Below are 46768 nucleotides of genomic sequence, written 5' to 3' on the forward strand. Positions count from 1 at the left end.
AAATAATATAGAATAAGTAATCTTTATGTAGGCATCAATAGTTGAAAGGGGAAAAAGGATGAAATTAAATTTAAAAACAAATACTAATATTGTATATGGCAGAGGAATTTTAGAAAAGTACGGAACAGAAATGTTAAAGCTTGGAGAAAAGCCTTTAATTGTATCTGGGAAAAAATCATCAAAAAATAGTCAAGGTTATAAAGATTTATTAGAATTTTTCAAAAAAAATGATATAAAATACTCTGTTTATATAAAATCAGAGATTATGGCAAATATAAAAGATATAGAAGAAGGAGCTGAGATAGGAAGAAAGGAAAAATGTGATTATGTTGTAGCAGTAGGTGGAGGTACAACAATAGATATTGGAAAAGGAATTAGTATTCTTTTAAAAAATAAAAGTATAAAAAATAGAGGAAATGTCCCATTAGTTACGATTCCTACTATATCTGGGTCAGGTAGTGAAACAAGTAAATACGCAGTAATAAATTTAGATGAAATAAATTTTTATACTATAGAAGTAGAGCCTAATATGGCTATAGTAGATCCATATTATACAAACAAGATAAATATAGAATTAGTTAAAAACTCTAGTTTAAATGGACTAAGTAATTTAATTGAAGGTTACTTAAATGAAAATATAGATAAAGAAAATGAAAGAATAGCTATTGAAGGCTTAAGAAGATTTGGAGAATCAATAGATAATTTATTAGATTGTAATATTTCTTCAAGAGATAGAGAAAATTTATCAATGGCGTCTATACTAGGTGGAATATTATTAAATAGATATGGAAGAGGATTATTTAACGTATTAGGAGAAACTTTATCATACAATGGTAATTTAAGTCTTGGAAAATCAAAAGGGATACTTTATAATGAATATCTTAAAAAGTTTAGAAAAGAAAAAAAATTAAACAACATAATAAATGTACTAGGATTTTCTACATTTAGAGACTTAAGCAAAACTATAAATAAATTGAGTAGTTATAATAAAGTAGAATTAGAAAAATTAGAAGTTGAAAAATTAGCTAAAATATCTATGCAAAGAATAATTAAAGAAGATAAAAAGCTAAAAAATGAAATATATTATGATATTTTCAATATTTATTCAAATAGTTTGAAAAATAGAGAGCTTAATTATGATATAATCTAGTTAAAAAATGAAAAGAGGAGTAAAATGGAGTACAAATTTAATTTTGAAGAAAAAGAATATATTTTAAACGAAGAAAATTTATTAGAATTAATAAATGATGAAGAATCCCCAGTTGAAGGTTTTGGTTTAGATGAAGTTTTAAGACTTTTAAATGAAGGAAATTTAGAGTTCGATAAAGCTTACTATAGCTCATCTTGTGATAGTTGTGATAGTAACTTTAAAGAGAAAAGAAATGTAAGTGAATATGTAGAAGGATTTTTCTATATATATACTAAAAATAAAAAATACGTTATAGCAAATATAGATAAAGATTATGAAGGTAAAACATATCATAAATTAGAACTTTTAGGTGAAGTAGATGATAGCTATATAGTAAGCATAATAATATGTAAAAATTGTGGTAAATTCATAATACAAATAGAGGAATTAGTAGTATAAGAAAGAGCTAGAATAGTTTTCTAGCTCTTTTATAGTTTAGTAAAAGAGATTAAAAGCAAAATAAGGCCTGAAAGCCATGAAAGATTAATTTCTCTTTTACTAACTAATTTTTTCCCTAATAATATTCCAAATTTAAATGAAAGTACTCCTAAAATAAAACAAAGTACTATAAGAAGTACATAATTTATTTGCATAAAGCTAATACCAATTCCAACTGCTAAACTATCTAGTGATAATGCTAAAGATAAGTAAACACTTTCTTTTAATGATATAGCCTTTGATTTATCAAAGTCAGCAGATTTTTCGTCTATATAAACATTTAAAGCAAAGTTCATATCAAAAGCTTTAAAAGTTAAAGGTTTCTTATGAAGCGAAAACTTTTTAAAATATTTCTTTATTAATACTTCAAAAAGTTTATATAAACCAAGTGAAAAAAATATTACAAAGCTTATTTTATTTGGAAGTCCTTCTGGAATAAAATTCATTAAAGATATACCAAATAAAATTGCTAAAGTAAGCATTAAAGCTGAAATGAAATTAATTAAAATAATAGAGGAATTTGGTATCTTAATATTATCAGAGCCATAAGCTATACTTGTAACAAAAGAATCTAATATAAGTGAAATAACTAAAATAAAGATACTCATTTTTTTTACCTCAAATAAATTGATTAATATAGTATATGTATTAGATTTGGGCTTGCTACATTAATCGACAAAAAAGGAATTTTTGATTACTTCCATACTATAAAAATATATTAAATCTTTTTAGTTATAGATGTAATCTATTTTTAAAAGGTTGTTAATGCATAATAAGAAAATTATAAAATTTTAGATAGAATTTCTAAGTTTTATAAGGTTTGAAGTAGCCATATATTTTAGTTTAGTTTATAATTAAAAGAGTAAAAGAAGGGAAGTTGAGAATGAATAATGTATTAAGATTATTAAGTGAGTATAGTCAATATGCAATTATTATAAGTATATTAATAAGTATAATAATTGCAATTTTAGGACTAGTTCCTTCAGTTTTTGTCACTGGAGCAAATCTTATATTTTTTGGACCTTTTCTTGGATTTATAGTTTCTTTAGCAGGAGAAACTATAGGAAATTATATAAGTTTTAAACTTTATAAAAAAGGCTTAAAGGAAAGCATCGAAAAAAGATTCTCTAAATATAAAATTTTAGAGAAAATCTCAGAAAGTGAAGGAAATAAAGCTACTTTTTTAATTTTCCAAGCTAGAGTTATTCCATTTATTCCATCAGGAATAGTTACACTTGCAGCAGCTTTAAGTAAGATAGATGATTTTAGATATATTTTTGCAACTTGCATTGGTAAAATTCCATCTATAGGATTAGAAATGTTAGTTAGTTATGGAATATTAAAAAGTGGAGGAAAATATATTCAGTTGATTATAGGCGTATTAGCTGTATATTTAATTTATAAAACATTTAAAAAGGAGACAAGCAATGTATAAACTTATAGCAATAGATATGGATGGAACACTTTTAACAAGTGATAAAAAAATATCTGAGAGAACTAAAAAAGCAATAAAAGAAGCAAGAAAAAAAGGTGTTTATGTAGTATTAGCATCAGGAAGGCCAATAGATGGACTTTTAAAATATTTAGAAGAATTAGACTTATTAAGTGATGATGACTATGTATTAAGTTATAATGGTTGTTTAGTTCAAAAAAGTAAATCAAGAGAAGTTATTTGTGATGTTACTATAAAAGGAGAAGATTTAAGTTATCTTTATAATTTAAGTCGTGAAATAGGAGTAAATATTCATGCGTTTTCAAAAGAAAGAGGGCTTATAACTCCTAAAAATAGTAAATATACTCAATATGAAGCAGATCAAAACTTTATAACATTAACAGAAGTTAGTCATGACAATATTGATAATAATGAAGATATAATAAAAATAATGATGATAGATGAACCAGAAATTTTAGAAGCTGGAATTAAAAAATTACCAAAAGAATTAAGTGATAAGTATAGTATGGCAAGAAGCGCTCCATTCTTCTTAGAATTCTTTAATAAAAATGCAGATAAAGGTGCTGGAGTTAAACTTTTAGCAGAGCATTTAAATATAAAGAGAGAAGAAGTAATAACAATGGGTGATGCAATGAATGATTATCCTATGATAAAATATGCAGGGCTTGGTGTTGTTATGAAAAATGGTTCAGATGAGTTAAAAGAAATTGCAGATTACATAACTGACACTAATGATAATGATGGTGTTGCAAAAGCAATTGAAAAATTTGTTTTAAATAAATAGTAAAAACATGTCCAAATATTAATTTGGACATGTTTTATTTTTATATTTTTTTATACAAATAGGTTCTGGGATTGGAATTTCATTAGAAAATTTATCTATTATTCCATTTTTTAAGCTAAATATAGAAATAGAATCAGATTTTAAATTACAAGAAAATAGTTTATCACTATCTAAGATAAAATCTCTTGGAGAATTTATTTTTTTATAAGAAAAGTTTTGTATATGCTTTAAGCTGTTATTTTCTAAAATTTTAAATACAGAAAAAGTATTAGTTTTTCTTTCAGATGTATAAATAAAATTATCATATATATGAATAGCAGCTCCTTCTAAATCATTATTAAAATTTAAAGGTTTTATACTGTTAGATATATATAGTGTATCAATATCTATTTGAAACAATTCATAGGTTCCTTCTGTAATTAAATAAACAAAATTATCCTTAAAATCTAAATGTCTTGGTTTTGATTTTTTCTCCAAGTTTATTTTAGTTATTGGCTTCAAGTTTGGAAAACTATAAACATTTAAACTAGAATTATTTAAATCTACTATATAAAGTTTATCTTTATATACTCTACAGCAATGAAGTTTTCCGTTTTCTATAGAGATAGAATTTAGTTTTTGTAAAGAATAATCTGAAGTGATTTTATATAAAATGAATAATCCTTGATGATAATTACAAGATAAAACATAATCTTTATAAATTTCAACAAAACAAGGAGGACAATTAAAATCTTCAGCTTTATCTAATGGGATGAGGGAATCATTTTTTAATGAAAATAAAACTACACCCCCGCTATTAGAGTCTCCATGAGAAGAAATGAGAAAATTATTTTTTATATCTATATAAGTTGGGTTATGAAGTTTAAATCTTTTTTCAAATGATCCATTATCATTTGAATCTAAAGTAAATTTATATATTCCTTTACTATATTTTTTTGTATATGTTCCAATTAAAAAATTTTTACTCATATAAAATCTCCTTAAAGTGAATTTACTTTATTATAGCATTAAAGAAGAAATAGAAAAATTATTTAAAAATTTCTTTTTAAGTAAAAATATGGTTTAATGAAATAGGAGGGGATATTATGCCATTGAAAATACCAAAAAATTTACCAGCATTTTCGGTTTTAACTAAAGAAAATATATTTGTAATGAATGAATTGCGTGCTAATAATCAAGATATAAGACCACTTAAAATAGGAATATTAAAGTTAATGCCAAAGAAAATAGAAACAGAAAATCAACTTTTAAGGCATTTATCTAATACACCACTTCAAGTTGAAATAAAGCTTATAAAGACTAGAACATATAAATCTCAAAATACATCACAGGAACATTTAGAGAAATTTTATTCATATTTTGATGAGATAAAAGAAGAAAAATTTGATGGTCTTATAATAACAGGAGCTCCAGTTGAACAAATTGAATTTGAAGATGTTATATATTGGAATGAATTAAGAGAGATAATGGAATGGAGCAAAAAAAATGTATATTCAACATTTCATATATGTTGGGGAGCTCAAGCGGGACTTTATTATCATTACAAAATAGATAAAAATATTTTAGAGGAAAAGAAATTTGGGATTTTTGAGCATTACGCTGTAGAAAAAGATAGTTTGTTATTAAGAGGATTAGATGATATATTTTGGGCACCTCATTCAAGATATACTGAAATTAAAAAAGAAGATATATTAAAGATTAAAGATTTAAAAATATTATCTGAATCTAAAAAAGCAGGTGCTTTTATTATAAGTGATAAAGATTATAAGCAAATATTTATAACAGGACATTTAGAATATGAAAGAGATACTTTAAAAAATGAATATCTAAGAGATCTAGAAAAAGGAATTGATATAAAAATTCCAGAAAATTATTTTGAGGATAATAATATAGAAAAAAGAATTCAAGTTAAATGGAGAGGGGCTGCCAATATAATTTTTAGTAATTGGTTAAATTATTGTATTTATCAAAATACACCATATGACATTGAGTTAATATGATATTAAAAAAATATTACCATTTTTAAAAAAGTTTAGAGATGGTATTATTTTTTTTAACAAAATTATTGTATATTTAATAAATTTCGTTATATAATCAATAAGTATTAAAATTTTAGTAGAAATGGAGATGATTTAGTTGGAGCAAAATAGAGAGAAATTTTCATCTGGACTTGCAGTATTTTTTGCAACACTAAGTTCGGCAGTTGGTTTAGGAAATATATGGATGTTTCCTTTTGTAGTAGGGGAAAATGGTGGTGCAGCTTTTATTATAATTTATTTGATTTGTATCCTTATAATAGGAATACCTACTTTAATTAGTGAATTTATTGTTGGAAGAAGTACCAGAAAAAATATTTATGGTGCAGTTTCAGAGGTTACTGATAAAAAAGGGTTCAAAGTTATAGGAATTATTGGACTTTTAGCATCTTATATGATGTTATTTTTCTACACTGTAGTAGCAGGATGGGTATATTGTTATGTGTTTAAAGCGTTAGCTGGTAGCTTTAAAGGTATAACAGCAAGTGGAGCAGTAAATATGTTCAATGAAGCAAGTGTAGGACCATTAGGACCAATAGTATGGCAAATAGTTGCTTTAATAGTTGCTGGTATTATTCTTGGTATGGGTGTTAAGAGTGGAATAGAAAAAATAACTAAAATATTAATGCCTGTACTTGTAGTACTTCTTATTGTTTGTGCAATTAGAAGTGTAACTCTTCCAGGAGCTATGCAAGGAATTAAATTTTTATTACAACCAAACTTTTCTAAAGTAAACTTAAGTGTTATTCTTTCAGCACTTGGACTAGCATTTTTTAAATTATCAGTGGGAACAGGATCAATGTATACATATAGTAGTTATTTTACAGATGACAATAATCTTATTAAAACTGGTGTAAAAGTGGCTCTTGCAGATACTTGTGTGTCACTTATAGCTGGACTTGCAATATTTCCAGCAGTTTTTGCATTTGGTCTTAAACCATCTCAAGGCCCAGGACTTTTATTTAACACAGTTCCACTTATTTTTTCAAAAATGGCAGGTGGAACAATATTAGGAATAGTATTTTTCCTTTTAACTGCTATGGCAGCAACAATGGCAACTATTTCAATTGTACAAGTTCTTATTGCAACATTTACAGAACAATTTAAAATTGAAAGAAAAAAAGCTATAGTTATAAATATAGTTATAATAGTAGCTTTTGGAATTTTAGCTGCATTATCAGCAAATCCTGAAGGAGTATTAGGACAATTTAAGATTTTTGGAGATACTTTCTTTAATTTATTTAGTGATATTGTTTCAAATATTCTTTTACCTATAAACGGTATTTTAGTAACTATACTTATTGGTTATTTTGTAAGTAGAGATACTATAAAAAATCAATTAACTAACAATGGAACTATAAAAAATGAAGCTATAGTAAAAATAATGTTTTTTACTATAAGATATATTACACCAATATTAGTTTTAATAGTATTTTTAAAGACATTTATATAAAATATGATATAATCTATATAAGAATCCATATTACTATGGATTCTTTTTTATTATAAAGATGGGGATGATGCTATGGAATATACAGTATTGTTGTGTGATGATGAAAAAGAAATATTAGATGTATTAGAGCTTTATCTGAATAAAGAGGGATTTAAAACAATAAAAGCGAAAGATGGCGTTGAAGCTTTAAATATAAGAAAAAAAGAAAAAATAGATTTAGCAATTATTGATATAATGATGCCTAAAATTGATGGTTATAGAGTATTAAAAGAAATAAGAAAAGAAAGTAATATCCCAATAATTTTACTTTCAGCTAAAAGTCAGGATGATGATAAAATATTAGGACTTGATGTAGGAGCTGATGATTATATAACAAAACCTTTTAATCCATTAGAAGTTATGGCAAGGGTTAAGGCTCAGATAAGAAGAGTTTATAAATTAACAGATGGTGAAGCTAATGAAAAAGATGTTATAGAGATTGGAGATATAGTTTTAGATAAATTTAATGTTAAAGTCAAATTTAAGGGGAATGACTTAGAATTAACTTCAATTGAATATAAAATATTAAAATATTTTATGGAGAACTCAGGAAGGATTTTAACTAAAAATCAAATTTTTGAGGAAGTATGGAACGAAAGTTTCTTAGGGGGAGATAATACAATAATGGTGCATATAAGTAGGCTTAGAGATAAAATTGAGGACAATGGGAGAACACCTAAATACTTAAAAACTATAAGAGGATTAGGTTACAGATTTGAAAAAAATATTTAGATTTAATAGAAAAAGAGAAAAACTTATAGTATCGGTTTTTAAAAGATATGTTTCTTTTGTAATAGTATTAGGAATAGTGTGCTCAATAGCATATCTTTATATAGCACTAGAGTTACCTAAGGTTATAGAAAAGAATAGCTTACCATTAATAGATGTAATATCAGGAGAGTATATAGATTATACAACCATAAATATAAAAGAATTAAAAGAATTAAATGGTGAAATGGAAATAATAAATAAAAATGGGGTTATAGTAAAAAGGTATGGAGAAATACCTCACGAAGGTAATAGATATTCTCAAGCAGAACTTCTTAATTTAGCGACCAGAAAAGAAGATGGAAAATATAGAATATTAATGAATATGGTTAAAGATAAAGATAATCAAGAGTATTATTGTTTACTCAGAATTCCAAAAGATAAAATAAGATTAAATTTGAATTTATTTAAACTTCCTTTTAGTGTAGGCAAGCCATTTTATAAAGAATATGGAAAAGTAATTTCAATTGCAGCAGGAGCTACAATCTTATTTATAATATTATATAGTATATACACTGCAAGAAAACTTAAAAAACCTTTAACTGAGATTGATAATGCTTTAGTAAGTATTATTAATGGGAATTACAGTGAGAAGATAGAATTTAAAGGGGAGGAAGAATTTGAAGGAATAAGAGATACTTTAAATTATTTAATAGAAAAATTAAATAATAGTGAAGAAGAAAACAGAAGGCTTGAGAAAAGTAAAAATAAACTTTTATTAGATCTTTCTCATGATATAAAAACGCCAATGACAACAATAAAAAGCTATTCTGCTGCGTTAAGTCAAGGAATGTTAGACAGTGAAGAGCAAAAAAAACAATATTATAATGCTATTTATAAAAAAAGTGAGAGAGTAAGTGGCCTTATAGAAGACCTTTTTGAATTTGTAAAGTTAGAAAATAATAGTTTCAAATTTAATTATTTAAAGGTAGATATTTGTGAGCTTTTAAGAACTATAATAGTTGAATATTATGAAGAGATTGAAGAAGATGGAATAGAGCTTCATATAAATATACCTGAAGAATCTAAGTTCCATTTGATTGATATAAGGCTTTTTAAGAGAGCTATAAGTAATATAATTGAAAATTCTCTTAAATATAATGAAAATGCAAAAAATATTTATATAAGTTTAAAAGAAGATAATGAAAGCTACAATATAGATATTGAAGATGATGGAGTTGGAGTTCCAAATGAAATAAAAGAAACTATTTTTGATGAATTTGTACGTGGAGATGAAAGCAGACAAACTGATGGAGGAACAGGTTTAGGTTTGTCAATAACTAAAAAAATAATAGAAAATCATAATGGAATAATAGAGCTTTTAGATAGTAAAAAAGGAGCTAAATTTAGAATAAAAATAAGAAAGTAAATATTTACTTTCTTATTTTTATATCATCTATTAAAGTTTTTACGGCTATTTTAGAAGATTTTAAGACATTAAAAATTCCAGATCCAAAATTTATAGATTCTCCAGCAAAATAAAGGTTATTTATACCTTCTATTTTACATGTAGGTTTTGAAAAATCTAAATTAGAATTGTTAGGATATGTTTGATAAAAATTACCATTACAAGTGTTGAAAAGTTTTTTATACGTTATAGGTGATATAGAGATTTTATCTAATATAAATGTAGAAAGTTGCCTAACTTTAAAAAAGTCTTCTAAAGTTCTAAAAATTAAATCTTCAATTTTAAAAATATTATCTTTAGTCCAAAAATCTTCATTCAAATATAAAAGGTTTGGTACATTAAGTATAACACTCATATTTGTAATACCTTTTTTAAAACTATCCTTATATACATAAAGATGTGGATTTTTAGGAATATCACATTTAAAACAAGCATTTATATTTTCTTTAAAATCCTTATTTATAAAAATATTATGAGTAGATAATTGTGGAAACTCTTTTTTTATTGAAAGGTAAAGAACAAATCTAGAGGAAGCTATATGTTCTTTTTCTAATTTTGAAAAAGCATAATTTTCAGTATTAAACTTTTGTGGAATTAAATTATTTAAAGTATATTGAAAATTAGATGTACATAAAACTATAGAAGAGTTTAAAGTTTTACCACTATTTGTAGATACTCCAATACATGTATTATTTTTAAAATTTAAAGATTTTACTTCTGTCTTTAATAAATATTTTCCACCACGTTTTAAAAATACTTTGCTAAGTGCCTTAACAAAACTATTAATACCACCTTCTATTTCTATGAATCCTTCAATACTATTTATTAAAGGCATAAGAGAAGAAGAAGTAAAGTATTTAAAAGGAGAAGTTCCTATTTGCATACTTTGAAAAGTAAGAGCTTCTACTAAATTTTGATTTGATAAATGATTTCTAAAATAATTATAAGTATTAGATAAATTAGTTGATTTAACCTTATTATATAAACTCCTAAAACTTAATTTGAAATTTGGAGTATTAAAGGACTTATTCGAATAAATATCCTTAGCATCACAAATTAAATCTAAATAATCTTCAAAATCTTCATTAGATAAATTTTCAGAAAGATTTTTTAAATCTGATGAAAATTCAAATGAAGTTCCATCTTTAAAGAAGGCTTTACAAAAAGGATCTAATCTTTGATATTTAATATAATAATTTAGATCCTCACCTATTTCATTAAAAAGCTCAAAAAGAGATTTAGAAAGAATAGGCATAGTTGCAGTCAAATTAAAACTATTATATTTATTATTTATAAGACTAGTTTTTCCTCCAATAAATGAATTTTTTTCTATTATAGTGACTGAATATCCTTGGCTTTGGAGTCTTAAAGCAGAAGATAAACCAGCAATTCCAGAACCAATTACAATAGCATCTTTCATATTATCCACCTAAAGTAACATCTTGAGTGTTATACCACTCTAAAGCTTCAAAAAGATGGGTTTCTTTAAAATTAGGCCAAAAGTCATCTATTATATAAAAATCAGAATAAACAGATTGAATAGGAAGAAATCCACTTAAACGTCTTCTACCACCCCATCTGATTATTAAATCTATTCTAGAAATGTCACTAGACATAATTGAAGATGAATTAGTATAATTTTTTAAATCCCATTCCCAGCCATAATTTATTAAAAAATTAACTTTTATTCCACCTTTCCCACAAACTTTTCTTTTAGTATAAGGAAGAAGTTCTTTAGGAAAATTTTTTGAAGATGTATTTCCAAGTACAAGAATTTCAGCATTTTCTTTAGAAATTAAGTTTACAGATTTTATACAAGCATCAGTAAAAGCATTTTTTTGAATTGAAGGTCTTTTAGTATTATCAAGAGTAAATCCGTAAAAAGTTAATTCTTTTATACCTAATTTTTGACATTGTTTAAAAAGAGTAAGTCCTGGTAATATACCATGAATATAACCACAATCTTTGGTTAAACCAAGAGAAGTTGCATAACGTCTATTACCATCTGGAATTATTCCTATGTGATTTGGTATTCTCATAAAACTATTTCTCCTTTAAAATTAAATTTATTTTTATTATTAACAAATAAAGAAAATTTATCCTAATAAATTTATAAAAATATTGAATTTTGTAAATAAACTATGTATAGTGAAATAGGAGAATTTATTGGGAGGGATAAAATGTATAGTTCAGATTTTTTTAAAGTGGTAGATGGTGCAAAAAAGAAAAGGGATTTTTTTTATGATAATAGAAAGGCGTACATAATGGCAGCAGCTCTTGCTGGATTATTTGTTGGACTAGCTATAATTCTTGCATATACAGTAGGAGCTAAATTTAATGAATATCATTCGCCAGCTACAAAGCTTATAATGGGAAGTGTTTTTTGTGTGGCTTTAGTACTTGTAATGTTTTCTGGAGCAGAACTTTTTACAGGAAATAATTTTGTAATGACAGGTGGCTTATTAGAAAATGAAGTTACAAAAAAAGATGTTATAAATATCTGGTGTTTTAGCTATTTAGGTAATTTTATAGGTTCGGCAGTTGTGGCTTTATTATTTCAATTTTCCGGATTAAATAAAGGGATAGTTGCTGAATATATAGTTGAAGGAGCTTTAACAAAAATAAATGTTCCTTTTGAACAAATAATAGTTAGAGGAATTCTTTGTAACATTCTTGTATGTATAGCAGTTTGGTGTTTTATAAAAATGAAAGAGGAAACATCTAGGATAATTGTTATTTTTCTTTGTCTTCTTGTATTTGTAACTAGTGGATTTGAGCATAGTATTGCTAATATGTCACTTTTTATGATTGGATTATTAGGAGAAGCATCTGAACTTATGAGTATAGGTGGAGCAATTTATAATATATTTTTTGCAACTATAGGAAATATAATAGGTGGTGCTTTATTTGTAGCTTTTCCTTATTATGTGATTTCAAAAACAAAAGTAAAAAAATAGATAGAGAAGGTGTTAACATTTAATGTTAACACCTTTTTAATTTTTTTTATAAAGAATAAAATACATAGTAAATGTTATAATAGATACAACAAATATAAAGAGGATAGGAGATTGATATGGTTAATGTAGAAAATTTAATAGAAATAGATTTTTTTAAAAATTTAAAAAAAAGTACATTAATGAAATTAAGCCTTTATAGTGATTTAAATAGAGTAAAAAAAGGTGAGCATATATTTAGAGAAAAAGAAGTAACAAATAATATTTATATTGTTAAAAGTGGTAAGGTTTCATTATATAAATTCTCAGAAAACTCTTATAAAAAAATAATATTTATATTAGGAGAAAATGAAATATTAAATGAAGTTTTAATAGATGATTTACCTTCGTCAGTAAGCTGTGAAGTATTTGAAGAAGCAGAGCTTATAAGTATAAATAAATTCGATTTTTTAGATATAATGGAAGAAGATTTTGAGTTAACTAAAATAGTATTAACAGGATTGAGCAAAAAATTAAGACGAACATATAGACAAATAAAAAATTCAACTCCTTTAAAAATAGAGAAAAGACTTGCAGCAAAGCTTTGGAAACTTTCTAAAGATTATGGAGTAATGGAAAGTAGAGGATGTAGAATAAATATAAAAATAAGTGTTACATATCTTTCGGAAATGTTTGGAATGCCGCGAGAAACAGTATCAAGAGGGATAAATTCTCTTGTTAAAGATGGATTTATAATAAAAGATAATAAAGATATTATAATTGTAGATAGAGATAAATTGTCAGACTATTTTAAAGGACTGTGATAAAGATTACAGTTTAAAAAGAGATAATTGTTTATAATAACTTCCATAGAGAAAATAGGCACTATTAAAATAATGTGGTTTTATGTTTTTAATTTGGAAGGAGTTTTATTATGGGGATTAAATTAAGAAAAGAGGATGTAGATAGTTTAATAAGAAGTATCTCACCTAAAGTAAAAGTTTTTGCTCCAAAAGTCTTTGAGGGAAAAGGTAGATTTTCTGAAACAGACATGATTAGATATGGAGAAATAAAAGACTTATCAGAGATTGTTTTTGATAAAAAATCTGATTTTTCATCAAAGGAAATAATAACACCAATTACACAAACTTTATTTTTCTTTACTGAAGATGAGTTTAAAGAAGCAAAAGGAGAAGATTTTACTCCAGTAATAATATTAAGAAGTTGTGATATGCACGCTATTAAGAGATTTGATGATATTTATTTAAGAAATGGATTTGAAGACATATACTATAAAAGAGTAAGAGAAAAAGCTAAATTTATAGTAATTGGATGTCCAAATAGCTTTGAAAATTGCTTCTGTGTTTCAATGGGAACAAATGAAACAGATGCTTATGATGCTTATTTAAAAGTTGATGAAGATTTTGTATATTTAGATGTAAAAGATAAAGATATAGAAGAAGCTGTAAGTTCTTTACAAAAAATGGATTGTGAAGTTATGCCTGAATTTGTTAAAGAAAACACAATTAAAGTGGATATACCAGAAAATATAGATACTAGAATTTTTAAATCAACTATGTGGAATGAATATACTGAAAGATGTATAGCATGTGGAAGATGTAACTTTGTTTGTCCTACATGTACTTGTTATACAATGCAAGATATATTCTATAAAGATAATAAAAATGCTGGTGAAAGAAGAAGAGTTTGGGCTTCATGTCAAGTTCAAGGATACACTACAATGGCTGGTGGTCATGAATTTAGAAAACCAAATGGAGACAAAATGAGATTTAAAGTAATGCATAAAGTATATGATTACAAAAAGAGATGGGGATACCACATGTGTACTGGTTGCGGAAGATGTGATGATATTTGTCCACAATATATAAGCATGCCAGGTGCTGTAAATAAATTAAGAAAAGCAATGGATGAGGTGACTTCAAATGAATAGAAATGAATATATACCATATGCATCTACTATATTAGATGTTATAAAGCATACAGAAATAGAATATACTTTCAGAATGGAATTTAAAGGAGAAGTTAAGCCAGGGCAATTCTTCGAAGTTTCAATTCCTAAATTTGGGGAAGCTCCAATTTCAGTAAGTGGAATAGGAGAAAATTTTGTTGATTTAACAATAAGAAAAGTTGGTAAAGTAACAAATGAAGTATTTAACAATTATGTTGGAGATAAACTTTTCATGAGAGGACCTTATGGAAATGGTTTTGATATAGAAAATTATAAAGGAAAAGAAATAGTAGTAGTTGCAGGTGGAACAGGACTTTCACCAGTTAGAGGTGTTGTAGATCATTTTGCTAAAAATCCAGAGGATTGTAAAGGATCAACTCTTATAGTTGGATTTAAAACACCAAAAGATGCTCTTTTCAAAGAAGATTTAAAAGCATGGAACAATGAATTAAGTAATCTTATAGTTACTGTAGATTCAGCTGATGAAGGTTATGAAGGTCACACAGGTCTTGTAACTAAATTCATACCAGAATTAGAGATAAAAGACATGGAAAATGTTCAAGTTATAGTTGTAGGACCTCCTATGATGATGAAATTTACAGTTTTAGAATTCTTAAAAAGAGGAATTAAAGAAGAAAATATTTGGATTTCTCAAGAAAGAAAAATGTGCTGTGGATTAGGTAAATGCGGACATTGTAAAATAGATGATACATACATTTGCTTAGATGGACCGGTATTTAACTATACAAAAGGAAAACTTCTAATAGATTAGTTGTGTGGAGGGACAGGCATGGATATAAATTTAAAGAAATTAAAAAAGAATGCTTTTAGATATACAAAAGAGAGAGGAATTACTGCTTCAAGAGTAAGAGTTCCAGGTGGGCATATAGATGCCAAATATTTAAAAACATTAGCAAATATATCAGAAGAATATGGTAATGGAAGCCTTCATATTACTGCAAGACAAGGATTTGAAATTCCAGGAATTAAAATGGAAAATGTTGATAAAGTAAATGAAATGCTTCAAGAAGTAATTGAAGGTTTAGAAATAAATCAAGTTGAAGAAGGAACAGGATATTCAGCTTCAGGAACAAGAAATGTAACTGCATGTATAGGTAATAAAGTATGTCCTTTTGGTAATTACAATACAACAAATTTTGCTAAAAGAATAGAAAAAGCAATTTTCCCAAATGACTTACACTTTAAAATTGCTTTAACAGGATGTCCAAATGACTGTATAAAAGCAAGAATGCATGACTTTGGAATAATAGGAATGACAGAACCACAATATGAATATAACAGATGTATAAGTTGTGGTGCTTGTGTAAGAGCCTGTAAAAAGAAAGCTACAGGAGCATTATCAGCAGAAAATTATAAAGTTGTTAGAGATCCAATGAAATGTATTGGATGTGGACAATGTGTTATTGAATGTCCTACAGGAGCTTGGACTAGAAGTAAAGAAAGATATTATAGATTAGCAATAATGGGTAGAACTGGTAAAAAGAATCCAAGAATTGGAGAAGATTTCTTAATTTGGGCTGATGAAGATAGTATAGTAAAAATAATTTTAAATACTTATAAATATGTTAAAGAATATATATCTAAAGATGCACCAGAAGGAAAAGAGCATATTGGGTATATCATTGACAGAACAGGCTTCATGGAGTGGAAAAAATGGGCTCTTGAAGGTGTTGAATTAAGTGATAAAGTAATAATTAAAAATAATGTATATTGGAGTGGAATAAAATATCCAAATACTCAAAATTATTAATATAAAGTTATTAAAGGCTGGATTTCATTTTGAAATTCAGCTTTTTAATATAAGTAAAAAGTTATAATATATATATGTAGAAAAAAATAACTTTAGTTATAAGATTTATGTTAAAATATTAATTGAAATTAAATTAATAGGAGTAAAAATATGATTGGATTAATAGGAATAAAGAAAGATACTCCTTTAGAAATAAGAGAAAAGTTTTCTGTAAATCCTAAAAAAAGAGACAAAGCTATAAATTATTTAAGAGATGAAATAGAGGAAATAGTAGTTTTAAGCACTTGTAATAGAACAGAAATTTATTTTAATCATTTTTTAGATGATAAAGAAATATTAAAAAAATTTTTTGAAGCTTTTGATTTTGATAAAAAGTATATTGATTACGTTTTTATATCAAAAGGAGAAAAAGCAATAGAACATTTATTTAGAGTGATTTGTGGATTTCATTCTAAAATATTAGGAGAAGATCAAATTTTAGGTCAAATAAAAGAAGCATATAGCTTTAGTTTAGAAAATAAACTTGTAAAAAATAAGCTTTTAAGACTTTTTCAAGAGGCTGTAACTTGTGGAAAAAGATTTAGAAAAGAAGCAAATCTTTATAAAATTCCTGTTTCATCTGCTTCAATAAGTGTAAATAAAATTATTGAAGAAGATGGAAAAAAAGTAATGGTTTTAGGTTATGGTTCAGTTGGGAAACTTGTTGTTAAAAATCTTATTTCTCATAGAAGTATTGAGGAAATATATATAGTTGTCCGAGATAAGAGCAAAGTAGATATTTCTGATTATAGAGTTAAAGTTTTAGATTTCAGAGAAAAAAATATCTTTATAAATAGTATGGATGGAATAATATCTTGTACATCTGCACCACATACAGTTATTAGAAAAGAAGATTTAGAAAAAGTAGGTAAGAAAATAAATATATATGATTTAGCACTTCCAAGAGATGTTGATTTAGAACTTTATAAAATAGATAGATTTAAAATTTTAAATATAGATGATATAAGCAAAATTGATGATGAAAATAAGCATCTTAGAAAAGAAAGAATGGAAAGTTATAAATGGATTATAGATAAATATATTCTTGAGTATAAAGAATGGGAAAAATTAAGAGATATTTCACCTTATATAAATAAAATAAGAGAAAATAAATTAAATGAAGTAAGTAAAAGGTATGATACATATAAAAAGAAAAGTAATGAAGAAAATAAAATTGTTGAGAAAATGATAGAAAGTATGGGAAATTTCTATTCTAATAAAGCAATAAAAGTTTTAAAGGAAGAAGCGTTGAAGGGTAGGGAAGAAGAATGCTTAGAAATATTGAAAAAGATATTCTTCTAGAAAATAGTGAGTATTTAAATATAGCCTTGTTTGGGAAAAAGTTAAACGTATTGGTTATAGGTGGCGGAAAAGCTGCACTTATAAAAATAAAAGCATTAATAAAATCAAATGCAAATGTTACTGTTATAGGAAAAGAAATAATAGATGAAATAAAAGGCTTGAAAAAAATTACTTTAATAAATGAAGGTTATAAAAAATCTTTTTTAAAAGGGAATCATTTAATAATAATATGTATAAATGAAAAAAATACTTTAAAAGAAATAATAAATGATTGTAATGAAATGGATAAAATATATTTAAACTGTACAGATGCAGACGAAGGAATGTTTGTTATGCAAAGTTCAGTAAGTAGTAAAAATATAAATGTAGCATTAAATGTTAAAGGAAAAAATCCTAAAGGAGCTATGTTTATAAAAAGTAAAATAGAAAATACAATAGATGATTTAGATTCATTTATTGAATATACCACAAAAATTAGAAATAAAATTAAAAATAGAGAAGATAAAAAAGAAATATTAGAATTCATTCACAGTGATGATTTTAAATTTATTTTTTTTAAGGGAAAGGGAGAAACTACTTTAAAGATGTTTTTTGAAAATATTTAAAGATTTATTTTAGGATAGGTGGATTTTATGAAATATATTATTGGAACTAGAAAATCTTTATTAGCACAAGTTCAAGCAGATTATGTTATGAAGCTTTTAAAAGATAAAAAAGGAATTGATAGTGAAAAACTTTTAATGGTTACAGAGGGAGATAGAAGACTTGATGTAGCTTTAAACAAAATAGGTGGAAAAGGACTTTTTATAAAAGAGATTGAAAAGGCATTGTTAGATGGAAGATCTCATTTAGCAGTTCATAGTATGAAAGATGTTCCATATGAATTAGAAGAAGAATTTGTACTTGCAGCAATGCCAGAAAGAGAAGATGTGAGGGATGTTCTTGTTTCTAATGGAAGATTATTAAAAGATATAAAAAAAGGTGGAAAAATAGGAACTAGTAGTATTAGAAGAGCTGAGATGCTAAAGCATTTGAGACCTGATTTAGAAATTGTTCCTATAAGAGGAAATGTACAAACTAGAATTAAAAAAATGGAAGAGCAAGGGCTAGATGGAATTATACTTGCAGCAGCTGGATTGAAGAGATTAGGTATGGAGGATATTATAACAGAATATTTTGATCCAAAAGAATTTTTACCAGCAGTAGGCCAAGGAGCTTTAGGAATAGAATGTCTAAAAACATTTGAAGACTTAGACATTATAAAATCTCTTGATAATAAAGAGGTTAGAATAGCAGTTGATGCGGAAAGAAGTTTTATGAAAAAATTAAATGGAGATTGTCATAGCTTAATTGGAATATATTCTGAAATAAATGGAGACAAACTTTATTTAAAAGGAACTTACAAGGTAAATGGAAAGCTAGTTATAAAAGATATTGAAGGAGATATAAAAAATAATATATCTTTAGGGGAAGAATTAGCAGAAAGTATATTAAGAGGATAGGTGATTTACTATGAAGGGAAAAGCATATTTAATTGGAGCAGGCCCATTAGATGAAGAACTTTTAACGTTAAAAGCAAAAAGAATATTAGAAAAATGTACAGCAGTAGTTTATGATAGACTTGTATCAACTAATGTATTAAATTTTTTAAATGATGATTGTGAAATTTATTATTGTGGTAAAAAGCCAAATGCTCATTCAATGAAACAGGAAGAAATAAATGAACTTCTTGTAAGTCTTGTAAAAAAAGGTCATATAGTTGGAAGAATAAAAGGTGGAGATCCTTATGTATTTGGACGTGGTGGAGAAGAAGCATTAGCACTTTTAGATGAAGGTTTAGAATTTGAAGTTATACCTGGAGTTACTTCACCAATTTCAGTTCTAAATTATGCTGGTATTCCTATTACTCATAGAGGAATATCTCAAAGCTTTCATATAGTAACAGGAATGTCTGCTAAAAGTTTAAATGTTAACTTTGAAGCATTAAGTAAAGAAAATGGAACTCTTGTATTTATGATGGGACTTGAAAATATAGATATTATAACAAGTGAACTTATAAAATATGGAAAAGATAAGAATACAAAAAGTGCAGTTGTAATGAAAGGAACTTCATCAAAGCAAAAAAAAGTGATTGGGACATTAGAAAATATAGGTTCTTTAGCTAAAGAAGCTATATTAGAATCACCTTGTATAATTGTTGTAGGTGATGTTGTTTCATTAAATGAAAATCTTGATTGGTTTATTAAAAAGCCTTTATTTGGGAAAAATATTTGCATAACTAGAAGTAAGGAGCAATCTAAAAACTTAAAAGCTTCATTAAAAGATATGGGAGCTTATGTAACAGAAATAAATTCTATTAAGATAAATGGTATGAAAGAAAATTTAGATCCTTATTTAGAAAAGCTTAAAGAATATAATCATTTAATATTCACATCAATAAATGGTGTAAATACATTTTTTGATTATTTAATAGAAAAAGAATATGATATAAGAAGTATTAAAGGTAATTTTTATGCAATAGGAAGTGCAACAAAAAAAGCTTTACTTAAGAGAGGAATAGTTCCAAAAGCTACTTCAAAAAGCTTTGTTTCAGAAGGCTTATTTAAAGAAATAAAGTCATTTATATTAGAAGGAGATAATGTAATTATACCTACATCTCTTAAAGGAAGAACTTATCTTCAAGAAGAAATTTCAAAAATTGGAGCTAGAGTAGATAGAGTTAATATTTATGATACAGTAAAAGGAGATGTTTATGATACTAGAAGCTTTGAAGATGTTGATATAGTATTATATACAAGTCCAACAACAGTAGAAAATATGATTGAGATTATAGGCTTAGACAAATTAAAAGAAAAAGAAGCTATTGCCATAGGGCCTATAACAGCAAAATCTTTAATTGATCATGGTTTTTCACCAAAAGTTTGTAAAAAACATTCTGAAGAAGGATTTTTAGAAGAAATAGTAAATTTAATATAAATTAAGGAAGTGTTTTAATTGATAAAAAGAGGAAGAAGATTAAGATTAAATGAAAATATGAGAAGTTTAGTTAGAGAGACTAGTATTTCTCCATCAGATTTTATATTCCCTATATTTGTAGTTGAAGGAGAAGGAATAAAAAAAGAAATATCATCTCTTCCAGGAATTTATCACTATTCAGTAGATAGATTAGATGAATTAGTAGATGAAGTTGTAAAATGTAAAGTAAAAGGAATAATGGTATTTGGAGTTCCAGAACATAAGGATTGTTGTGGAAGTGAAGCTTTTGCTGAAAATGGTATTGTGCAAAGAGCTGTTAGAAGAATAAAAGAAATAAATAAAGATTTATTAGTAATTACAGATGTTTGTATGTGTGAATATACAGATCATGGACATTGTGGAATATTAGATGGAGAATATGTAGATAATGATAAAACATTAGAATACATAAATAAAATAGCATTATCTCATGCAAAAGCAGGAGCAGATATGATTGCTCCTTCAGATATGATGGATGGAAGAGTAGGAACTATAAGAAATATATTAGATGAAAATGGTTTTATTAATGTTCCTATAATGAGTTATTCAGCTAAATACTGTTCTGCATATTATGGACCATTTAGAGCTGCTGCTAATTCAGCACCAAGCTTTGGTGATAGAAAAACTTATCAAATGGATCCAGCTAATAGATTAGAAGCTATAAGAGAAGTGAAAGAAGATATTGAAGAAGGAGCAGATATAGTTATGGTTAAGCCAGCTCTTGCATACTTAGATATAATAAGAGATGTAAGAAATAACTGTAATTTACCACTTGCAGCTTATAATGTTAGTGGGGAATATGCAATGATTAAAGCTGCTGCAAAAATGGGATTAATAGACGAAGAGAGAACAATTCTTGAAACTTTAATTTCAATAAAAAGAGCAGGAGCAGATATAATAATAACTTATCATGCATTAGAAGCTAGTAGAATGTTACAAAAATAGGAGATAGATTATATGAATTTAGAAATATTTAATCAATCAAAAGAATATATGCCAGGTGGTGTAAATAGTCCTGTTAGATCATTTAATGGCATGGGAATAACTCCAAAAGTAATTAAAAAAGGTCATGGAGTTATAATTGAAGATGAAGATGGAAAAGAATATATAGATTTTGTTCTTGCATGGGGACCTATGATTTTAGGACACTGTGATGAAGATGTTGTTAAAGCTATTTGTGAATGTGCAAAAGATGCTTTAGCTTTTGGAGCACCAACAAAAGGTGAATTAGATTTAGCTAAATTTTTATGCGAAGAAATGCCTAATGTTGATATGATAAGAATGGTTAATTCAGGAACTGAGGCAACTATGAGTGCTATAAAACTTGCAAGAGGATGGACTAAGAGAGATAAAATAGTTAAATTTGCAGGATGTTATCATGGGCATTTTGATGGATTTTTAATAGAAGCTGGTTCAGGAGTTTTAACTGATGGAATAGCAGGATCTCTTGGAGTTCCAAAAGATATAGTTAAAAATACTATTATAGCTAGATATAATGATGAAGAAAATATAAAAGAGATATTCAATAAATATGGAAATGAAATAGCTTGTGTAATAATAGAGCCAGTAGCAGGAAATATGGGAGTTATGAAAGCAAAAGATAGTTTTATGAAAACTCTTAGAGAAGAATGTGATAAAAATGGATCGCTTTTAATTTTTGATGAGGTAATGAGTGGATTTAGAGCAAGTTATCAAGGTGCATCAGCTTTATTTAAAGAAAAGCCAGATCTTATTACTTATGCAAAAGTAATAGGAGGAGGACTTCCTTGTGGAGCATATGGTGGAAGACGTGAAATAATGGAAATGTTAGCTCCATTAGGTGGAGTATATCAAGCTGGAACTATGTCTGGTAATCCAGTAGTAGTTAGTGCAGGACTTGCAACATTAAATAAATTAAAAGAAAATAAAGAAAAATATTATAATCATATTGAGGAAGTAGGAAAAATTCTTGTAGATGGTGTAAAAGAAATCTCAAAAAAATATGGAATAAATGTAGCATTTAATAGAGTTGGTGGAATGATGACTATTTTCTTTAGTGATGATGAAGTTGTTGATAGTTATGAAAAAGTAAAAAAATGTGATGGTGAAAGATTTAAAAGATATTTTCTTCATATGATAGAAAAAGGATTTAATATACCACCTTCACAATTTGAAGCATTATTTTTATCAGTTTATCATAATAAAGAACATATAGAAAAATTCTTAAAAGCATATGAAGAGTTCTGTATAAAGGAAAGTAATTAATGAAAGAATGTATTTTAGTAAGTGCGTTTGGTACTTCTAATATAGAAGGCTATGAAAAACAATTTAAGCCATTTTTAGAGAAAATAAAAGAAGAGTTTAGCATAGATTCATTTGTTGGATTTACATCAAATAGGATAATAGACAAATTAAAAGATGATAGAGTAAAAAGTTTAGAAGATAAAATCGAAGAAATAAAAGCTTTAGGATATGAAAAATTAATTTTAGTTAAGTTAGTTTTATCTGATGGAAAAGAAAACAGAAAAATAGATGAGCTTATAAATAAAAATAAAATTAATTTTAAAGAGATAATAGTAACAAATCCTATTTTAAGTTATAAAAAAGATTTTATAGAAAATTGCTTAACAAGTGATAGATGTACAATTTTAATTTCTCATGGAAGAGAAGATGGGTTAATAGATAAAATAAGTGATGATTTTAAATTTGAAATAGAAAAAAATTATGATAATTTAAAATATTTAAGCTTAAATAGAAAAGAAGAATCAAAAAATGTCATTGAAAATCTTTTATCAATAGGAATAAATAATGTTAAGTTTAAACCATTATTGTTGACTAAAGGATATCATTTTTCTAAAGATATATACTCAGAAAAAGATGAGAGTTTTAAAAAAATATTTGTGAATAACAATATTACAGTTGAAGAAGTAAATTTTGGATTATTAGAAGATGATAAATTTATAGAATTTATCATTAATAAAATATCAAAATTAATATAATAAAAAAGGATTTGATTTATTTCAAATCCTTTTTTATTGTAGAAAATTTATATATCATCTACATCAGTTTCTTCACCATATCTTACAACACCGTTGGCTGAAAAACTATTGTCTTCATGATGAATAAATGTTCCATCGTTTGGTTCAGGAGAATTGGCATTAACTTTTGGTTGATAATCTTCAGAGTTATTACATGTTAATTGATTAGCAGGAATTAAACTAGCCTTTTTTTTATGATGGCAAGAATATTTTTTTTCCATATACAGGCACCTCCTAGTACGTGAGAAAAGTTTAGTAAAATAACTTTACTAAATTTAAATTATGTATGAAAAGTTTACATTATTCTACAAAAGTTTAAAAAGTTAAAGACAAATACATTAAATTATGGTAAAATACAAACATAGAGAGAGTGGGGAGGTAACTTAATGAATTTAGAAGCACTTACGCCAGAAATACAAAGCGCTATTATGGGGATACTAATGTTATCAGCTTTATTTGCATTAGCTAATTATATAGTAACGGGATTTGCAATATATAATATTTCTAAAGTTGAAAAGGTTAACAGACCTTGGCTTGCATGGATACCAATAGGAAATTTTTATCAACTTATAAAACTTGGTAAGGGAAATTATTTCTTTATTGCAACTTTGATAGGAGTTATGATTTTTGGAAGCTATACTAATGGTATTGCATCAATATTAAGATTGGTATTTTCAATAGTATATAGTGGGTATTCAATATACATGTACTCTAAACTTTGTGATAAGTATGATGTTAATATTTTTCTTATAGCAATTGGTGTTTTAGCACCTATATTCATATTAGTAGAGTCACTTGGAGGATTTGTAATTCCAGTGTTATTGATTGGAATGTATGGGCAGTTTAAATTAGCAAGAAATGCGAAAAAGCCTATAAATAAAAATGAAAGAGTGATAGAAACAAGGGTTATAGGAATAAAAAAGAAAAAAAATAAATAATATAAAAGGGGGCACATAATAAGAAAGTTGTAATTTTAAGTTACGAAGTTTTATGTAGCCTTTTTTTTATAAAAATATTAATATATAATATAATTATAGAAACTACTAGGAGGATTCTAAAATGGGTGACGGAAAAGTTATAGATTTTAATGAATTAAAAAACAAAGTAAATGATGGCGATGTAGATAAATTTGAAGGCTATATGTTTGACTTATTTTATAAGACTCAATCTGGTTCAATGAATATGGCAGAATATGCTTCAGAAATATCAAAATATATGACTGAAAATAATATATCAGAAAAAAAATTATTTGAAATACAAAAAAAAATGATGGAAAGATATGGATTTGATATAAGCGGATTAGAAGGCTCAATGGCTAATCTAGGATTAAATGTTAACCTTGATAGCGGAACTTATGAAGATGTAAGAAAAAAAATGAGCTTTGAAGAAAAATATAATAAAAAAATAGTTAAAAAATCTATTGAAGAATATGAAATAAAAAATGAAATAAATAATTTGAAGGTAGTTTTAGAAGGAGTTAATGTAACTTTATTAAGTGAAAAAACAGTTGATTTAACTGATAATGAGTTAAATGAATTCCTTTGTTCTTATAAGAAAGTTGTAGGCGACAAGCAGTTAAATGTTACTATATGTTCAAATATAAATTCATATCCATATTAGTATTAAGAGCCAAATCAAATTTGATTTGGCTCTTAATCATAAATTATTTTTAAAAGGATATAAAATATGTTATAATTTATGGATGAATGAGGTGATTTATAATGAGTAGTATAGCTGGTAAAGGCTGTGAAAGAATTATTCCAGAAGAAGAAAAAAAGAGTCTTCAGGAAATTGAAAGAAGTATAGTTAAAAGATATAGAAAACATATTTGGTCTAAGTTTGTAAAGGCTGTTAAACAATATAATTTAATAGAAGAAGGAGATAAAATTGGAGTTGCTATTTCAGGAGGAAAAGATTCACTTCTTTTAGCAAAATTACTTCAAGAACTTCAAAAGCATGGACAGGTGCCATTTGAACTAGAATTTATAGCAATGGATCCTGGATATCATCCACATGTAAGAAAGCTTTTAGAAGAAAACTGTGAATATTTAAATATACCTGTATACATATATGAATCTGGAATTTTTGATGTAATAGATGAAAAATCAAGAGAATATCCATGTTATCTTTGTGCAAGAATGAGAAGAGGATCCCTTTATGCTAAAGCACAAGAACTTGGATGTAATAAACTTGCATTAGGACATCATTATAATGATGTTATAGAAACAACACTTTTAAATGTTTTATATGCTGGTAATTTTAAAACTATGATGCCTAAGCTTAAAGCAAATAATTTTGAAAATATGGAGCTTATAAGACCAATGTACTTTATTGAAGAAGATTATATAAGAAGATTTATAAATTATAGCGGTATATGGCCATTAAATTGCGCATGTATGGTAGCAGCAGAAAAAATAGGTAATAAGAGATATGAAATAAAAGATTTAATCAAAGAGCTAAAAGAGAAATTTGATGGTGTAGATAAATCAATTTTCAAGGCGGCTGAAAATATTAGTATGGATGCTATATTAGGTTTTGAAAAAGATGGAAAGAAATACACATTCCAAGATTTCTATGATGGTGATAAAGAAATAGAAATTAGAGATTAATGAGAAAAGCAACATTTTAAAGGGGTAACCTATTAAATGTTGCTTTTTTTAAATAGATATTTTTTAAACAGTTAATTCTAAAATATTTTCAATAGCATGTCCAACGCCTGATGAGTTGTTATTTAAAGTTACAAAAGAACATTTTTCTTTTATAGAATCATACGCATTTTCCATAGCTACACTAAATTGAACAATTTCAAACATGCTTAAGTCATTTTGATTATCGCCTATTGCCATTGTATCCTTAAGATCAATACCTAAATGATTACATAAAATTTTTATTGCTTGACCTTTAGAAGAATTTTCATTTATAAGTTCAAAATTATTGTATGCTGATTTAAAAATAGATAAATTTTTTATATCTTTAAAAGCTTTAATTCCATTTTCAAGTTTTTCATTTGAAAAAGAAACAGCACATATACCATATATGTCTTCTTCAGTAGAAATCATATCTTGAATGTTATTAAAAACTTTGCCATCAAAAGTTTTTCCATCATAAAATAAATTTATTAAATTATCTAAATCTTCTTCTTTTAAATCAGGATTATTTATTTTTGCCTCATAAAAGTCTGCTATTAGTATGTTTTTGTCATATTTAGGGAAAAGTCTTGAGTCAGAAGAGGCCAAACTAAAATAATAATTATTGAAATGAAGAAAACTTACAACTTTTTCAAGAGAAGATTTATCTACAGGAAAAGAATAAAGTATATTTCCGGAAAAATCATTAATTATTGAACCATTACAAGTTATTATATATGGAACAACTATATTATGGTTTTCTAATATAGATTTAGCAGAATCGAAAGTTCTTCCAGTAGAGATAACAACTGTTATACCAAAACTTTGAGCTTTTTTGATTGTACAAATATCTTTATTACTTATTTGATGGTTAGAATTTAAAAGAGTACCATCTAAATCAATTGCGATTAATTTCATAAAACACCTCATTATTAATTTATAAGAAAATTTTACCAATAAAGTGAGGGTTATGCAATTAAATTTATTAGAAAAGGGGGATTTTTATGAAGAATAATGATTTATTGCACGATAATTTAGGGAAACTTGTTTTAGATTATATGATTCCAAGTATTTTAGGAATGCTTGGATTATCTTGTTGTATATTTTTAGATACAATGTTTATAGGAAGAGGAATGGGCGAAAGGGGACTTGCAGCATTAAATTTAGGAATACCATTTTTTAATATTTTTGCAGCTATTTCTTTATTAACTGGGATTGGCGGAGCTACTTTATTATCTATAAATATTGGAAAGAAAAAATACGAAACTTTAAATGAAATATTTACGTTATCAATATTTATAACAATAATAATAAGTTTATTAATTACTGTGTTTGGTCTTTATTTTATAAATGACATAATAAAATTATTAGGAGCTTCTGGAATAATTTTTATTTATGTAAAAGAATATTTAGAGGTAATATTTTGGGGGAGTATTCTTTTTATTTTATCATTAACATTAAATGTTTTTGTACGAAATGATGGAAGTCCCAAAATATCTATGTGGGCTATTATTGGCTCTAATATAACAAATATAATTTTAGATTATATTCTTATCTTTCCATTAAATATGGGAATGAGAGGAGCTGCAATTGCTACAACAACAGCTCAATTAGTTGGAATTATTATTTTAGCTTTTCATTTTATAATGAAAAAAAATAAAATAAGAATTTCTTTTAAATCTTTAAATTTTAGATATTCAAAAAGAATACTTGCAAATGGATTTTCAAGCTTTATCGTAGAATTGTCAGCTGGAGTAGTAATAATACTTTTTAATATTAAATTAAAAGAATTAGGAGGAGATATTTCTATATCTGCTTATAGTATAATTGCTAACTTTTCTCTTATAGTTATAGCTATATTTAATGGAATAGCTCAAGGAATACAACCTATAATTAGTACTAATTATGGAGGGGGAAAAAATAATAGGGTTCTAGATACTTATAAAATAGGATTAAAAATAATTATCATAGTAGGAGGAGTATTTTTCTTATTAGGAATAATAGATCCATATATGATAATAAAGATATTCGCAAAAGGAAATAATAAATTAGATGAGATAGCTAGTTTGGGTATAAAAATATATTTTATAGCGTTTATACCAATGGGAATAAATATTTTAAATGTGGGAGTTCTTCAATCTATAGAGAGTTCAAAAATATCAACAATGATATCCCTATTAAGAGGACTTATATTAATAGTAGTATTTTTAGAGATATTTTCTTTAGTATTTAAGTTAAATGGTGTATGGATTACTACACCAGTAGTAGAAATTGTAACATTTATAATATCAATATATTTTATGAGAAAAGAAAAAGAAAAATTAAAAAAGATGATATAATAAAAAATAAGTAGATAATAATTAAATAAAGGAGAAATTTAAAATGGATATAGAAAATATGGATGTAAATATTTTAGTTAGTATAATAAATTTAAAATTAAGAGATTTTTATAGTAATTTAGATGATTTATGTTATGATATGGATATATCAAAGGAAGCACTTATAAATAAGCTAAAAGAAGGAAATTATGAATATATAAAAGAAAATAATAGTTTTAAATAAAAATATAGAAAAATTAATTATAAATGGGTTATAATGTATTTAAATATAATTAGAAAGGATGATAAATATGAAATTAAGAAAGGTAGGTAGATTGGCAGTATTAGTTGCTGCTAGTGCTGCTTTAGTAGCAAGTTTAGTTAGTGATAAAAAAAATCAAAAAGAGGAAGAAGCGGTAAGTGATATAAAAGAAGAAGAGTAATAAATGGGGTTTTATAAATATGAAAAATGGTATGGGGATGATAAAAGAAAAACTCTCTTCTTTAATTGGAGTTAGTTGGAATATTACAAATGGGGATTTTAAATTTAATAATATTTCAACAAAAGAAGATTTAAATTCAGATATAAAAGGAATAATGAAACTTATCCAATTAATAGAAAAAGATGAGTTTTTGAAAATAAAGTATTCAAAAATTGGGAAAAAAATAAATATAAGTGGAAAATTAGATATTTGTATTTTAGAGTTTGGATATGAAATTAATGGGATAAAAGAAAAAATAGGAAATTTAGAAATCTTCAATGGAAATATAATATTTAAGAATAATGATATATTAAAAAATTTAGAAATTATAGAAATCTTAAGAGAATTTTCTAATGATACATTTATAAAAATAGATGATAGAGAAAAGAATGTTAAATTGATAGGTAATTTTGCAAAGCAAATATCTAAATCATTTGAATATTCTTTTGCTTTAGATGAATTTTTTGATTGTATAAAAAATAAAGAAAGTTTTATTAAAAACTATAATAGTATAGGAGAAGGTTCTATATTAAAAGATGAAATAATATTTTCTAATAAAAAAGATTATTATTTAAATATAAATTTAAAGAAAAAAGGAGATTTACTTATAGGAATAATAAAAGATAAAACTGAAGAAGTAATAAAAAGAGAAGCATTAAAAAATCTACTTTCTCATGATAATATAACTGGCTTTAAAACAAAAGAAGAAATTGTAAAATTAATAAATAAAAGATTAGTTTGTGCAAAGGGAAGATGCTCACTTATATTATTAGATTTAGATGATTTTAAGTTTATTAATGAATCTTTTGGATATCAAGCTGGAGATTTTGTATTAAGAGAAGTTGGATTAAGACTTACAAAGAAAATGTTATCTAATGAATACATATGTAGACATAATGGAGATGAATTTATAATTTTTTTTGAAAATATAGATTCAAAAGAATATCTAGAAGAATGTTTAACTGACATAATGGATGTTTTTGATGATCCAATAGTTTATAGAGGAAAGCATTTATATGTAAATGGAAGTATAGGAATATCTGTTTCACCTCATAATGGATTAGAATTTTACGGATTACTAAAAAATGCAGATGCTGCATTAACTATAGCTAAAAAAAATGGAAAAGGAAATTTTGCATTTTTTGATTATAGTATATCTAGAGAGTTTAGTCGTACTTATGATATACAAAGATGTCTTAGAACAGCTATAAAAAAAGAAGAGTTTTATGTTTTATTTCAACCAAAAGTATTTGTTTCAAATAGAAAAGTTATAGGATTTGAAGCATTATTAAGATGGAAGAGTAGTGAATTAGGGCCAGTAAGTCCTGGAGAATTAATTCCAATTGCTGAAATGACAAGACTTATAATTCCAATAAGTACTTTTATTTTAGAAGAGGTTTTCAAAAAAATTAGAGAATTACTAGATTTAGGTTATGATAATTTTAAAATAGGGATTAATTTATCAGAATTACAATTAAGATACAATACTATATTAAGAGATTTACAGGAGTTTAGGGAAAAGTATGATGTAGATTTAAAATATATAGAAATAGAAATAACTGAAAGTATTCTTATGAAATCTTTTGATAAAAATATAAAAATATTGAAAGATATAAAAAAATTAGGTGCAACTATAGCATTAGATGATTTTGGGACAGGCTATTCTTCTTTAAACTATTTAACTAAATTACCTATTGATGTTTTAAAAATTGATAGAAGCTTTGTAACTGATTTAAATAAAAATTTAAAAAGTAGATGTATAGTTGAAAACATAATAAATCTTTCTCATCAATTAGGAATAGATGTAGTAGCCGAAGGAGTAGAAGAAAAAGAGCAGGTAGATTACTTAAAAAATATATTATGTGATATAATTCAAGGTTATTATTTTAGTAAACCGAGAGAGTTTGAAGATATAGTAAAAATGATAGGAAAAAAAATATAAAAGGAGTTTCATTAGTGAAACTCCTTTTTTATTTTACATAATGGAATATTTCTGGAGTAGATTGATCAATAGTTTTAAATGTATAATTATTTTCTTTATAATAAGATATTATACTTTTTAAAGCTTTAGGAGAATTTTTATTAGCACTTCCACAATGCATTAAAAGTGTTATATTATTATCCTTTGATTTAGAATTTTTAATAAAAGTTTCGGGAGAAGCATTATAAAGTTCTCCATCTCTAGTATCTACTGTCCAATCATAAATTTTAAAATTATTATTATGAAGAAGTTCAACAAGAGATTTTTTTAGTTTATATGTATTGTTATTAGCTCCAAAAGGAAAACGTAAAATATTTGATTTAAATCCTACAGTTTTTTCTATAAGATCTTGAACTTGAACCATTTCATTTAAAAAATCATTTTCATTATTATAAAGATTTTTCTTTTCGTGAGTCATACTGTGAAGTCCTATTGAATGTCCTTCATCATAAATTCTTTTTAAAACATCTTCATTTCCTTTTATTTCATTTCCTAAAATAAAAAATGTTCCTTTTACATTTTCTTCTTTTAAAATATCTAAAATTTCACTACAAGGTCCTTTAGAAGGGCCATCATCAAAAGTTAAATAGATTACTTTTTCATCAGACATAGAAAAAGCTTCTATTGGTATAAAAGATATAATTGAGACTAAAACACATAATGATACGAATATAAGTTTAAATTTATTTTTCATAATAAGACTAATACAAATATTAAATTTATATTATTTCTCCTTTCTATAAAATTATTAAATAATTAATATTATATGATTAGTATTTATAAATAAAAAAAATATATGTACTATAAAGAAAAATATTGCAATATGTTAATAAACTATGATATAATCAAGAAAATCTTTAAACTTGTCCAGAGAGGCATGTAAGAAAATAAGAAAAACTATTTTTATTAATAGTTTTAATAGTTATGGAATTTATAACTTCTTACGGCCAAAATTGGATTTGTAAGAAGTTTTTTTATACCTTTTAAATTAGTCCAGAGAGGCTAATAAAGGAGAAATTTAGATTTCTCCTTAATAAATTAATAAGGAGTTTGATAATAATGCAACTATTTGAAAAAAATGAATTTAAAAAAGAAAGAACATTAAAGGAAAATGGTCTTAGATGTATTTTAGCCATTCAACATTTAATCGCTATGTTTGGAGCTACAGTATTAGTTCCAATGCTTACAGGGTTAGATCCTTCAGTAGCACTTTTTACAGCTGGAGTGGGAACTATAATATTTCATATATGTACAAAAGGAAAAGTACCAGTATTTTTAGGTTCATCGTTTGCTTTTATAGCAGTAATTGGAGTGGTTAAAGAAACATATGGTGATTTAAGATATGCGCAAGGTGGAATGATGGTAGCAGGACTTGTATATATATTAGTATCATTTTTAATAAAAAAAATTGGAATGGATAAAATAAAAAAAGTTTTACCACCACAAGTTGTAGGACCAATGATAATGGTAATAGGATTGAATTTAATTCCTACAGCATTAAATATGGCAAGTAAAAGCTATATTTTAGCATTTATAACACTTGGAACAGCACTTTTAATTAGATTTTTTGGAAGAGGATTTATAAAACAAATATCAATATTACTTGCAGTAGTAGTTGGATATGTAGCATCATATTTTATGGGATTTATAGATACAGCGGCTATAGGACAAGCAGCTTTAATATCTGTACCAAATTTCACTCTTCCTAAATTTGATATGGGAGCAGTAGTAATAATAGTACCAGTAATATTAGCAGTATTTATGGAGCATATTGGAGATATAACAACAAATGGTTCAGTGGTAGGAAAAGATTTTATAAAAGATCCAGGATTAAATAGAACTTTATTAGGGGATGGATTAGCTACCTTTGTAGCAGCTTTATTAGGAGGACCAGCTAATACAACTTATGGAGAAAATACAGGAGTATTAGCAATAACAAAAAATTATGATCCGTCACTTTTAAGATTAACAGCAATATTTGCTATATTATTAAGCTTCATAGCTAAATTTGGAATGGTAATAAGAACAATTCCAGAGCCAGTAATGGGAGGGATTAGTTTAATGTTATTTTCAATGATAGCTTTAATAGGAGCAAAGACTATTAAATTAGAAAAAGTAGAGTTTAATTATAAAAATGTAATAGTAATGGCATTAATAATAATTACTGGATTAATAGCACCTCAAATAAATCCAATAATTGAAGCTAACTTTGGATTTATAATAGGAATTAAAATTACTAATACAGTTGCATTAACAGGCTTAAGCTTTGCGGCTATAGTAGGAGTTATAAGCAATATTTTAATAAATGGATTAAAAGAAGAAAAGATAGAAGAGATAGAAATTTTAAGTAAAGAATTAGTATAAAAATTAATATTAATCCCTCTAAAAGACATAAAGTTACTTTTAGAGGGAATTTTATTGGTTAAAATCCCTTAATATGGTAAAATTGATATAGATATAAATAGATATACATACAAGTAAGGGGGATTTGATAAAAAAATATTATATATTGCAATAATATTATGTTTCAAATCGGTACATATTAAAGAGATTAGGTGAAAATGAACTCTTTTATCTATAATATTTAAATACTATTATTATGATTTAATATTTTGAGTCTAATTCATAATATATTTATAGTAAGGGTGTGAGATTATGAGAATTGTTAATAAAATATATGAAATAAAAAATAATATTAAAAATTTTAATGCTATATCTGAATATAAAGTTCTAGATAAATCGAAAGATAGAGAATTTAAGTTAACTATACTTAGTGATAATGCTATAGATAAATCTAAAATAAGATATATAAGTAATAATTTTAAATCTATAAAAAATTTTAATTTTGAGGGAATATATGAAACTTATGAGTTGATAAGTATAAAGGAAATTGATGGTATAAGATTAGAAAAAATAAAACATGGGTTTATAAGTGAAATAAGTAAAAATGAAGTTGATATAAAAGAATATTTAAGAATCGTAGATGAAGAGAAAATTTTACTAGTAATTTTTGATATTTTATCTATTGTTAATACTTTAATGTTAAAAGGATTTATATATTCTAATTTAATGTTAGATGATATTAAAATAAATTGTGAAGATGGTGTTGGAACTGTTAAGTTACCTAATATAATTACTAGTGAATTTGGAAAATTAGATGGTATAATTTTAAGTTGCGATAACATTGAAAATTTAGGGAAAAAAGATATTGATAATGATAGAAGAAATTTAGATTATTTAATAAAAATAATTCAAGAAATAATTGAAGTATCTGTACAAGATAAGTTTTATAAGTTAAAAGAAATAGATATAATATTAAAAAATATAAATAAAAATAAAGTACAAGATATCAATACTTTAATAGAATATTTGAATAGAAAGATTTTTAGTAAAAATAAAAAATTTATAATGAAAAATATACAAAAGATAGAAGAGCATATTGATATTGTAGGAAGAGATATAGAATTAGACAATATTTTAAAAACTTATTGTGATATTGCAAAAGGAAAATCTTCTTCAAAAGCAATATTATTAGATGGCGGAATGGGAGTTGGGAAAACTAGATTATTAAAAGAGGTAAAAAGTAGACTGGAGTATACTTATATTACAAATATTTTTTCAATTTTCAAGATAAAAAATGAAGTTAAACTTAGATGGAACAATTGTGCTAAAGAATATAATTATAGCAATGGATTTAGGCTTGAGTTAAAAAAGTTTACTGATGACTTTTCTGAAAAGATTAAAAAAAGATATAATCTTTCTTTTACTGAAGATGTTAAGGAAATGTATAAAATTATAAATTCAGGATTAAAAATTATAGATGAACATTCTAGAATTGCTCCTATGGTTTTAATAATTGATGATTTAGATAAAAGAAATAAAATTTGTAGAATGTTTTTCAAGCATTTAATTGAAAACTTAAGTACTTTAGAAAATATTTTAATAATAGCATCTTTAGATAGAAGTTTAGAAGATGAGGAGTTTAAAGAGTACTATGAAGAAATTTTATATAATCAAAATGTAAAAGAGTATAAAATAGAGATGTTAAATAAGTACTATACATGTGAAATGACTAGAAAAGTGCTTAATACATCTAATGATATTACAGAAATAGTTGAGGTTATTCATAATGATACATTAGGAAATCCAAGTTTAATTATGAAAAAAATAAAAGATATGTATTTATATAAAAGCATTTATGTATCTAAAAATGGAATTTGGAAATATAGATATGTATACATGATTTTTAATTCAGTATCTTATTTAGAAGAAAAATATATAGATAAAATAGAAAAGTTATCATTTTTTGAGTATTCAGTCCTTAAAAAATTAGCTGTATACAATTTTACTATTAGAGAGGATATATTTTTAAAAAAATCTATAGTTACATTAAAAGAAAAGGAAGCATATGCAGAATTAAAGATTAAAAATGTACTTATAGAAAGTTATGACGATAATGGAATAAATGTAGATTTTAAAGATTGTTTTTATAAAAAAATAATATATAAAAAGATGAATAGAAGGGACAAGTTCTCAGAACATTTAAATTTTATAAAAATATTAAAGGAAATTTGTGATAAAGAAGATAGAGTATATAATGAATTAATCTATCATTTAGAAATGGGAAAAGAATATGACCAAATGATAATATATGCTAAAAAATATGCTAACAAAATGAATAAGATAGGTGAAAATGAAAAAACAATAAGCATATATAAAAGGATATTAAATTATTTAGGCGATGGAGAAATGCTTGAGATTTCTTATGAAATTGGTAATATATATGCAAGGACTGAAAGTGATTCTAAAGCTTTAGGTTATTACAAAAAAGCTAATGAAAAAGCAATAGCTCTTAGAAATTATTCATATATAATTGAAACATCTCTTAATATTGCTAGAATTCATATAGAAAATGAAAATTATACAGAAGCATTTGAAAATATTAATATAGCCAGAATAAACCTTTTAAAGACAGAATATAAGTTAGGATATGCAAAATATTTTTTAATAAAAGCCTTATATTTAAAATATGCTGAAAACAAAGAGGAAGCAATAGAATTTGCTAACAGAGCTTTAAATATAGCTAAAAAAGAAAATTATTTTGGATTAATCGGAGAAATATATCTTATATTATTTAGTTATTCCATACAAGAAGGAGATTTTATTTTAGCAGAAGAATATGTATCTTATTGTGAAAAAGTATTTAAAGAAGGAATTAGTGGAAAGAAGTATTATGAAAATCTATTAAATAGAGGAATAATATATATAGAGCGGGATAAAGATGTAGAAAAAGGAAAGCAGGTTTTAATTAAAGTTTTAAAAGCTAGTAGAAAATATAAAATTGCTAGTTTAGAATATAATGCATTAATTCAACTAGCCAATATATATGCTTATTTAGATAGATTTGAAGTAAGTAAAAAATATCTTTTAATTAGTTTAGAAGTTATAAAATCAGGAAAAAATTTAAAGAGATATTTAAATTCAACATATGAGTATCTTATTTATGTATCTGCAATTCAAAGAGATATAAGTGAATTAATAAAATATAAAAATATTTTATTAGAGATAGACAAAACAAGTGGAACTGAACTTTTATATGGATTATATTATTATGCTTTAGGTGATTATGAAAAATTAAAATATAAAATAAATAAATTAAGTGATGAGAATATAAAAAGTGTAATTGATAAAAAACCATATTTAAAGATAAAAACAAATTTCATAAATATAATGCTATTAAAGAATATAAATAATATTTATGAAGAAATAACATATATAGAGCAAATCTCAAGAAAAAGTCATAATACAAAAGCTTATGACAATAAAATGATAAGTTTAATTTTATTGTTAAATGATTTAGGCTATAGAGATTTAGCATGTAAAGTCTTTAATAAGATAAAATATAAAATTTCATTTACTAAATTAGATGAAGTAATAAATTTAAAGATAACCAATAAATTTAAAAGTTATTCTATTAATGCATTAATAAATCAAGGACTAAGATTAATTAATGATATGAAAAATGATATGAATAAAGTAGAGTTATATTATATAATTGGAGAAAATTACGAGAAAAACAATTGTTATTCATTAGCTTTTGAAAACTATTATGAAGGATTAAGTATACTTTCAAGTTATATAAGAAAAGAAAAATCAGAAGACAAAATAAAAATAGTTTCAAGTAAAATGTTTTGTAAAATTTTTGAAAAGATTATTGTTTGTGCAAATGAAAAGTTAAATTTAAATTTGGATATAACTACAATGATAAACGATAATGAAGACATTGATAAACTTTTAAATGAAATAAAAGTCAGTAATATGATGAAAAATAATAAATTTAAAAAAATAATGATAGAAAAATATGAAAAAAGTTATTTAAATAAAATTCAAGATGCAGAATCTGTCTTAGTAAATTTTAAAGAAAACATTATTTATAATATTGAAACTATAATGAAATTTATAATAAGAGAAACACTTTCAACCTCAGCAGTTTTAATTATGAAAAATGGTAGGAAAAATGAAGTTATTTATTCATATAGAACGACTTATGAAAATATAAAAGATAGATTATTAAGCAAAAAAATAAATGTTGATTTTTTTGTAGTTGATAATGAAGAAATGATTCAAAATGAAGTTTATAATGAAATTTTTCAAAATAAAACAAAAGCTTGTTTTTATAAAAAATTAAGTAGTAAATATACTGAAGAAAAAATAAATAATTCTGTAGATATAGAACTTATATTAATGTCAGATAAAATAATAAACGATATAAATTATGAGTCTTATGAAAAAATTAAAAGGTATGAGAATGTTATAATATTTCTTTTAGAGCAATATAAACTAAATATTAGTTCGACAAGAGACAAGCTTACAGGCGCATACAATAGAAGATATTTTGAAAAGACAATGAATAATATAATAATGAATTATAATTACACAGAAAATATATTTTCTTTAATTATAGTTGATATTGATAACTTTAAAGGAGTAAATGATAAATTTGGTCATCAAACAGGGGATATTGTATTAGAAAAAATATCTAGTATAGTGTTAGAAGAAATAGAAAATAAAGATATTTTTTCAAGATATGGAGGAGAAGAATTCGTTATAATATGTCCAGGAAAGAATTCAGAAGAAGCTTATGAAAAAGCAGATAATATAAGAAAAAAAATACAAGAGGCAGATATACTTAGAGGTAGAAGAGAAGTTACTGTAAGTATGGGAATATCTGAGTATCCGAAACATTCTAAAAAGAAGGAAGAGTTGATAAGTAAAGCAGATCAAGCTTTATATAAAGCTAAAAGAGGCACAAAAAATATAGTTAAGATATGGGATGAGACTTTTGATATAAAAATAGAAGGAAGTGATATATTAGCAGGTATAATGACTGGAAATACTTCAAAAGATTATGAAAGAATATCTTCTATAGTAAAAATAATTGAAATAATAAAGAAAGATATTAGAAACGAATTTAAATTATATGACATATTAACTAAAATACTTAAACTAACTGAAAGTAGAGAATGTATGTTATTTAAAACAAATAATAATAATGAAATAATCTGTGAAATGTCTATAAGAGAAAGAGAACGAGGATGGAAAAATATAAAATACTTCAATAGAAAGCTTATAGATAATGTATTCAAAGAGGGGAACGGCTTATATGATATTGATTGGGATGAAGTAGTTAATGAAAATAAAACTATGCCTAAATGGAATTCTATTTGTATAGTTCCAATAATAAATGAAGATGAAGTAAAAGGTGCTATATATATGTCAGTTCCTTTAAAAAGGAAAGAATTTGATTTTAAGGATTATAATTATGTGAATACAATAGGAAATATTTTATCTATTTTATTTTAAATAATCCCAAAAAACTTAGTTTAATCATATTTTAAAATTATAGGTTGACTAAGGAGGGGATTTTGTGAATAATGAAAAAAGAGATAATAGAAATAAAGCTGGAAAATTGGGGAAGATAATAGTTAATGTTTTTATGGAAAGTAAAAACGGAAACAAAATGGAAGGAATAAAAATAAATTTATATAGAATAAACGGAGTTTCACCTCAATTAGAAATTTCTAAATTAACAGATAAAAATGGGGTTGTTATATTTGATAATTTAAGCCCTGGAAATTATAGAGTTATAGAAATAATTGATAAAGAAATATATGAAAAACCAATATATAAATCATGGAATGAAGTAAACATTTCAAATTATCTAAAAGAAACCGTAATAGATATAATAAACAGGAAGAAAAGAAGTTAAAATTTGATTTTTACTAAACATAGATAGTAATAATTAAAAGTAAAGTAAATTAAAATTTATATATTTTATATTATAAATAATATATTTAGTATATAAAGATTATTATATGAGTTTTCTATAGTTATAATATTATAGAAAACTTATATTTTTATAAAAACAAATACAGAAGAAAGGAATAATTAATTATGAAAATGAGAATTAAATATTTTGAAGGTGCTACTAAATTAAAAAAGATAGCAAAAGGAAATTGGATAGATGTATATGCAAATAAAGATATATTTGTTAAAAAAGATGATAGAGGAATGGTGCCATTAGGATTTGCATTAGAATTACCAAGAGGATGGGAAGCGCATTTAGCACCTAGAAGCTCAACATTTAAAACATGGGGTATAATTCAAACTAACTCAGTAGGCGTAGTTGATGATACATATATAGGAGATAATGATCAATGGCATATGCCAGTATTTTGTCTACAAGGAAAAGATATTGAGGTTATAGAAGGAATAGAAACTAAAGGAACTTGGATAAGAAAAGGAGATAAAATAGGTCAATTTAGAATAATGGAAGTTATGCCTGAAATAGAATTCGAAGAAGTAGAAAGCTTTGGAAATGAAGATCGTGGTGGATTTGGAACTACCGGTATAAAATAATTTAAAAGCACTAGCTTTATTTAATTAATAAAGCTAGTGCTTTTGTATTATAAATCATTTAATAAGTCACTAAGTTCTTCCCATTCTTCATAAAGTTCTTCTATTTTTTTATTTGTATTTTTAATATTTTCATTAACTTCTAATGATTTTTCTGGATTTGAATAAACTTCTTCTAGACAAAGATCTGAATTAAGTTTTTCAAGTAATTCTTCAGTATCAGAAATTTCTTTTTCAATTTCTCTAAATCTTAATTTTTTAATTCTAAGTTCTTTTTGAGCTAATTTAACTTTTTTTACTTCAGATTTTATTTGAGTTTTTGTTTTACCAGAGTCGTTATTTTCTATAGCTTGGAATCTAGTTGGCTTTTCTTTCTTTTGAATATAATAGCTATAATCACCTAAATATTCTTTTATACCAGATTCCTCAAGTTCTATAATTTTATTTATGATTTTATTTAAGAAGTATCTATCGTGAGATATTATAAGCATACTTCCTTCATAGCTTAATATAGCGTTTTCTAAAGCTTCACGAGACATTATATCAAGATGGTTAGTAGGTTCATCTAGAAGAAGAAAATTTGACTTAGAAAGCATAAGCTTTAAAAGATTTATTCTACATTTTTCTCCTCCACTTAGAGTTTTTATTTCTTTAAATACATCATCTCCAGTGAATAAAAAAGATCCTAATACAGTTCTTATTCTAGTTGTAGTTAAATGAGGAAAAGAGTCCCATATCTCATCTAAAATAGTTTTATTTGGATCTAAATCAGATTGTTCTTGATCGTAGTATCCAATTTCTACGTTAGCTCCAAGTTTTATAAGCCCCTTATCTTGTTTAATTTTTCCCATTATCATTTTTAAAAGAGTAGTTTTACCACGGCCATTAGCACCAATTAAAGCTATTTTTTCACCTCTTTTTAAATCAAAAGAAACATTAGAGAATAATTTTAAATCGTCAAAAGATTTAGCTAAATTTTCTACATGTAAAACATCATATCCACTACTAGTTTCTGTTTCAAAAGAGATTTTAGATGCACCTTTTTCTTTATCAGGAGCTTCTAATCTTTCTAATTTATTTAAAGCTTTTTCACGACTTTCAGCTTTTCTTACACTTTTTTCACGATTAAAAGATCTAAATTTTTCAATTATAGCTTCTTGCCTTTTTATTTCAGCCTGTTGAATATTATAAGCCTTTAATTTTGCTTCATAATCTTTCTTTTGTAACTCAAGAGATTTTGTATATGGTGCATTATAACAATTAACATGCCCATTAATAACTTGGAAAGTTTTATTAGTTACTGTATCAAGGAAAAATCTATCGTGAGAAATAACTAATAAAGTACCTTTATATGCTTTTAAGAATTCTTCAAGCCACTCTATAGCTTCTAAATCTAAATGGTTAGTAGGTTCATCTAGAAGAATTATATCAGGAGATTGTAATAAAAGTTTACATAAAGCAATTCTAGTTTTTTGACCTCCACTTAAAGATGAAATCTTATTTTGAAAATCAGTTTCTAAAAAGCCAAGTCCTTTAAGAACTCTATTAATTTCACCTTTGTAAGTATATCCACCCCTATGAGAATATAGTTCTTGAAGAGTAGTATATTTTTTTATTAAATCTTCATGATAAGATTTTTGAGAATCATCATAAGGTTCATTCATTTTTATTTCTAAATCGCTAAGTCTTTTTTCTATTTCTAAAAGATCTTTAAATACAGATTCAGCTTCAGAATAAATAGTGCTATCAGAATTAGCTTCAAGATGTTGTGAAAGATAACCTAAAGTTCTTTTTTTATCTACAAAAATTTCACCTTCATCAAAAGATAATTCTTTTGCAAGAATTTTAAATAAAGTAGATTTACCTTCACCGTTTGGACCAATTATACCTACTTTATCTCCCTCATTTATACTTATATTAACGTCTTTTAAGACTTCTGTTATTCCATAACTTTTCTTTATATTTTTACAACTTAAAACTATCATTTTTTTATCCTCACCTTATTGCATTGTTCTTTATATTATACTATTTATAAAAAAGTATATCAATTTTTGAAAATAGTTAAATAGTTTAAATAAAATAATTAAAATGATAGAATAATAGTATAACAAGAAGAAAAAGAGGTAAATTTTTATGGGGACAATAGTTTTAAAAAATAAAAAAGAAAAAGAAAAAAAGCTTTATAACTCAGCTTATGGTTTATTTTTAGAAAAAGGAATAGAAAATACGACAGTTGATCAGATTGCTAAAAATGCTGGAGTTGCTAAAGGAACTTTTTATCTTTATTTTAAAGATAAATATGATCTTATAGAAAAGTTAGTTTGTAAAAAAAGCTATAAATTAGCTAAAGAAGCTCTAAAAAAGACAAGAGATAGTGGAATAACAGAATTTGATGAGTCAATACTTTATTTTACTGATTATATAATAAGTTATTTTAAAAAAAATACGCTAATGTTACGGATAATATCTAAGAATTTTTCTGCAGGATTATATAGAGATAATATAGGGATAGATTTAGAGGAGAAAGAAGAAGCAAATGAAATTTTAAATATTTTTATCGATAATCTAAAGAAAAAAGGATATAGTGAAAAAGAAGCAAAACATACTCTTTATATGATAATTGAATTAGTAGGTAGTGTTTGTTATAATTCAATAATATTAAATAAACCTTGCGAAATAGAAGAAATAAAGCCGATTTTATTTAAAAAAATAAAAAATATGATATCTTAAAAAAATAAACATTGCTTTAAAAGCAATGTTTATTTTTGTTTATCCATCTTTTAAAAGTATATAACCAACTTCTGGCTTTCCATTTAGTAGACCTATAATATACATAGTATATTTTTCTCCAGGTAATAGATTTATTCTAGGAAGTCTTTTTCTAGCTTTAGTAAAAGATGAAAAAGAAATATTAAAGTTGTATAAACCAGGAGATAAAGGATAATATCTAGTTTCTTCTAAAAATTCAACATTTGAAAATATAGGCCTATTATTAGATAAATTTAAACTTAATAAAGGTGCATTAGGTGATATATTTATAAATCTTATATAACTAAATTTAGGATCTTTCTCACTTGAATCATCTTTTAAATTTAAAACGAATAAAGTTCCATTATTACAAGTTAAACTAATAGTTGAAAATTCATTTGGAATTGCTTCAAACTTATAAGTAGCAATAGGTTTTGTATTATCAGAACTTCTAAAAATTTCAACCTCATATTCTTTAGATGGAAGAAGAATATACTCTGTGTTTCCTCCAAAATTTAAATTTCCAACAAGTAATTTTCCCTCTGAATATATATTAATTGGTCCTAAGTCTGGACATCCATGTATAAATCTTACATGAGAATTTAATCTAGGTAAATTATTTAGTCTTTCAAACATTATTCGATCACTCCTCTGTTACAACTAGGACAATAGCTAAGAGTAAGTGATATAATTTGCTTCGTAATCCTTTTAGCTACAGGATAAGGCATTCTAAATGATTGTAATGTACGAAGTACTCTAGGATTATTAGCTTCTATTCTTCTAAATATAATTTCAGGATTACACCTTTGTGGAACTTTTGGTGGAAGAACTGGTGGGAAAAATGGTGGAAATTTTTGAGGATTCCTTAATTCAAATTCATAAGAATTTTCAAGATCTCTCTCAAGCTCTAGAACTTCTTCGTCAATATCTAGGTCTAATTCTCTAAGAATACTAGAATCTGTAGGAATAGATAGATAAGAATTAAAAATAGTTCTATCCTCACTGTTATAGCATTTTAATTCATCTCTATAATTTTCAGAATCATTTTTATAATTTTCTAATAATTCTTTTAAATCCTCATCATCACTATTAATATCAGAATTTAATAAAACCTCTCTAAAATCAAATTCTAATGGATTTTCTGAAACTGATGAAGTCCTAAATTCCTCTATAAATTCTTCTGGAATAAAAAGTCCATTATTAATAGTATTATCAGTATTTAAAGGAGCAAATATTAAATCATCATCTTCATTTGAGTTCATAAATTTTAAATAAGGATACATTTTTTACCTCCAAATAATAATATAGTATAGATATATGAAATATGTACACTATTGTTACTTTTATAATATTCGGGGAAAGCTATTATTAGAACAAAAAATGAACAATAGTTATTTTAATGAATATTATATATTGGAGGAGATACAAATGGAGACAAATAGGAATACTTTAAGAGAAAACTTTTTGGGAGTAGAAGCTAAAATAAAATTATTAAATGGAAATTATTCAACTGCTATAAATTTTGATAATGCTGCAACAACACCTCCTTTAAAAGCAGTTTTTAATGTATTAACAGAATTAATAGATAGTTATGGTTCAATAGGTAGAGGAACTGGTCAAAAACAATCTATATCAACAGAGAATTATGAAAATGCTAGAAAATATATTTTAGATTTTTTCAATGTTCCTAATAAAGAAAATTATACTGTTATTTACGTTAATAATACAACTGATGGAATAAATAAAATTGCAAATACTCTCCTTTGTGATAATGATGTTGTATTAAGCACAAGAATGGAGCATCACTCTAATGATTTGCCTTGGAGAAAAAAGGCACATTTAGATTATGTGGAAGTAGATTCTTTGGGCAGAATAGATTATGATTCATTAAATTCTAAACTTGATGAATATAAGGGTAATTTAAGATTTTTAACCATTACAGGAGCATCTAATGTAACTGGATATGTAAATGATATTCATAAAATTGCAAAATTAGTTCATAAAGCTGGAGGAAAAATAATTGTAGATGGAGCCCAATTAGTTCCACATATAAAAATAAATATGGCTGGAAAAGAAAAAAATGATTATATAGATTTTTTAGTATTTTCAGGTCATAAAATTTATGCACCTTTTGGTAGTGGAGTAATAATTGGTCCAAAATCAGAATTTAATAAGACTTGCCCAAATGAACAAGGTGGAGGAACAGTTGAATTAGTAAAAGATTCAGAGGTATTTTATTTAAATACTCCTGAAAGAAATGAGGCTGGAAGTCCTAACTATTTTGGGGTTATGACATTAATAAGTGCTTTAAAGGAAATTGATAAAATAGGATATGATAAATTATTAATTCATGAAAAAGAGCTTTTAAAATATTTGATAGATGGTTTGAAAAAAATAGATAATATAATTATTTATGGCGATACCATAAATATGGATGATAGGCTTGGAGTAGTAGTTTTTAATTTAAAGGGAATATATCATCATGAAGTTGCAAAAATTTTAGCTGATAGAAGAGGTATAGCAGTTAGGCATGGATGGTTTTGTGCACATCCTTATTGTAGAAGGCTTATGAATCTTACTGAAGAGGAAGCTAGTAAATTTATTTATGATAAAAAAGAAAAGATGAAAGGGATGGTTAGAGTTAGCTTAGGCCCATATAATACTATTGAAGAAATAGATATATTATTAGACGAATTAAAAAATATATCTAATGAAATATTATAAAAAAAGGGATTTACAATATGTAAATCCCTTCTTTTAGGTTCATATTTATATTGTGAAAGCTTTAAACTTTGGTAAATTATTTTCAAAGTTTAAAGTTGGAGTGTCTCCTATAAGAGGTGAAAAATAATTAAATGCTTCATCATTTAAATTATTTCCGTCTTTGTTTATCCACGAAGTTGGAAGATATTTAACGTTATTGGCTATTTTTGAAGCTTCTATTGGAGAAAATTTAGTTTTATAAGGAGCATCAGAAATTCTTTCAATAGAAACCATAACCCCATTTAAATTGTCCATAGCATATTTTAAGGCTTCATAACCAGATAAATAAGCTTCTTCTATATCTATATTAGCAGCAGAGTGCATTGAGCATCTTTGAAGTATTCCAAGTTCAAGAGCTTTAACTCTTTTAGTTATTCCTGAATCAAGAATTAAATTTCTTAAATATTCAGAAACTCCTCCTAATTGTGTATGTCCAAAAGAATCATTTGAAGTACAAATAAATTCTGAAATAAATTTACCATTTTCATCTTTTATTCCTTCTGAAACTACTATAAATACTTTATTATTTTCTTCAAATTTACTACGAACATCTTCTAAAAATTTAAGTCTATCAAAAGAAACTTCAGGAACATAAATAAAATCAGCAACTGGTTGTCCATTTATTCTAGCTAATGTTGCAGAAGCAGCAAGCCAACCAGTATCTCTTCCCATAGTTTCTAAAATGAATATTCCGTTATTAGTATATACAGAAGAATCTAGATAACATTCAAGAGCTGTTGTACATATAAATTTAGCTGCACTTCCAAAACCAGGAGTATGGTCTGTAAATTTTAAATCATTATCTATAGTCTTAGGTATACCTATAAATTTTATATTTAAATTATTTTCTTTGCTGTATTTAGATAATTTAGCCACTGTATCCATAGAATCATTTCCTCCTACATAGAAGAATGTATCTATATCTAGCTCACGTAAAATAGATACTAATGTGCTATATTCATCTATACATTCAGATGAATCTTTTAATTTGTATCTACATGATCCAAGTCCTGATGAAGGTGTATATTGAAATAATCTTAAATCTTCTTCACTAAGGTCAGATAAATTAATTATATTTTTATTTAGTATACCTTCTATTCCATTTAAACCCCCATATACATTTTCGTATAGTTTTAATTCTTGATTTGCTTTAACTAAACCAACAACACTAGAATTTATAACGGAAGTAGGACCTCCAGATTGAGCAATAATACAATTTGACATAATAAAAAAACTCCTTTGATTATCATAATAACTTTAATGTGATATGCTATTGATATTAATAACATACTCTATTTAATAATATACAACATTATTAT

At 25.2% G+C, this 46768-nt stretch carries 44 protein-coding genes; 33 read left to right on the plus strand and 11 right to left on the minus strand.

The genetic code is table 11. The features are described 5' to 3' along the window. Nucleotides 1-58: 58 nt before the first annotated feature. Nucleotides 59-1150: an iron-containing alcohol dehydrogenase family protein gene (locus tag CLTHE_RS03525; RefSeq protein ID WP_080022018.1), complete on the plus strand. Its 1092-nt coding sequence runs from the start codon at nt 59-61 to the stop codon at nt 1148-1150. A gap of 24 nt (nt 1151-1174) precedes the next feature. Beyond that, nucleotides 1175-1588 (plus strand): DUF3785 family protein, encoded by a 414-nt coding sequence (locus CLTHE_RS03530; RefSeq protein WP_080022019.1) that lies wholly within the window; start codon nt 1175-1177, stop codon nt 1586-1588. Between the two features lie 29 nt (nt 1589-1617). On the opposite strand, the gene ytaF is transcribed toward CLTHE_RS03530, so the two are convergent. After that, a complete protein-coding gene (gene ytaF, locus CLTHE_RS03535) occupies nt 1618-2235 on the minus strand; it encodes a sporulation membrane protein YtaF (RefSeq protein ID WP_080022020.1) in 618 nt (205 codons plus the stop codon). Nucleotides 2236-2510: 275 nt separating this feature from the next. Here ytaF and CLTHE_RS03540 point away from each other — a divergent pair, with 275 nt between their 5' ends. After that, a complete protein-coding gene (locus CLTHE_RS03540) occupies nt 2511-3062 on the plus strand; it encodes a TVP38/TMEM64 family protein (RefSeq protein ID WP_080022021.1) in 552 nt (183 codons plus the stop codon). After that, nucleotides 3055-3864 (plus strand): sugar-phosphatase, encoded by an 810-nt coding sequence (yidA, locus tag CLTHE_RS03545; protein WP_080022022.1) that lies wholly within the window; start codon nt 3055-3057, stop codon nt 3862-3864. The genes CLTHE_RS03540 and yidA overlap by 8 nt, the downstream gene beginning before the upstream one ends. Nucleotides 3865-3882: 18 nt before the next feature. Here yidA and CLTHE_RS03550 read toward each other — a convergent pair whose 3' ends face one another. Further along, complete coding sequence (locus CLTHE_RS03550) at nt 3883-4833, minus strand: lactonase family protein (protein WP_080022023.1); 951 nt, start codon at nt 4831-4833, stop codon at nt 3883-3885. Nucleotides 4834-4949: 116 nt separating this feature from the next. Between CLTHE_RS03550 and metA the strand changes: the two genes are divergently transcribed. From metA to CLTHE_RS03570, 4 genes are all read left to right on the plus strand, one after another. Further along, the gene (gene metA / locus CLTHE_RS03555) at nt 4950-5864 is read left to right on the plus strand and encodes a homoserine O-acetyltransferase MetA (protein ID WP_080022024.1); all 915 of its coding nucleotides are present in this window, start codon (nt 4950-4952) and stop codon (nt 5862-5864) included. A 136-nt stretch (nt 5865-6000) separates the two neighbouring features. Then, nucleotides 6001-7353: a sodium-dependent transporter gene (locus CLTHE_RS03560; protein ID WP_080022025.1), complete on the plus strand. Its 1353-nt coding sequence runs from the start codon at nt 6001-6003 to the stop codon at nt 7351-7353. Between the two features lie 72 nt (nt 7354-7425). Next, nucleotides 7426-8124: a response regulator transcription factor gene (locus CLTHE_RS03565; protein WP_002598090.1), complete on the plus strand. Its 699-nt coding sequence runs from the start codon at nt 7426-7428 to the stop codon at nt 8122-8124. After that, nucleotides 8108-9529, plus strand: coding sequence for an ATP-binding protein (locus tag CLTHE_RS03570; RefSeq protein ID WP_080022026.1), 1422 nt, complete (start codon nt 8108-8110; stop codon nt 9527-9529). Before CLTHE_RS03565 ends, CLTHE_RS03570 begins: the two co-directional genes overlap by 17 nt. Nucleotides 9530-9533: 4 nt before the next feature. On the opposite strand, the gene CLTHE_RS03575 is transcribed toward CLTHE_RS03570, so the two are convergent. Then, complete coding sequence (locus CLTHE_RS03575; RefSeq protein ID WP_080022027.1) at nt 9534-10988, minus strand: phytoene desaturase family protein; 1455 nt, start codon at nt 10986-10988, stop codon at nt 9534-9536. 1 nt (nt 10989) lies between these two features. Continuing rightward, on the minus strand, nt 10990-11607 hold the full coding sequence (locus tag CLTHE_RS03580; RefSeq protein WP_002598087.1) for an undecaprenyl diphosphate synthase family protein: 618 nt from the start codon (nt 11605-11607) through the stop codon (nt 10990-10992). 141 nt (nt 11608-11748) lie between these two features. On the opposite strand from CLTHE_RS03580, the gene CLTHE_RS03585 reads away from it, so the two are divergent. The 12 genes from CLTHE_RS03585 (at nt 11749) to CLTHE_RS03640 (ending at nt 23575) form a co-directional block, all read left to right on the plus strand. Beyond that, entirely contained in the window at nt 11749-12525 is a 777-nt protein-coding gene (locus CLTHE_RS03585; RefSeq protein WP_080022028.1) for a formate/nitrite transporter family protein, read from the plus strand. Nucleotides 12526-12641: 116 nt separating this feature from the next. After that, nucleotides 12642-13325 (plus strand): Crp/Fnr family transcriptional regulator, encoded by a 684-nt coding sequence (locus CLTHE_RS03590; protein WP_002598085.1) that lies wholly within the window; start codon nt 12642-12644, stop codon nt 13323-13325. A gap of 110 nt (nt 13326-13435) precedes the next feature. Next, complete coding sequence (gene asrA / locus CLTHE_RS03595; RefSeq protein WP_080022029.1) at nt 13436-14452, plus strand: anaerobic sulfite reductase subunit AsrA; 1017 nt, start codon at nt 13436-13438, stop codon at nt 14450-14452. Then, the gene (asrB, locus tag CLTHE_RS03600) at nt 14445-15242 is read left to right on the plus strand and encodes an anaerobic sulfite reductase subunit AsrB (RefSeq protein ID WP_080022030.1); all 798 of its coding nucleotides are present in this window, start codon (nt 14445-14447) and stop codon (nt 15240-15242) included. The genes asrA and asrB overlap by 8 nt, the downstream gene beginning before the upstream one ends. Nucleotides 15243-15260: 18 nt before the next feature. Next, nucleotides 15261-16241 carry a sulfite reductase subunit C gene (gene asrC / locus CLTHE_RS03605; RefSeq protein WP_080022031.1) on the plus strand — a complete coding sequence of 327 codons (981 nt, stop codon included), beginning with the start codon at nt 15261-15263 and terminating at the stop codon, nt 16239-16241. A gap of 150 nt (nt 16242-16391) precedes the next feature. Next, nucleotides 16392-17582, plus strand: a complete 1191-nt coding sequence (hemA, locus tag CLTHE_RS03610; protein ID WP_080022032.1) for a glutamyl-tRNA reductase — start codon at nt 16392-16394, stop codon at nt 17580-17582. Then, nucleotides 17549-18187 carry an NAD(P)-dependent oxidoreductase gene (locus CLTHE_RS03615; protein ID WP_080022033.1) on the plus strand — a complete coding sequence of 213 codons (639 nt, stop codon included), beginning with the start codon at nt 17549-17551 and terminating at the stop codon, nt 18185-18187. The genes hemA and CLTHE_RS03615 overlap by 34 nt, the downstream gene beginning before the upstream one ends. 27 nt (nt 18188-18214) lie before the next feature. After that, nucleotides 18215-19084 carry a hydroxymethylbilane synthase gene (gene hemC, locus CLTHE_RS03620; RefSeq protein ID WP_080022034.1) on the plus strand — a complete coding sequence of 290 codons (870 nt, stop codon included), beginning with the start codon at nt 18215-18217 and terminating at the stop codon, nt 19082-19084. Between the two features lie 10 nt (nt 19085-19094). Further along, entirely contained in the window at nt 19095-20558 is a 1464-nt protein-coding gene (gene cobA / locus CLTHE_RS03625) for a uroporphyrinogen-III C-methyltransferase (protein WP_080022035.1), read from the plus strand. An 18-nt stretch (nt 20559-20576) separates the two neighbouring features. Beyond that, nucleotides 20577-21542 (plus strand): porphobilinogen synthase, encoded by a 966-nt coding sequence (gene hemB, locus CLTHE_RS03630; protein ID WP_080022036.1) that lies wholly within the window; start codon nt 20577-20579, stop codon nt 21540-21542. 12 nt (nt 21543-21554) lie between these two features. Then, nucleotides 21555-22841 carry a glutamate-1-semialdehyde 2,1-aminomutase gene (hemL, locus tag CLTHE_RS03635; RefSeq protein WP_080022037.1) on the plus strand — a complete coding sequence of 429 codons (1287 nt, stop codon included), beginning with the start codon at nt 21555-21557 and terminating at the stop codon, nt 22839-22841. Further along, nucleotides 22841-23575 carry a sirohydrochlorin cobaltochelatase gene (locus CLTHE_RS03640; protein WP_080022038.1) on the plus strand — a complete coding sequence of 245 codons (735 nt, stop codon included), beginning with the start codon at nt 22841-22843 and terminating at the stop codon, nt 23573-23575. The genes hemL and CLTHE_RS03640 overlap by 1 nt, the downstream gene beginning before the upstream one ends. 47 nt (nt 23576-23622) lie before the next feature. Here the strand turns inward: CLTHE_RS03640 and CLTHE_RS03645 are convergent, their stop codons facing one another. Next, the gene (locus CLTHE_RS03645; RefSeq protein ID WP_080022039.1) at nt 23623-23835 is read right to left on the minus strand and encodes a hypothetical protein; all 213 of its coding nucleotides are present in this window, start codon (nt 23833-23835) and stop codon (nt 23623-23625) included. A gap of 165 nt (nt 23836-24000) precedes the next feature. On the opposite strand from CLTHE_RS03645, the gene CLTHE_RS03650 reads away from it, so the two are divergent. The 3 genes from CLTHE_RS03650 to CLTHE_RS03660 all read left to right on the plus strand — a co-directional run bounded on the left by CLTHE_RS03650 (nt 24001) and on the right by CLTHE_RS03660 (nt 26223). Continuing rightward, entirely contained in the window at nt 24001-24552 is a 552-nt protein-coding gene (locus tag CLTHE_RS03650) for a hypothetical protein (RefSeq protein ID WP_080022040.1), read from the plus strand. Nucleotides 24553-24673: 121 nt separating this feature from the next. Then, nucleotides 24674-25234 (plus strand): DUF3867 family protein, encoded by a 561-nt coding sequence (locus CLTHE_RS03655; protein WP_002598072.1) that lies wholly within the window; start codon nt 24674-24676, stop codon nt 25232-25234. Between the two features lie 101 nt (nt 25235-25335). Further along, nucleotides 25336-26223, plus strand: coding sequence for a tRNA 2-thiocytidine biosynthesis TtcA family protein (locus CLTHE_RS03660; protein ID WP_080022041.1), 888 nt, complete (start codon nt 25336-25338; stop codon nt 26221-26223). A 63-nt stretch (nt 26224-26286) separates the two neighbouring features. On the opposite strand, the gene CLTHE_RS03665 is transcribed toward CLTHE_RS03660, so the two are convergent. Continuing rightward, the gene (locus CLTHE_RS03665; protein ID WP_158082652.1) at nt 26287-27159 is read right to left on the minus strand and encodes a Cof-type HAD-IIB family hydrolase; all 873 of its coding nucleotides are present in this window, start codon (nt 27157-27159) and stop codon (nt 26287-26289) included. An 86-nt stretch (nt 27160-27245) separates the two neighbouring features. Between CLTHE_RS03665 and CLTHE_RS03670 the strand changes: the two genes are divergently transcribed. From CLTHE_RS03670 to CLTHE_RS03680, 4 genes are all read left to right on the plus strand, one after another. Next, nucleotides 27246-28580, plus strand: a complete 1335-nt coding sequence (locus CLTHE_RS03670) for an MATE family efflux transporter (protein WP_080022043.1) — start codon at nt 27246-27248, stop codon at nt 28578-28580. A gap of 43 nt (nt 28581-28623) precedes the next feature. Beyond that, nucleotides 28624-28803: a DUF4250 domain-containing protein gene (locus CLTHE_RS03675; protein WP_080022044.1), complete on the plus strand. Its 180-nt coding sequence runs from the start codon at nt 28624-28626 to the stop codon at nt 28801-28803. A 67-nt stretch (nt 28804-28870) separates the two neighbouring features. Continuing rightward, nucleotides 28871-29002, plus strand: a complete 132-nt coding sequence (locus tag CLTHE_RS17100; RefSeq protein ID WP_278320283.1) for a hypothetical protein — start codon at nt 28871-28873, stop codon at nt 29000-29002. A 19-nt stretch (nt 29003-29021) separates the two neighbouring features. Then, on the plus strand, nt 29022-30983 hold the full coding sequence (locus CLTHE_RS03680) for a putative bifunctional diguanylate cyclase/phosphodiesterase (protein WP_080022045.1): 1962 nt from the start codon (nt 29022-29024) through the stop codon (nt 30981-30983). A gap of 28 nt (nt 30984-31011) precedes the next feature. Here CLTHE_RS03680 and CLTHE_RS03685 read toward each other — a convergent pair whose 3' ends face one another. Further along, nucleotides 31012-31716 carry a polysaccharide deacetylase family protein gene (locus CLTHE_RS03685; RefSeq protein ID WP_080022046.1) on the minus strand — a complete coding sequence of 235 codons (705 nt, stop codon included), beginning with the start codon at nt 31714-31716 and terminating at the stop codon, nt 31012-31014. Nucleotides 31717-32081: 365 nt separating this feature from the next. Between CLTHE_RS03685 and CLTHE_RS03690 the strand changes: the two genes are divergently transcribed. The 4 genes from CLTHE_RS03690 to CLTHE_RS03705 all read left to right on the plus strand — a co-directional run bounded on the left by CLTHE_RS03690 (nt 32082) and on the right by CLTHE_RS03705 (nt 39941). Continuing rightward, nucleotides 32082-33386: a uracil-xanthine permease family protein gene (locus tag CLTHE_RS03690; protein WP_080022047.1), complete on the plus strand. Its 1305-nt coding sequence runs from the start codon at nt 32082-32084 to the stop codon at nt 33384-33386. Between the two features lie 291 nt (nt 33387-33677). Next, the gene (locus CLTHE_RS03695) at nt 33678-38885 is read left to right on the plus strand and encodes a diguanylate cyclase (protein ID WP_080022048.1); all 5208 of its coding nucleotides are present in this window, start codon (nt 33678-33680) and stop codon (nt 38883-38885) included. Between the two features lie 64 nt (nt 38886-38949). Then, entirely contained in the window at nt 38950-39291 is a 342-nt protein-coding gene (locus CLTHE_RS03700) for a prealbumin-like fold domain-containing protein (RefSeq protein ID WP_242945613.1), read from the plus strand. 185 nt (nt 39292-39476) lie between these two features. Beyond that, nucleotides 39477-39941, plus strand: a complete 465-nt coding sequence (locus CLTHE_RS03705; RefSeq protein ID WP_080022049.1) for a dUTP diphosphatase — start codon at nt 39477-39479, stop codon at nt 39939-39941. Nucleotides 39942-39988: 47 nt separating this feature from the next. On the opposite strand, the gene CLTHE_RS03710 is transcribed toward CLTHE_RS03705, so the two are convergent. After that, a complete protein-coding gene (locus CLTHE_RS03710; protein ID WP_080022050.1) occupies nt 39989-41923 on the minus strand; it encodes an ABC-F family ATP-binding cassette domain-containing protein in 1935 nt (644 codons plus the stop codon). Nucleotides 41924-42071: 148 nt separating this feature from the next. On the opposite strand from CLTHE_RS03710, the gene CLTHE_RS03715 reads away from it, so the two are divergent. Then, on the plus strand, nt 42072-42668 hold the full coding sequence (locus CLTHE_RS03715; protein WP_080022051.1) for a TetR/AcrR family transcriptional regulator: 597 nt from the start codon (nt 42072-42074) through the stop codon (nt 42666-42668). Between the two features lie 39 nt (nt 42669-42707). Here the strand turns inward: CLTHE_RS03715 and CLTHE_RS03720 are convergent, their stop codons facing one another. After that, nucleotides 42708-43322, minus strand: coding sequence for a DUF4397 domain-containing protein (locus CLTHE_RS03720; protein WP_080022052.1), 615 nt, complete (start codon nt 43320-43322; stop codon nt 42708-42710). Continuing rightward, nucleotides 43322-43969, minus strand: a complete 648-nt coding sequence (locus CLTHE_RS03725) for a hypothetical protein (protein ID WP_080022053.1) — start codon at nt 43967-43969, stop codon at nt 43322-43324. Before CLTHE_RS03725 ends, CLTHE_RS03720 begins: the two co-directional genes overlap by 1 nt. A 145-nt stretch (nt 43970-44114) precedes the next feature. Between CLTHE_RS03725 and CLTHE_RS03730 the strand changes: the two genes are divergently transcribed. Beyond that, on the plus strand, nt 44115-45410 hold the full coding sequence (locus CLTHE_RS03730) for an aminotransferase class V-fold PLP-dependent enzyme (protein ID WP_080022054.1): 1296 nt from the start codon (nt 44115-44117) through the stop codon (nt 45408-45410). Between the two features lie 45 nt (nt 45411-45455). Here the strand turns inward: CLTHE_RS03730 and CLTHE_RS03735 are convergent, their stop codons facing one another. Further along, nucleotides 45456-46673: a 6-phosphofructokinase gene (locus tag CLTHE_RS03735; protein WP_080022055.1), complete on the minus strand. Its 1218-nt coding sequence runs from the start codon at nt 46671-46673 to the stop codon at nt 45456-45458. Nucleotides 46674-46768 lie beyond the last annotated feature (95 nt).

It is taken from the genome of Clostridium thermobutyricum DSM 4928, assembly GCF_002050515.1.
Taxonomy (GTDB): Bacteria; Bacillota; Clostridia; order Clostridiales; family Clostridiaceae; genus Clostridium; species Clostridium thermobutyricum.

Coding starts and splice junctions, on each gene's coding strand:
- CLTHE_RS03525 (WP_080022018.1), top strand. CDS start 59: ATGAAATTAAATTTAAAAACAAATACTAATATTGTATATGGCAGAGGA.
- CLTHE_RS03530 (WP_080022019.1), top strand. CDS start 1,175: ATGGAGTACAAATTTAATTTTGAAGAAAAAGAATATATTTTAAACGAA.
- ytaF (WP_080022020.1), bottom strand. CDS start 2,235: ATGAGTATCTTTATTTTAGTTATTTCACTTATATTAGATTCTTTTGTT.
- CLTHE_RS03540 (WP_080022021.1), top strand. CDS start 2,511: ATGAATAATGTATTAAGATTATTAAGTGAGTATAGTCAATATGCAATT.
- yidA (WP_080022022.1), top strand. CDS start 3,055: ATGTATAAACTTATAGCAATAGATATGGATGGAACACTTTTAACAAGT.
- CLTHE_RS03550 (WP_080022023.1), bottom strand. CDS start 4,833: ATGAGTAAAAATTTTTTAATTGGAACATATACAAAAAAATATAGTAAA.
- metA (WP_080022024.1), top strand. CDS start 4,950: ATGCCATTGAAAATACCAAAAAATTTACCAGCATTTTCGGTTTTAACT.
- CLTHE_RS03565 (WP_002598090.1), top strand. CDS start 7,426: ATGGAATATACAGTATTGTTGTGTGATGATGAAAAAGAAATATTAGAT.
- CLTHE_RS03575 (WP_080022027.1), bottom strand. CDS start 10,988: ATGAAAGATGCTATTGTAATTGGTTCTGGAATTGCTGGTTTATCTTCT.
- CLTHE_RS03580 (WP_002598087.1), bottom strand. CDS start 11,607: ATGAGAATACCAAATCACATAGGAATAATTCCAGATGGTAATAGACGT.
- CLTHE_RS03585 (WP_080022028.1), top strand. CDS start 11,749: ATGTATAGTTCAGATTTTTTTAAAGTGGTAGATGGTGCAAAAAAGAAA.
- CLTHE_RS03590 (WP_002598085.1), top strand. CDS start 12,642: ATGGTTAATGTAGAAAATTTAATAGAAATAGATTTTTTTAAAAATTTA.
- asrA (WP_080022029.1), top strand. CDS start 13,436: ATGGGGATTAAATTAAGAAAAGAGGATGTAGATAGTTTAATAAGAAGT.
- asrB (WP_080022030.1), top strand. CDS start 14,445: ATGAATAGAAATGAATATATACCATATGCATCTACTATATTAGATGTT.
- asrC (WP_080022031.1), top strand. CDS start 15,261: ATGGATATAAATTTAAAGAAATTAAAAAAGAATGCTTTTAGATATACA.
- hemA (WP_080022032.1), top strand. CDS start 16,392: ATGATTGGATTAATAGGAATAAAGAAAGATACTCCTTTAGAAATAAGA.
- CLTHE_RS03615 (WP_080022033.1), top strand. CDS start 17,549: ATGCTTAGAAATATTGAAAAAGATATTCTTCTAGAAAATAGTGAGTAT.
- hemC (WP_080022034.1), top strand. CDS start 18,215: ATGAAATATATTATTGGAACTAGAAAATCTTTATTAGCACAAGTTCAA.
- cobA (WP_080022035.1), top strand. CDS start 19,095: ATGAAGGGAAAAGCATATTTAATTGGAGCAGGCCCATTAGATGAAGAA.
- hemL (WP_080022037.1), top strand. CDS start 21,555: ATGAATTTAGAAATATTTAATCAATCAAAAGAATATATGCCAGGTGGT.
- CLTHE_RS03640 (WP_080022038.1), top strand. CDS start 22,841: ATGAAAGAATGTATTTTAGTAAGTGCGTTTGGTACTTCTAATATAGAA.
- CLTHE_RS03645 (WP_080022039.1), bottom strand. CDS start 23,835: ATGGAAAAAAAATATTCTTGCCATCATAAAAAAAAGGCTAGTTTAATT.
- CLTHE_RS03650 (WP_080022040.1), top strand. CDS start 24,001: ATGAATTTAGAAGCACTTACGCCAGAAATACAAAGCGCTATTATGGGG.
- CLTHE_RS03655 (WP_002598072.1), top strand. CDS start 24,674: ATGGGTGACGGAAAAGTTATAGATTTTAATGAATTAAAAAACAAAGTA.
- CLTHE_RS03660 (WP_080022041.1), top strand. CDS start 25,336: ATGAGTAGTATAGCTGGTAAAGGCTGTGAAAGAATTATTCCAGAAGAA.
- CLTHE_RS03665 (WP_158082652.1), bottom strand. CDS start 27,159: ATGAAATTAATCGCAATTGATTTAGATGGTACTCTTTTAAATTCTAAC.
- CLTHE_RS03670 (WP_080022043.1), top strand. CDS start 27,246: ATGAAGAATAATGATTTATTGCACGATAATTTAGGGAAACTTGTTTTA.
- CLTHE_RS03675 (WP_080022044.1), top strand. CDS start 28,624: ATGGATATAGAAAATATGGATGTAAATATTTTAGTTAGTATAATAAAT.
- CLTHE_RS17100 (WP_278320283.1), top strand. CDS start 28,871: ATGAAATTAAGAAAGGTAGGTAGATTGGCAGTATTAGTTGCTGCTAGT.
- CLTHE_RS03680 (WP_080022045.1), top strand. CDS start 29,022: ATGAAAAATGGTATGGGGATGATAAAAGAAAAACTCTCTTCTTTAATT.
- CLTHE_RS03685 (WP_080022046.1), bottom strand. CDS start 31,716: ATGAAAAATAAATTTAAACTTATATTCGTATCATTATGTGTTTTAGTC.
- CLTHE_RS03690 (WP_080022047.1), top strand. CDS start 32,082: ATGCAACTATTTGAAAAAAATGAATTTAAAAAAGAAAGAACATTAAAG.
- CLTHE_RS03695 (WP_080022048.1), top strand. CDS start 33,678: ATGAGAATTGTTAATAAAATATATGAAATAAAAAATAATATTAAAAAT.
- CLTHE_RS03705 (WP_080022049.1), top strand. CDS start 39,477: ATGAAAATGAGAATTAAATATTTTGAAGGTGCTACTAAATTAAAAAAG.
- CLTHE_RS03710 (WP_080022050.1), bottom strand. CDS start 41,923: ATGATAGTTTTAAGTTGTAAAAATATAAAGAAAAGTTATGGAATAACA.
- CLTHE_RS03715 (WP_080022051.1), top strand. CDS start 42,072: ATGGGGACAATAGTTTTAAAAAATAAAAAAGAAAAAGAAAAAAAGCTT.
- CLTHE_RS03720 (WP_080022052.1), bottom strand. CDS start 43,322: ATGTTTGAAAGACTAAATAATTTACCTAGATTAAATTCTCATGTAAGA.
- CLTHE_RS03725 (WP_080022053.1), bottom strand. CDS start 43,969: ATGTATCCTTATTTAAAATTTATGAACTCAAATGAAGATGATGATTTA.
- CLTHE_RS03730 (WP_080022054.1), top strand. CDS start 44,115: ATGGAGACAAATAGGAATACTTTAAGAGAAAACTTTTTGGGAGTAGAA.
- CLTHE_RS03735 (WP_080022055.1), bottom strand. CDS start 46,673: ATGTCAAATTGTATTATTGCTCAATCTGGAGGTCCTACTTCCGTTATA.